Source organism: Sunxiuqinia rutila, from assembly GCF_050589705.1.
In the GTDB taxonomy this organism is placed as follows: domain Bacteria; phylum Bacteroidota; class Bacteroidia; order Bacteroidales; family Prolixibacteraceae; genus Sunxiuqinia; species Sunxiuqinia rutila.
Map to the genome: position 1 here is coordinate 484046 of NZ_JBNGOT010000001.1, position 50677 is coordinate 534722.

The 50677-nt window shown below is 43.4% G+C and carries 30 protein-coding genes; 19 read left to right on the plus strand and 11 right to left on the minus strand.

The genetic code is table 11. From position 1 onward, the window contains the following. Window positions 1-376: 376 nt before the first annotated feature. Window positions 377-559: a hypothetical protein gene (locus tag ACRD6K_RS01790; protein WP_430971825.1), complete on the plus strand. Its 183-nt coding sequence runs from the start codon at window positions 377-379 to the stop codon at window positions 557-559. Between the two features lie 538 nt (window positions 560-1097). Here ACRD6K_RS01790 and ACRD6K_RS01795 read toward each other — a convergent pair. Beyond that, window positions 1098-1565 carry a GNAT family N-acetyltransferase gene (locus ACRD6K_RS01795; RefSeq protein WP_430971826.1) on the minus strand — a complete coding sequence of 156 codons (468 nt, stop codon included), beginning with the start codon at window positions 1563-1565 and terminating at the stop codon, window positions 1098-1100. Window positions 1566-1796: 231 nt separating this feature from the next. On the opposite strand from ACRD6K_RS01795, the gene ACRD6K_RS01800 reads away from it, so the two are divergent. Both ACRD6K_RS01800 and ACRD6K_RS01805 read left to right on the plus strand, forming a co-directional pair. Continuing rightward, a complete protein-coding gene (locus ACRD6K_RS01800) occupies window positions 1797-2534 on the plus strand; it encodes a polyprenol monophosphomannose synthase (protein ID WP_430971827.1) in 738 nt (245 codons plus the stop codon). Window positions 2535-2683: 149 nt separating this feature from the next. After that, complete coding sequence (locus tag ACRD6K_RS01805) at window positions 2684-4027, plus strand: dihydroorotase (protein WP_430971828.1); 1344 nt, start codon at window positions 2684-2686, stop codon at window positions 4025-4027. Between the two features lie 65 nt (window positions 4028-4092). Here the strand turns inward: ACRD6K_RS01805 and ACRD6K_RS01810 are convergent, their stop codons facing one another. Beyond that, window positions 4093-4962 (minus strand): Cbp1 family collagen-binding glycoprotein adhesin, encoded by an 870-nt coding sequence (locus ACRD6K_RS01810; RefSeq protein WP_299578157.1) that lies wholly within the window; start codon window positions 4960-4962, stop codon window positions 4093-4095. 333 nt (window positions 4963-5295) lie between these two features. Here ACRD6K_RS01810 and mfd point away from each other — a divergent pair, with 333 nt between their 5' ends. Then, entirely contained in the window at window positions 5296-8619 is a 3324-nt protein-coding gene (gene mfd / locus ACRD6K_RS01815) for a transcription-repair coupling factor (RefSeq protein WP_299578156.1), read from the plus strand. A gap of 101 nt (window positions 8620-8720) precedes the next feature. Here the strand turns inward: mfd and ACRD6K_RS01820 are convergent, their stop codons facing one another. The 7 genes from ACRD6K_RS01820 to ACRD6K_RS01850 form a co-directional block, all read right to left on the minus strand. After that, a complete protein-coding gene (locus tag ACRD6K_RS01820; RefSeq protein ID WP_430971829.1) occupies window positions 8721-9554 on the minus strand; it encodes an endonuclease/exonuclease/phosphatase family protein in 834 nt (277 codons plus the stop codon). A gap of 225 nt (window positions 9555-9779) precedes the next feature. Then, window positions 9780-11390, minus strand: a complete 1611-nt coding sequence (locus ACRD6K_RS01825; RefSeq protein ID WP_430971830.1) for a hypothetical protein — start codon at window positions 11388-11390, stop codon at window positions 9780-9782. Window positions 11391-11406: 16 nt separating this feature from the next. Continuing rightward, entirely contained in the window at window positions 11407-12276 is an 870-nt protein-coding gene (locus ACRD6K_RS01830) for an endonuclease/exonuclease/phosphatase family protein (RefSeq protein WP_430971831.1), read from the minus strand. Between the two features lie 97 nt (window positions 12277-12373). After that, window positions 12374-14131 carry a RagB/SusD family nutrient uptake outer membrane protein gene (locus tag ACRD6K_RS01835; protein ID WP_430971832.1) on the minus strand — a complete coding sequence of 586 codons (1758 nt, stop codon included), beginning with the start codon at window positions 14129-14131 and terminating at the stop codon, window positions 12374-12376. A 12-nt stretch (window positions 14132-14143) separates the two neighbouring features. Continuing rightward, window positions 14144-17668, minus strand: coding sequence for a TonB-dependent receptor (locus tag ACRD6K_RS01840; protein ID WP_430971833.1), 3525 nt, complete (start codon window positions 17666-17668; stop codon window positions 14144-14146). 147 nt (window positions 17669-17815) lie between these two features. Then, window positions 17816-18805, minus strand: coding sequence for a FecR family protein (locus ACRD6K_RS01845; RefSeq protein WP_430971834.1), 990 nt, complete (start codon window positions 18803-18805; stop codon window positions 17816-17818). A gap of 76 nt (window positions 18806-18881) precedes the next feature. Beyond that, a complete protein-coding gene (locus ACRD6K_RS01850; protein ID WP_430971835.1) occupies window positions 18882-19538 on the minus strand; it encodes an RNA polymerase sigma-70 factor in 657 nt (218 codons plus the stop codon). 810 nt (window positions 19539-20348) lie between these two features. Between ACRD6K_RS01850 and ACRD6K_RS01855 the strand changes: the two genes are divergently transcribed. The 5 genes from ACRD6K_RS01855 to ACRD6K_RS01875 all read left to right on the plus strand — a co-directional run bounded on the left by ACRD6K_RS01855 (window position 20349) and on the right by ACRD6K_RS01875 (window position 27057). Then, window positions 20349-21848 carry a glycoside hydrolase family 10-like protein gene (locus ACRD6K_RS01855; protein WP_430971836.1) on the plus strand — a complete coding sequence of 500 codons (1500 nt, stop codon included), beginning with the start codon at window positions 20349-20351 and terminating at the stop codon, window positions 21846-21848. Window positions 21849-21854: 6 nt separating this feature from the next. Next, on the plus strand, window positions 21855-23303 hold the full coding sequence (locus ACRD6K_RS01860) for a glycosyltransferase family 2 protein (protein ID WP_430971837.1): 1449 nt from the start codon (window positions 21855-21857) through the stop codon (window positions 23301-23303). Next, window positions 23303-24277 (plus strand): DUF4922 domain-containing protein, encoded by a 975-nt coding sequence (locus tag ACRD6K_RS01865; RefSeq protein WP_430971838.1) that lies wholly within the window; start codon window positions 23303-23305, stop codon window positions 24275-24277. Before ACRD6K_RS01860 ends, ACRD6K_RS01865 begins: the two co-directional genes overlap by 1 nt. A gap of 24 nt (window positions 24278-24301) precedes the next feature. After that, entirely contained in the window at window positions 24302-25636 is a 1335-nt protein-coding gene (locus tag ACRD6K_RS01870) for a SpoIID/LytB domain-containing protein (protein WP_430971839.1), read from the plus strand. A gap of 143 nt (window positions 25637-25779) precedes the next feature. Continuing rightward, window positions 25780-27057, plus strand: coding sequence for an AmpG family muropeptide MFS transporter (locus ACRD6K_RS01875; protein ID WP_430971840.1), 1278 nt, complete (start codon window positions 25780-25782; stop codon window positions 27055-27057). A 67-nt stretch (window positions 27058-27124) separates the two neighbouring features. Here ACRD6K_RS01875 and ACRD6K_RS01880 read toward each other — a convergent pair whose 3' ends face one another. After that, window positions 27125-28003 carry a sugar phosphate isomerase/epimerase family protein gene (locus ACRD6K_RS01880; RefSeq protein WP_430971841.1) on the minus strand — a complete coding sequence of 293 codons (879 nt, stop codon included), beginning with the start codon at window positions 28001-28003 and terminating at the stop codon, window positions 27125-27127. A 231-nt stretch (window positions 28004-28234) separates the two neighbouring features. On the opposite strand from ACRD6K_RS01880, the gene ACRD6K_RS01885 reads away from it, so the two are divergent. From ACRD6K_RS01885 to ACRD6K_RS01930, 10 genes are all read left to right on the plus strand, one after another. Then, complete coding sequence (locus ACRD6K_RS01885; RefSeq protein WP_430971842.1) at window positions 28235-30697, plus strand: TonB-dependent receptor; 2463 nt, start codon at window positions 28235-28237, stop codon at window positions 30695-30697. A gap of 406 nt (window positions 30698-31103) precedes the next feature. Continuing rightward, window positions 31104-32354, plus strand: coding sequence for an ROK family protein (locus ACRD6K_RS01890; protein WP_430971843.1), 1251 nt, complete (start codon window positions 31104-31106; stop codon window positions 32352-32354). A 49-nt stretch (window positions 32355-32403) separates the two neighbouring features. Then, the gene (locus ACRD6K_RS01895; RefSeq protein ID WP_430971844.1) at window positions 32404-35700 is read left to right on the plus strand and encodes a SusC/RagA family TonB-linked outer membrane protein; all 3297 of its coding nucleotides are present in this window, start codon (window positions 32404-32406) and stop codon (window positions 35698-35700) included. Window positions 35701-35719: 19 nt separating this feature from the next. Beyond that, on the plus strand, window positions 35720-37522 hold the full coding sequence (locus ACRD6K_RS01900; protein WP_430971845.1) for a SusD/RagB family nutrient-binding outer membrane lipoprotein: 1803 nt from the start codon (window positions 35720-35722) through the stop codon (window positions 37520-37522). Window positions 37523-37866: 344 nt separating this feature from the next. Continuing rightward, window positions 37867-39126, plus strand: coding sequence for an ROK family transcriptional regulator (locus ACRD6K_RS01905; RefSeq protein WP_430971846.1), 1260 nt, complete (start codon window positions 37867-37869; stop codon window positions 39124-39126). Window positions 39127-39175: 49 nt separating this feature from the next. Continuing rightward, window positions 39176-42553 (plus strand): SusC/RagA family TonB-linked outer membrane protein, encoded by a 3378-nt coding sequence (locus tag ACRD6K_RS01910; protein WP_430971847.1) that lies wholly within the window; start codon window positions 39176-39178, stop codon window positions 42551-42553. Between the two features lie 20 nt (window positions 42554-42573). Continuing rightward, a complete protein-coding gene (locus ACRD6K_RS01915; protein ID WP_299578145.1) occupies window positions 42574-44415 on the plus strand; it encodes a SusD/RagB family nutrient-binding outer membrane lipoprotein in 1842 nt (613 codons plus the stop codon). 122 nt (window positions 44416-44537) lie between these two features. Continuing rightward, window positions 44538-45230, plus strand: coding sequence for a TonB-dependent receptor plug domain-containing protein (locus tag ACRD6K_RS01920; RefSeq protein ID WP_430971848.1), 693 nt, complete (start codon window positions 44538-44540; stop codon window positions 45228-45230). A 32-nt stretch (window positions 45231-45262) separates the two neighbouring features. After that, on the plus strand, window positions 45263-46753 hold the full coding sequence (locus tag ACRD6K_RS01925; protein WP_430971849.1) for an alpha-L-fucosidase: 1491 nt from the start codon (window positions 45263-45265) through the stop codon (window positions 46751-46753). A gap of 79 nt (window positions 46754-46832) precedes the next feature. After that, window positions 46833-48761 (plus strand): peptide-N-glycosidase F-related protein, encoded by a 1929-nt coding sequence (locus ACRD6K_RS01930; protein ID WP_430971850.1) that lies wholly within the window; start codon window positions 46833-46835, stop codon window positions 48759-48761. A gap of 134 nt (window positions 48762-48895) precedes the next feature. Here ACRD6K_RS01930 and ACRD6K_RS01935 read toward each other — a convergent pair whose 3' ends face one another. Continuing rightward, window positions 48896-49936, minus strand: coding sequence for a CNNM domain-containing protein (locus ACRD6K_RS01935; protein WP_299578141.1), 1041 nt, complete (start codon window positions 49934-49936; stop codon window positions 48896-48898). Window positions 49937-50677: the final 741 nt, after the last annotated feature.

Sequence of the window (50677 nt, forward strand, 5' to 3'; positions counted from 1 at the left end):
TTTTTAATATTAACACTTGTATACCCACAGTCTTGTGGATATATTCGCTTTAGCTGGATGTGTTTTTGCTGGTTAAAACGCTGCTTGTGTGCGGTGGGTGTCCGTTGGTTAGTACTGTCATTGGTTTTTTCTTTTTAGGTTTCGCCGATCAATTTACAAAACTTTACAAAATGTATACATCAGGATGGGCATTTTTATTTTGGTTCGAAACAACTGAAATCCTGCCTGTCCTTTGGTTGAGCGAAGCGGCAGCGCAAGGCGAGCTGTCTTGAGTTTGCAATTCAAATCTCATAAGTGTCTGCATACTTATTAAGTCCGGGTATACCCAAGACCATTTTCCCCGCTCCTCAAGATTAGGGCTTTTGTTGATGAACGCATGACCGATTTTTCAATTGCTGTCATTTCCCCGGCTTGCCGCGTCCTGCCGATGTTCTGGCGCCCCACCGACACCGTCTGGCTGGTCGCTGAGTTCGTCTGGCAGGTTGGCAGCATTGTCTGGCGGGTCGCTGAGTTCATCTGGCTACCAGGCACCATCGTCCGGTGGGTGGGGGTAGTGTAAACGCTATTTGGAAAACCCATAACCGAAGGCACGAGCTTACGAGCGTAAGAAGGTATGAGATCACGAACCGATTCGCAGCAAGACCTAAGTCCTCCACTTCACCGGAAGGAGAAAAGTTCGGCCTGCGAGGGTTTTGAAACAGACAACAAGGGAAGGAATCTGCGCCGGGACTAGCTAAGAAAAGCCTGTAAAGCGTGCTTGGGGAGAGTTTTGAAATAAGCTGTGCCGATTTAATCAGGCAGTTACGGAGATTCTATTTCCAACTTCACCGCAAGAAAAGAAAAGCCTCGTTTACACTGTAGCCTTAACAACAAAATCACCTCGTCAGCGGTATACCGGTGCCACTCCTCCTTGAAAAAAAAGGAGGAGAGAAGAACGCATCAGTAAACGGTAGCTCACAAGCTGACAGCTACCGCTGGCGACAATTTTTAATCGATGCCTTGCCTGCAAACTTTTGCTTTTCACTGCACAACACGGGGCACACACTTGCGCCAGAGGGCACCGCGATTATTAAATTCTTTGCTGAGTCGGAATAGTTTTACAGAATTTTCTCCCAAAAATACATGCGTTCGTAGCAGTCGTCGTAGCCGGCTTTTCGGTAAAGCTTTTGCGCGTTGTAGTTGTCGTGCCGGACTTCCAGGTTAATGCGGCAATAGCCTTGTTGCTTCACAAAGTCGGCAATCGCATCGAGCAGGAACCGGCCTACTCCTTTTCCTCTGAAATCGGGGTGCACCACAAAGTCATGAATATTGAGCAGGGGCTTGGCCTGAAAGGTGGAGAAGTTTTTATTGCAGTTGGCCAGGGCTGCATATTGGCCGTCGGCTACAGCAAAAAATCCAAGGTAGCCAGGGTAATTACGCAAGCCTTCCAGAATTTTCGGCGCTTGGCCTTCGGGCATGGGCGCATTATCGCCCATTTCGTCTTGCATGTAAAGATCCAATAAACGAATGAGTTGCTGGCAGTGCTGCTCGTTGTCGAGCTGGATGGGTACAAACGAATAGTCCATTGTTTTTTGGGGCTAAATGTAATGAAAATGCTCAAAAAGCCCGGAGGGAAGACCCCCTTTTTGGCTGCTTGTTCTTACAAGTAACAAGGCCTGGCGTTGATCAATTGGGTGTTTTTGAACTTTGGAGCCATGGCTGCTGAAGGCAAGGAATTAGCCATTCTGAACAAAAAAAGATGAACACTGGCTTAAAATCCTTATTTTCGCAGCTATAACTAATGCCATGACAACACTATGAAGAATTTGGTAATTATACCAACCTACAATGAAAAGGAGAATGTTGAAGAGATGATTCGAACGGTGTTTTCACTTCAAACACCTTTTCAGATTTTGATTATTGAAGACGGCTCACCGGATGGGACAGGTGCTATTGTAAAGCGCTTGCAATCTGAATTTGAGGGCAAGCTGCACCTCATTGAGCGGGAAGGGAAATTGGGTTTGGGAACTGCCTATCTTACCGGTTTTAAGTGGGCCCTTGAAAAAGGGTACGACTACATTTTCGAAATGGATTGTGATTTTTCGCATCCGCCCGAAGACCTGGAAAACCTGTTTAAGGCCTGTAATGAGGGAGGAGCCGATATGGCCATTGGATCGCGCTACATCAAAGGCATTAATGTTATTAACTGGCCGTTGGGACGGGTGTTGATGTCGTATTTCGCTTCGGTATATGTACGGCTGGTTACCGGCATGAAAATCATGGACACAACGGCAGGCTTTAAGTGCTATTCGCGCCGTGTGCTGGAAACAATCGATCTGGATGACATTCGCTTGAAAGGGTATGGCTTTCAGATTGAGATGAAATTTACCGCCTGGAAACATGGGTTTAACTTAGTGGAAGTGCCCATTATTTTTACTGAGCGGCAGGAAGGAACCTCCAAAATGAGCGGTGGCATTTTTAACGAAGCCTTGTGGGGGATTCTGAAAATGAAGATGAGAAGCTGGTTTAAAAAATATCCGGGCTATAAGTCTTAAACCTGAGTTTATACCGGAAAAACAGTAGGTTGATTGGTGAACAAAAACCGCTGTTAACCGATTTATATAAGGATTTTAGGGCTGCAGAAATGTAGCCTTTTCAATTTTTGTTTCGTAATTTATACCGAGAATTTTAAAGTACTGAAAGCATGAAAACCATCATTCACAAGGCGACGATTGTTAACGAAGGAACCCGGTTTGAGGGAAGTTTATTGATTGAAGATGAATTCATCCAACGGATTTTTAAAGACGAGGAGGTTCCGGAAACGCTGATGAACGAAGCAACGGTTATTGATGGGAGCGGAAAGTTGTTAATTCCGGGAGCAATTGATGATCAGGTGCATTTTCGTGAGCCCGGGCTGACCCATAAAGGCGAGATAGCCACCGAGTCGCGGGCAGCTCTGGCAGGAGGAATCACTTCGTATATGGAGATGCCCAACACCAAACCACAGGCAACCACCCAGGCCGAGCTGGCCAAAAAATATGCGCGGGCGTCGGAAGTCTCGGCGGTCAACTATTCGTTTTACATGGGTGCCACCAATGATAATTTGGATGAAGTGTTGAAAACTGATCCGAGTCAGGTGTGCGGCATTAAAGTTTTTATGGGCTCGTCAACCGGGAATATGCTGGTGGACGACGAAGAAACTCTTTCCGAAATTTTTAAGCAGGCTCCGACCTTAATTGCTACGCATTGCGAAGACGAAGAAATTATTCAGCGCAACACCGAAATTTACCGCCAAAAGTATGGCGAAATTGTACCGATATCGCGTCATCCCCGCATTCGGAGTGCTGAAGCTTGTTATAAGTCATCCTCTAAAGCGGTGGAGCTGGCCCGGAAATTCGGAACCCGCCTGCATGTTTTGCATATTTCGACGGCCAAGGAAATGGAGTTGTTTGACGCCGGCCCGGTGAAGGATAAAAAAATTACAGCGGAAGTGTGTGTGCACCATCTTTGGTTTGAAGAAAAAGATTACATCGCTTACGGCACACGAATTAAATGGAATCCGGCGGTGAAATCGGCTGAAGACCGGCAAGCCTTGTGGGAAGCCCTGCTGGCCGACAAAATTGATGTGATTGCCACCGATCATGCCCCCCACACGCTGGATGAAAAATCGCACGCCTACTTTCAGGCTCCTTCGGGCGGGCCTTTGGTACAACATGCTTTGGTGGCCATGCTCGAATTTGTGAGCCAGGAAAAACTGACGGTGGAAAAAGTGGTGGAAAAGATGTGCCATGCACCGGCAGACTTGTTCCGCATCGATCGTCGTGGTTACATCCGCGAAGGTTATTATGCTGATTTGGTTTTAGTCAATCCGGATAAAAAATGGACGGTTTGCCCTGAAAATATTATCTATAAATGTGGCTGGTCTCCCTTTGAAGGGACCGAGTTTAGTCATCAGGTTTCTAAAACTTTTGTCAATGGGCAGTTGGCTTACGACCGGGGAGAAATTAAAAAAGACGTTCGGGGAAAACGCCTGGAATTTAGGGTGTAATCGTTGTTGCTAAAATATAAAAGAGGTCGTCCCAATGCTTTGCCTGGAGACGGCCTCTTGTTGTTTTAGTTTACTACAATAACCAAGTATTTGTTGGTTTCCCAAAAGCGATCGGGATCGCTGATTACCAACTTTTCCACAACATCATCGCCGGTTAACTCATAGCTGGCTGCCGGGTGCGTGGTGATGACCTTTGCCTTTTTCGAGTTCAGCGCAATTTCATCCACCGCACGAATATCAATCTTTGTAAACAGATCGGGATTAAAGTCTTTACGAAATTTCAGGCTGCGACCGATGCCTAAAAATCCACCTTCTTTTTCAATAATTCCATTTTCAACCAATTCTTTGGCTGTCCCAAATACATAATAGGCCGTATTGAGTTCCGATACTTTTTGGTCGATGGTTGTTGATTGCTCTTCCAGCAGCCTTTCCTGTTCCTGGGTCCGTTGCTGGGCGGCCATCAAGTCCTGGTTTAAGTTTGAAATGTTGAGTTGCAGCTTTTCAAGTTCAGCCTGAAGCGTCAGAATTTCGGCATCTTTTGACTCCAACTGATTGCTCATCATATTCAGCATTTCCTGCATCTCTGTCATCTTGTAACTGGAGTAATCCATCTTCTTTTGCTGAGACAAAACCAGTTCCCTGTTCTTTTGTAACAGCTCATTGATGAGAGCAATGTCGCGCAGCATTCTCTGGCGCTTGGTGGCCTGAGGTTCCGCATTGCTTTTTGATTGAATATCGACAATCTCTTGCAGTTTTTTAATCGAATCCAGGTTAGATTGAATTTCATTCATCGTGCCAATGAAGTCGGATATGGCGGCATCTTTTGTTTCGGCTACCTGTTGCAGGCTATCTTGTACAACTTGCATCCGGTCTAACTTTTTCTGGTTGCAGGAGGCGAGTAGTACCACAAGGGAAAGAATGAGTAATTTCTTCATGATCAGATTATTTTAGTCAAAGTTAAGGCGTTTCTGTTTATTCTTATCTATATATACGGGAAGGTTTGAATAATTATTTTCTGATGGCCTTTTTTTTCTTTTTATTATCCGTTTTGCCGGGTTAATTTGACCACCAGTAGTAATTGTTTTTTGCAGTTACTCTTCAAGGGGGTGTCGAACAGCCAATGTTGACTGCCTGGTAATTCTGCTTGTAATCCGGCCTTTGGGCTAATTGAGTTCCCTTCATCCGATTGGAATTCATTTGAATAAATGCCTTGCTGTCTAACCCAAACCCAAACTAATACGTATCTTTACGCGAAATTTTTTGGAGGTTTGGAATTACAAAATTTTAAAAAGGTATTTGAAGAGCAGGACGTTATTCAACCTTTGCTAAAAACGATGAATACCCCGGGTGAAAAGATTCACCTGTCGGGGCTTGTTGGCTCTTCTCAAACGGTATTGGCTTCTATTCTGGCTGAAAAACACGACCAGCCTTTGGTTTTTATACTGAATGATAAGGAAGAAGCGGCTTATTTTTACGACGATCTGGTAAACCTGAAAACAGCATCTCCGCTCTTTTTCTTTCCCGGCTCCTACAAGCGGGCCGGACACTTGGATTCGCTGGAACAGGAAAACATCATTCTGCGTACCGAAGTGCTGAATCAGCTGCATGAGAACAATCAAATCAGCATTGTCACCTATCCGGATGCGCTGACCGAAAAGGTAATCTCCGGCGAAGGGCTGGAATCCAATAGCTTTCAGGTTCATAAAAAGGATAAACTGTCGATTGGATTTTTGAACGACGTGTTGTATGAATATGGTTTTGAGCGGGTCGACTTTGTGGTGGAACCCGGTCAGTACTCCATTCGTGGGAGCTTGGTGGATATCTATTCGTTCTCGCACGAAGACCCGTACCGACTCGACTTTTTTGGTGATGAGGTGGATAGCATTCGCAGCTTCGACATCGAAAACCAAATTTCTAAAGTTCATCTCGAAAAGATTGTTATTATTCCTAACATTCAGGATGGACTGGAAGAAGAGAAACGTGACAACTTTTTCCATTTTATTTCTCCGAAAAGCAGTATTTATATTCGCGATATTTCGCTGGTTGCCGACTTGATTGAAGGGACTTTTCAACAAGTTGTTGATAACGCCGATTTGCCGGGTGACCGGTTTATCGCCGGGAATGATTTCCTGGCAGCTCTGGCTGGTTTTACTTGTCTGGAATCAGGAACAACCAATTACTTTAAAACCACAACGCATTACGCTTTTAATACTTCGGCTCAGCCGGCTTTCAATAAGAATTTTGAGTTGTTGGCTAAGAACCTGCAGGATAATGAAGCTGGGGGTTACACCAACTTTATTCTTTCATCCAACGAAAAGCAAATTGAGCGTTTGCATGCCATTTTTAAGGATCAGAATCTGAAAGTGGAATTTACTGACCTGAATTTCACCTTGCATGAAGGGTTTATTGATCATCAGCTTCGGGTGTGTTGTTATACCGATCATCAGATTTTTGAGCGCTACCACCGCTTCAAACTCAAAACCCGGAAGCCACAGAAGGAGAGCATTACCCTGCGGGAATTAAACAAACTGCATCAGGGTGATTACGTGGTGCATATCGATCATGGTATTGGAAAGTTTGCCGGTTTGGTAAAAACCGAAGTGAACGGAAAAATTCAGGAAGCCATTCGCCTGGTGTACCGCGACAACGATGTGTTGTTTGTGAGCATTCAGTCACTGCACCGCATTTCAAAATACAAAGGCAAGGAAGGTGTCGAGCCCAAGATTAACAAGCTGGGAACTGGTGCCTGGCAGAAAATGAAGGAGCGCACCAAGAAAAAGGTGAAAGATATTGCCAAAGACTTGATTGCTCTTTATGCCGAGCGGAAGAAAGAACGTGGATTTGCTTTTTCTCCCGACTCGTATTTGCAAACCGAGCTGGAAGCCTCTTTTATTTACGAAGATACGCCCGACCAAGTGAAAGCCACGCAAGCCGTGAAAGAGGACATGGAGCGTGAAATGCCGATGGACCGGCTGGTCTGTGGTGATGTTGGCTTTGGAAAAACGGAAATTGCTATTCGGGGGGCCTTCAAGGCGGTAGCCGATAGCAAGCAGGTAGCTGTTTTGGTGCCTACCACAATTTTGGCTTTGCAGCATTTCAAAACCTTTTCCGAACGGTTAACGGATTTCCCGGTTCGAATTGAATACATCAGCCGACTGCGCCCCGCAGGAGAAGTACGTAAGATATTGAAAGCAGTGGAAGCAGGTGCTATTGATATTTTAATCGGCACACACCGGCTGGTCGGAAAAGATGTGAAGTTTAAAGACCTTGGCTTGTTGATTGTGGATGAAGAGCAAAAGTTTGGAGTGTCGGTCAAAGAAAAGTTGAAGCAGCTTAAAGTGAATGTGGACACCATGACTTTAACGGCCACTCCGATTCCGCGAACGCTGCAGTTTTCATTGATGGGCGCCCGCGATTTATCCATCATTCAAACGCCACCACCCAACCGTTACCCGATTGTTACCGAATTGCACGGATTTAATGAAGAGATTATCCGTGAGTCCATCAATTATGAGCTGGCCCGCAACGGACAGGTCTTCTTTATTCATAACCGGGTACAAAATATTTATGAGGTGGAGGCAGTCATCCAACGGCTGGTGCCGGGGGTGAAAACAGTGGTGGGACATGGACAGATGGAAGGGCCCAAGCTTGAAAAAATTATGCTCGATTTTATTAACGGAGAGCAGGATGTGTTGATTGCGACCACCATTATTGAGTCGGGACTGGATATTCCGAATGCCAATACCATCATTATTAATCATGCGCAGAATTTTGGTTTGAGCGATTTGCACCAGTTACGCGGGCGTGTGGGCCGATCCAACAAAAAGGCATTTTGCTATTTGCTTGCACCGCCGCTCTCAACGGTTAGTCCTGAAGCTCGTCGGCGTTTGCGTGCCATCGAAGAATTCTCGGAATTGGGCAGTGGTTTTAACATTGCCATGCGCGATTTGGATATTCGTGGTGCCGGAAACCTGCTGGGGGCTGAGCAAAGTGGATTTATTGCGGACATTGGTTACGAAACCTATCATCGTATTCTGAATGAAGCGATGCAGGAACTGAAGCAAGGCGAATACAAGGAGCTTTTTCAGGAGGAGCAACAAGCGGCGGGCAATGTATTTTTACAAAACCAATTTGTTAACGATTGCCAGATTGATACCGATATGGAACTGCTTTTTCCTGACAGTTATATCCAAAGTATTTCGGAACGGATGCTGCTTTACCGTCAGTTGGACAGCTTGGAAACAGAAGAGAGCTTGCAGCAGTTTGAGCTGGAGCTGATTGACCGGTTTGGGAAATTGCCGGCTGCCAGTAAAGAGCTTCTGGAAGTGGTTCGTTTACGCTGGCTGGCCATTCGATTGGGAGTTGAGCGGGTTATACTGAAGAATAAAAAAATGATCTGCTATTTTATTGCCGATCAAAAATCAGACTATTATCAGTCGCCCATCTTTTCAAAAGTATTGCATTACCTGCAACACCATCCGGATAAGTGCCGGATGAAAGAGAAGCAAGATAAGTTGAGCCTCAGTTTCGATCACATCAAAACCATTTCAGCAGCCAAAACCATTTTGGAAGAAATTACGGCTGAACAGTAAATTCGGGCAGCTCGGTTGCTATTGGAAAACTAAAAAGGCCATCCCCAAACTCAATTTACAAAATAGGTTTGGAGATGGCCTTGCTCATTTTACTTGGAAGGCTAGTCCGCGATAACTAGGTCAACCCAATAGGGAAGGTGGTCGGATGCTTTTTGGGACAGTGGAGAAGTAATCACTTCTTCGGAGCTTATTTTGAATCTTTGGGGGTTGGTATAAAGAATGTGATCAATTCTTTTCTTTGGATTTACTGTAGGAATGGTTAGGGCAAACTCCTTGCTGGCATCGGTGAATACTTCACGCAATACATCCATGGGCTTGGATTCCGTCACATCATTAAAGTCACCGCCGATGATTAACGGCGCATCAAGCTGAGAGGCAATCGTATTGGTTTTTTCCGCCTGAAGCAGTCGGTTTTCCAGGTGTTTGTAATCCCAGTGTGTCGAGGCGAAATAGATTTTCTGCTCATCCGAAAGTTGAACAAGAACCAGGCCTAACACCCGATCTTCGGCATCGTGCTCGGCCTGCTCGGGCAGTTTGATTGTTTGTGCCTGGCTGATCGGGAAACGAGATAAAACACCAACACCGTATGATCCCTCTCCTAAAGGAATTGAGCGGAAAAAGTGGAATTTCATATCCAGCTTTTGAGCCAAGACTTCCAGTTGAAATTGATTTTGTGAACGTTCTGCTGCGCTGTCCAGCTCCTGAACGGCAATCAAATCTGCTTTCGAGTCGCGAATAACCTGGGCAATGGCATCCAAATCAATGACCCCCGCTTCTCCGGGAGGATTGGCGTGATGGATATTGTAGGTCATCACCCGGATGGCTTTTGGTGTGTCTTTAGAATTTGTATTGGAAGAATTGGCTTTTTGTCCGCATGAGCTGAACCCCAATTGGAAGATCAAAAGCAGGCTAAAAAGATAAATACTGTTTTTCATTCGTTTATATTTTATAAGACATTAGATATCAGATAACAAATTTTTAGATAGTCGGATATTCAAAATCGTGATTCCGAGTTTTAAGTTTCCTATTTAATCTTAAAAAGAACCAATTTCTGAATAGTTGATAAAAATGTAAAGTGGTTACTTTACGGTAAAAATAAGCTTTATAAAAAAGTTTCCCCTCCTTTGGTAATAATTTTAGGAGAGGAAACTGGTTAAACGCTATGGGTAAGGTTTTATGGATACCGGATTGTACTCGGTTCGGTAGTCAGGTTGTGGATACTTAATATCAAATTTCACACGACCAATTCCGTCGGTTAAACTGACCTCTTTGACATAGATTAAAGCAAATTGCTCATTGTTTGCTTTGCCGTCCTGGTAGCTTCCCCAACCAATGATTAAGCCCTTGTTGGCTTCCAAATCACTACTGGTACGCCGGTTGGTACCTGCCACATTGTAGTTCTCACCGCCGTCAGCATTGGAAGCGATCACTTTATCCTGAATGAAGTTTTCCAAATCTTCATCAAAGGCCAGGCTTGAAAATGATTCAGGCGTAATACTTCCCCGGTTACTGGTAACAACGGAGTAGGTGGCTTGAGTGAAGCCTTCGAGGTAAGGACTGATGAGTGGCAAATAGGAACCTGCTTCGTATACCGTTGCAGATAAGAGGCGTAGGGCAGAGCCACGAACGACCAATGCTACATCCATCATTTCCTGATGTTGAGCGGCAGTTGCTTGGTCAAATACATGAGGTGTTTGATAAGCCGCAAACCAGTTGGGTTTTCCGGCTCCGATTTCGGTTGTTAATTCAACGTCTTTCAGGTAAACCAGCGGCAGATTGACGCGTTGGATGATCAGTTCCAATTCGAAGATATTGCTGTTTTCATTTGTGCCGGTTAAACGTACCGCTTGCATTCCGGTTTCACCTTCAATGCTAATTTCAAAAGGAAATTCGTCAACAGGAGTTCCAAGCGGAATAGCTGTTTCTTCGCCATAGCTGCCGTCTTGTTTAATGGCATAAGAAAATGAAACAAGGTCGGAGCCAGAAGCGATTGTTCCTTTCAGACTATTGGCTTGTCCTGCATACAAATTGCTAATTTCAGTAATTCCGTTCTCCATGGTAATGGCTACTGCATCATCAACAACAGCACCAATTCGGAAGGTATCAACCACTGACCCTTCATAAACATTTTCGGCTTTGATGATGATTCCTTGCAAGCCTTTTACAACTTTTACTTGTGCAGAAAAGCTAATGCTCTCACTAGTTGAAAAATCGATGGTTTGCTCCGAAGAAGGTTCATTGTTGACAATTGTGGCGTAGCTAATTTTCTCAACTTCATGTTCCGAGGAGATGGTTCCACTAATATTAAGCAGTTTATTTTCGAATACTGTTTCGCGGTAGTCTACATTGTCGGTAAATGAAAGCGATGGAAGCTCACGAATGTTCTCAAATGGAATATGGATCTCTGAGCTTTTGTTATAGCTGTCAAAAGCAACAAGAACCATTTCCAGTGTTTTCGGAACAGCTTCAAAGGTTATTTCTTTTTGAATGCTTGTCGGTTGTGCCGGATCATCAAAATGTACAGCATCACTTGTTTCGGTTCCGTTCGCCGTTTCAGTAATAAAGAAGTAAGAAAGCCGTTTAATGCCATTTTCTGATTTGACATGAACGGGAATGCTGACTGTTTCGCCCACATTCAGGCCATCAAAGGCCAAGTATTCTTCTTGAACCTGAATGTCTGGCCCAACTGCTGATTGAATGTCGTCTTCTTCGCACCCAATGGCTAAAATAAGGAGTGCCAAAAAAAGTGAATATAGAGTATTTCGTTTCATTTGAATCAATTTTAAGTTATCGGTTAAATTTGAATGTTGCCATTACGGGAAAGTGATCAGAAGCATAATTTTCCTGAACAATCTGGTGGTTGCTTACTTCAAATGCTGCTTGAGGCCTATAGGCCAGGTAATCGATGGTGATTTTCGGATCATTGGTGCTGAAGGTCGGAGGACAATCAGTTCCTAGACAGGTACGTGTAAAGGTCTGATCAAAAATTGAAAAGAAGGCATCAGTATCCGGACGTTCGTTTAAATCACCACCCAGGATTATCGGTACTTGAGTGTTTCCTAATTGTTGCACAAGCTCCCTCACTTGTTCGATGCGGTTACTGGCGCTTTTGGCTTCCAGGTGCGTACAGGCCACCATGATCGAGTCAACACCCGGAAGGTCAACAATTGCAGTTCCCAGAACTCGTTGTTCCGTGCCCGATTGTTTGGGGAGCATGTACTTTTGAGAGTCCTTTAACGGATACTTACTTAAAACTGCCACTCCATAGTACCCTTTTAGGTAGAGAATGGCCGAGTAAAAGCGATAGTTCATCTGGGTTAACTCTCCCAGCTCTTTACTCTGGTTACCGGTAAATCCATTTCTTCCGGTATTCTTATCAACTTCCTGAAGCAGGACGATATCCGGGTCGGCCAGTTTAATGGCATTGGCAATGGCCTCAAGGTCGGTAATTCCCGGTTGTGAAGGCGGGTTGCCGGCATGGATGTTATACGTCATGACTTTCAAACTTGAAAGCTTGTCCTGACTGTCGTTGTCGAGCCCATAGCTGTTTTCTTCTTTATTGGTTAAATCCAGGGCATAATCCGGGATAGAGGGGGCTTCGTCGTTACACGCCTGTAGAGCAATTAACGCAAGAAAAGAGATTAATAAATTTTTCATGTGTTCTTTTATTTTTTCAATTGCTGGTTGATTTTTTTAAGTCTAAGTGATAGAACTTGGATTTTGAATCCCTTAGTTCTATCACCCTTTTACCAGCTTATTTGCCCCAACCGGGGTTTTGTGTTAAGTTTGGATTCAGTGTCAGGTCTTCGATTGGAAGTGGCCAGAAATAGTCTTTCTCCTCATCGAAAACCTTATTTACTCCCTTGTTTGGAAGCACATAGCCTTTGCCATCTCCTGAAAGATCTGATAGCGGAAGTTGGAAAGCTCCTGTTGAGGGAGGTTTTTCTCCCATGTAGATTTCAACATCGATTTTGCCATCACGATCAAGATCATATTTCCCAGGACCTGGGAAATACATGCCTTGAAATGGGAGTGCAACCAAGTGGCCTTCTTTCCAACGCATCAAGTCATCCCAGCGGAAGTTAAGCTCCATGACCAATTCAATCCGTCTTTCTCTTCTGATTTCAAGAATGACTCCTTTGTTGGTGGCTGAAACATTTTGATACATGTTTTCCAGGAAAGGATCTGGATTGGCATTGGCATCAACTAACACCAAATGCGGCATGCCTACGCGGTCCCGAAGCTGATTGATTGACAAGTCAAGATCTGCCTGCGTCAATGTTCCTAGTTCTGCTTTTGCTTCAGCGAAATTCACTAAAACTTCGGCATAGCGGAAAAGAGGAAGATCCTGAGCCGATTGGCTGCTAAGGTCCATACTCGGATCATTCAAGTACTTGATGGGCTGGTAGCCGGTCGTGGTATTCTCAAAGTTTGGAGATACTGGTTGACTGGAATTAATTCTGGTGTACCCTGGAGTAACAATGGTTTGTGACAAACGTGGGTCGCGGTTCTGAATTTCATCAAAGAACTGAAGGGTATCATAACCGGCGATGTCCGTAAAACGTGAGCCATCACTCATCAGGTAGCTGTTTACCAGGTTTTTCTCCAAACCCGGCTTGCCATAGGTTCTCGATGTTAGATAAAATTGAACGTTGTGTTTTAATCCAAGGTCAGCATCGTAACGCCGTGTGAGAATAATTTCATCCATTACATCATCCGACTTCAAGTGGCTGAAAACATCTAAATAAGGTTTCCCGGTTGGTCCTGAAGTTTTATTGTAAATGGAGTATTGGCCACTATTGATCAGTTCCTGGGCTGCTTCTGCAGCTTCTGTTAAGAATTTATCGGCATCGGCCACATTAAACTCCGGATGGTATTTCCGGAACGTTCCTTCGTACAAACAGATTCTGGACTTGAGTGCTAATGCCGTCCATTTACTGACCCGCTCAAGGCTTTTGGTATCATCCAAGTGGGCAATTGCAAAGTTCAAATCAGTTAAAACAGAATCCATTACCAAGCTTCTTGGATCACGCGCTTTTTGTAAGAGTTCATCATCATTCGATTCAATCACTTGATTGTACCAAGGGACATCGCCGTAATACCTGACTTTTTCGAAATAGAAGAAAGCTCTAAAAAAGCGGGATAATCCCAAATAGTGATTCTTTACTTCTTCATTCGGAAAATTGAGGACATTCTCATTGGTTAGAAAGAAGTTGATGTGCCGTAATCCTGACCATCCCCATTTGGAGTCGGTTGTTGGCACCAAACGTGTTCCCTGAATTTCGCGGGGCAATGAGCTTTTGACAATGTTATCCGTTGATTCGCCATAAATCTCAGAACCTTCTTGAAATAGAGAATAGTAGCTGTTGGTATAGGTTTTCAAATCGTTTTCAGATGAAAAGACCGTTTGCGGAGAGAGTTCATCGGTTGGATAACGCTCCAGAAAGCTGTCGTTGCAACTTGAAATAATCAATGCTGCAAGTAGTAACAGGATCGTATTCTTATTTTTCATGTGTCAAATTTTTTAGAATGTAATGTCGAAACCAAATGAATATGTTTTGCTGAACGGATAAACTCGGCCATTTTTATCAGCCATGGCCTGTTCCGGATCAATGTAGTCGCTTTCAAGCTTGGTCCAGGTGAAAAGGTTTTCTCCGGTTGCAAAAACTCTCAGACGCTCGATTTTCAAGCGTTTTGTCAACGACTTTGGCAGGCTATAGCCGATCGTCATGCTTTTCAAACGCAGGTAAGCTAAGTCTTGCAAATAGCGGTTATTGGTCGCGCGTAATTCATTGTTTCCATTAAGAGCAATGTAGGCTAAGAGGTTTGGAAAATAAGCATTGGGATTGTCCTCACTCCAAACTTTTGATGGAAAATCATTTGGAATAAAAGAGTAATAAGGTCTTGAATAGGGACCCCAAAAGCGGTCAGCATTATTTCCCGGGTACCAATCTCTTTTTCCTACTCCCTGAAAAAAGACTGAAAAGTCAAAGTTATTCCAGTTTGCATTGGCACTCATACCATACGAGTAACGAGGAGTACTGTTGCCGATAACCCGTTGATCGCCTGGATTGTCGACGGTGTTTTCTCCGGAGTCGATGATGTTGTCTCCATTTAAATCAACCCAGCGCAAATCTCCTGCCCGTAGCGGAATGTTGTATTCATTGCGGATTTTGTTGAGCCATTCTTGGTTGACTGGATACGTTTTAGCTTCAGCATCTGTTTGGAAAAAGCCATCGGTAACATACCCCCAGATTTCACCTAAGCGTTTTCCTTCGTAGTCGGAGTAAACCAGTTTGGTTGGGTTGTTGATTTTGGTAATGTAAGCATAGTTGTCACTCAGGATAAAACGGGTTGAGTACCGGAAAGGCTTATTGGCCAAGTTGAAATCATCCCGCCACTCAATAGATAATTCAAAGCCTTTGGTGCGCAGGCTAGCGATGTTTTCACGCGGTTGGCTGGCCCCAAATACATTTGGAATTTTTTCACCTTGATTGAGCATGCCCGATGTATTTCTGACGTAACGGTCAAAACTGGTATTTAACCGGTTGTTGAAAAGAGAAAGGTCAATTCCAAGGTTGAATGAAGTGACCTCTTCCCAGGTTAGGTTCCCTGCCACCGGAGCTGGGCTGTTCATGTATTGTGCTCGATCTCCGTCAAATATGTAGGACATGGTTCCCGGGTCTAAAGTAGAAATGTACGGGTAGGGAGTATTTACTGTTTGATTCCCTAAGCTACCGTAAGATGCCCGAAGTTTCAGGTTGCTAATGGAGTGTTGAATGGGCGAGAAGAATCCTTCTTCGCTAACACGCCAGGCTGCTGATACGGAAGGGAAGAAACCGAAACGATCTCCTTTTGGGAAACGTGAAGTTCCATCGTAGCGACCATTGGTCTCTAGCAGATACTTTCCTTTGTAATCGTAATTCAGACGATAGAAAACACCTCGTAAAGCATAAGCACTCGATCCTCCTCCAACATAGGGATCACCAGTTGCCAGGTTCAGGTCATTCAGTGTTTCTGACAGTAAATCATAGCGTCCGGCACTGATCTTTTTTGCTTGATGCAATTCCTGGTTAAAACCGATCAACCCTTTCAGGTTATGATGATCTGCCAAGGTTTTAGTATAGTCAGCATACACGTTTACCACATGCACCTGGTTGAATTGTTGCGACTCGCTCAAGCGGTCAACGCTGTATTTGGTGGCAACCGATACTTCGCCAGGATAAAGCGAGTAAGTGGCTGGCACTTGACGGTAGAATGTCGGATCGGTATATAAACTGTACGAATAGTTGGCCACAATTTTCATATCCTTAATCGGAGTAATGATGGCCTCTGAAGTCGATGTCAGTTCATATTTTTGCTTGGCCCCTTTGGTATTGCCGCTAAGCAACATGGCAAAAATACCATCTCCAATGTCGTAGCGATTCAGCCCACTGACATAGGTGGCTGTTCCATCGGGGTTCATTGGCGCATAGGCCGGCGATGCGTGAACGTTGATATGAACGAAGTTTGAGTTTCCTCCACCAGAACGACCGTAGTAATCATAGTTTGAGTTGTAAAAGTTGGTGTTGTTCGAAACGCTCAACCAAGGGTACAACTCAGCAGTTACTTTTGAGCGCAAGGAATATGCTTTGTACTTGTCGGTTGCAACACGCATAATGCCATCTTGCATTTTCATGTTTCCGTTCAACATGAAGGTGATTTTGTCGGTGCCACGGGTAATGTTAATGTTGTGGCTTTGAGATGGCTGCCATTTGTTGAACATGAATTTCCACCAGTCAAAGTTTCCGTAGTAAACGTATTGGTCTCGTCCATTTCTGTTTTGGATCGTGATCCACGGGCGATCAGGATGTTCTGTTTTGTCGTTTCTCCGTTCGTAAAGTGCTTGGTAATCTTCTTCGGTATAACCTGAGTAACCACCAACATGAGCTAAAGCATCGTCGTTTAGCTTCATCCAATCGTAGCCAGTTGTCAGGAAGTCGGTGCTTACTGTTGGTGTAGAGAAACCAAATGAGTTGTTGTAGCGGATGCTGGTTTTGCCCGATTTGCCACTTTTGGTGGTGATCAACACAACACCATAAGCGCCTCGTGCTCCGTAGATAGCGGCCGATGCAGCATCTTTTAATACCGTAATGCTTTGCACTTCTTCGGGTGAAAGTCGGTCCAGTGTTCCCGGAATTCCATCAATCAACACTAGAGGAGAGCCTCCGTTAAGTGAAGTTGTTCCCCGAATGTTTAGGGACCCCATTTGTCCGGGAGCTCCTCCGGCAAACGAAATATTCAGGTTAGGAATCGTTCCTTGAATAGCTGAAGAAATTGTAGTTACTGGCCGGTCTTCCAATTCTTCGGCATTAATCTGATTAATGGCTCCACTCAGGTTGACTTTTTTCATGGTTCCGTAACCTACCGCAACGACCTCCTCAATGCCAATAGCATCTTCGCTCATGGTAATATTGATGATGCTTTTGCCGGCAATGGGCATCTCCTGCAGTCGCATTCCTACAAACGAAAATTGCAAGATCGTTTCCGGGTTTAGGCCTGTTAGTTTGAAGTTGCCTTCAAAATCTGTTACGGTTCCGTTGGTGGTTCCTTTAATGATTACGGTCACTCCAGGCAGGGGAGCTCCTGAGGAATCAGTTACCTTTCCTGTGACATCCTTTTTCCCGATTTGAAAATCTGCGTCCAGCTGTGTTTCAGGAGTGATAACAATGTATTTGTCAACAATTTTATAGCTCAGTCCTGTGTTGTCCAGTATTTGAGATAGAATATTGTCAATGGTTTCATTTTGAAAGTCGATATCTACTTTTTCAATTTCTTCAATTTCATTGTTTTTGAAAAAGAAGTAGAATTCACTTTGTTGCTCAATCTCATATAGTACATCGACGATCGGAGCATCTTGCATTTTTAAGTTTAGGCGCTGTGCCTGGGAATAGCTTTCTGCGCTCACAGCCATGAATCCCAGCAGCATGAAAAAGACAGTTAGTTTCATTACTCTAAATAATTCTTGGTATCCAACATCATGAATACCATTCATTAAGCATTTTTTCATACATTTGAATTTTGGTTGATAATAATAACCTTGATTAAAGGGGTTGTTAATCAGTCCCAGCGACGGCTTGCAATCTGATCGCTGGAACCAAAATTTTAATCGGTATTAGTTGGCGCTAATACCGATTTTTCTAATTCAGGGGTTTTATCATAGGCTCTTCTTTTTTGACAGTTCAATTTTATTTTTGCCGGTCGGATTTTCAACTACTTCGTAAGTAATATCTCCTGAGAATTGGAGGAACTGAAGTATTTGTTCGATCGGGGTTTGTTTCAAAACTGTAATGGTAAATTCATCCTTTTTAATTGCTTGATCTTTAAATACGAATTGAACATTGTACCAGCGTTCAAGCTTGGGGATAATTGTTTCAAGTGGTTCTTTGCTAAAACTCAGAACGCCTTCTTTCCAGGAAGAATAGGCTTGCGTGTTGACTGGACTTGTGCTTAACTCGTGCGTTTGGGTATCAAGCAGTGCAAGTTCTCCCGGCTTAATTTCAGTCAATTTCTCTTGATCCTGATCTTGAATTTCAACACGTCCTTCAATCAAAACGGTTTTTACAAAACGATTCTCCGGATAAGCTTCCAGGTTGAAGCTGGTTCCCAAAACCTTGACATGCATGGTTTGAGTGCTCACGACAAAGGGGCGATTTTGTTTGTTTACCTCAAAAAAAGCTTCACCAGTTAAATGCACGCTACGCTGGCTTTTGTCAAAGTTTGCCGGATAGCTAATGGTGGACTCTGAGTTGAGCCAAACCTTTGTTCCATCTGATAGTTTTAGTTCGCAAATCTGTCCCGATGGAGCGGTGAGTTCATTCATGGTAACTTCGCCAATATCCTTGTTATTTAAGTTATACTGAATGAACCAGCTGGATACAAAAGCCAGCAAAAAGACGGCTGCATATTTAAGGAGATGCAGTACGCGTGTTTTGTTTTGCTGTGGCAGTTGCTTTTGGAATTGGAGGTATTCCAGCTCTACATCCGTTTTTCCTTGCGGTTTTCGGCTTAAAACATGAATGTTTTTTAGCTCTGCAAAAGTTTGCTTGTTTTCCTTACTTTCATTGATCCACCTAACGATTTCTTCCCGTTCTTTTGGATTAGTAAGGTTGCCTGTAATGTATTTAATTAATTTTTCCTGATTCATTTTGTTTCCTTCCTAAACCTAAAACAAGCTTAGGTGCTTTTACCCTAGTTCAGAAAATGAAAATTTTTCAATTTTTTTAATGAAGGAGCGTCGGGCGTTGTATTTGGGGATATTTTGGTTGGGGGTGATTAAGGCTTGAAAGCAGAAACAGAATGAGATTGGAAGGAAAATGTGGTTTTAATTGCACTTTAATGTGCTTGAGGGCTTTGGTAATATGTCCTTCAACGGCTTTAACTGATATTCCTAATTGCTCTGCAATTTCCCGGTTTTTTAGGCCCTCAAAACGACTGAGCTCAAAAACCTCCCGGCATTTTTCAGGAAGTTGAAGGACAGCTTTGTTAAGGGCAGTTAGTAGTTCGGAGTACGAAAACTCGTCAAAATTGAGTTGAAGCAGGGCTTCATAGCTTAACAGCAGTTCGTTGTACTTGTCACGGGTGTGTTTCTCGTAATCGGCCTTTACTTGTTGTTTCTTCAGGTAATTTAAGCACCTGTTTCGTGTTGCTTTATACAAGTAAGACTTGATGTTGATATCCGTTGGTAAGCTTTCTTTCTTCATCCACAAATTAGTGAAAACCTCTTGTACAATATCCTTGGCTATGTGCTGATCCAGCACATAAGCTTTGGCAAAAAGTTCCAGTGATTCAAAATAGCTTATGAAAATTGACCTGAAGTTTTTTTCTTTGGTCAAATCAAGGATGTCTTTTTGCGCTATGTTCAGTCTTTTATTATCCAACTTGTCGACGAATTAAAATGAAAACAAAAGCTTGCCTTTATGCGTATTAAAAGCCTCCTTTTGTCTGATGAATGTTGTAAACTTAGGAATTATTTTTAGACAAATTCCTTCGAAATCTTTTCATCAAATTTATTTAACAGAATTATCTGCTTCCTCTTTTTTAGTTAACCTTAGGCTAAGGTTAAGTTTATCCGGGCAATTTGGATCCGAAAGGAGCGGTTGAGAAAGTTTTGCAGGGAGTGGAATCGATGGATTTTGCTATTAAAGTCTATTAAAGACAAAAAGGCAGTCCTCTGACTGCCTTTTCCGCCCCGATCTCTCGGGGAACTAACCTAAACCAACTAAACCTAATAAACCATGAGCTTACCGGGAATTGTGGTGTGTTGTCCGTAAAGACAACGAACTCCCAGCTTGCTACTAATATACTTGTCGTAAAACAAGTACATTTCGATTTCGCTTCAAAGATACCAAAAAAATCAAAAGCTGTGCAATGATATTTTTGAATAATCTTTTCTGAATAGCACTTGTTTAACTGCAATTTAAGATTGATCGTGAACTTTTAAGGCGTAAGAGTGGGTGCATTTAACTAATAGCAGGCTGCTTTTGGAACACGAAAAATATGCTGTAAATCATTAATTACAAGTTTCGCATGAGTTGGCATTTGATTAGTTCTAACAATATCAGTAGTTTAGTGACTTTTCAAACGGATGCCTGTTTTTATGCGATCCGATTGATGTTTATTTCAGTGTAGAATATTAGAGAATAGGCCTAATTTTATGGCTCGAATGAAATGACCTTAAAATCGAATGTATGCGCGCAAAACTAAGTTTGGTATTGGTTTTTTGTTTTCTCTCCGGTTTTTCACAACAAAACCTAAAACGCGAATTCAGGGCTGCCTGGATAGCTACGGTTGCCAACATCGACTGGCCTTCGAAGCCCGGGCTGAGTGTTGCCAGTCAACAAAAGGAAGCTTTGGTGTTGCTGGATAAGCTTCAGCAAGTTGGACTGAATGCCGTCATTTTTCAGATGCGTCCTGCATCCGATACCTTTTATCCATCCGAAATAGAACCTTGGTCTCGCTACTTAACGGGCACTCCTGGAGGCGATCCGGGCTACGATCCGCTACAATTTTGGATTGATGAATGCCATAAACGAAACATGGAGTTTCATGCATGGTTTAATCCTTTTCGGGTGGCCTTGAAATACGATGAGCCCCTTGCTGCAAATCATATTGCGTTTCAGAAGCCGGACTGGGTGGTAAAATACGGGAATTCACTGTATTTTGATCCGGGACTTCCTGAAACACGTCAGTTTATTACCGATGTCGTAATTGATGTGGTGCGTCGTTATGATGTGGATGCCATCCATTTTGACGATTACTTTTATCCATACCCGATTATTGGGGAAGCTTTTCCTGATTCAACCTCGTTTAAAAATTACCGGGGTGAATATACCGAAGATCAACTGGAAGACTGGCGACGGGAGAATGTGGACTTAACCATTGAGAAGTTGAGCAAGGCCATTAAGTCGGTAAAACCTTGGGTGAAATTTGGAATCAGCCCATTTGGGGTGTGGCGAAATTTGGCAGATGACGAGCGCGGCTCACAATCTTCAGCCGGAAATACCAATTACGACCATTTGTACGCTGATGTTATCAAATGGATGGAGAAGGGATGGCTTGATTACCTGCTGCCCCAGCTATATTGGCACATCGGGCATCCGGCAGTTGATTTTGAAACCCTAGCCAACTGGTGGAAACTGCATGGTTATGAGCGGGCCATGTATGTTGGTCACGCGCTTTATAAATGCGATCCCGGTTCAGGAATTATGGAGTGGAGACAGTGTACGCAGTTACCCGATCAGGTTCGTATTACTCGTCAAATACCCGAAATAGATGGTAGTGCATTCTATAGTGCCAAACATTTTTACCGCGACATCCTTGGTTTTCAGGATAGCCTGCAAACCAAACTTTATACGTACCCCGCGCTTGTGCCCGAAATGGACTGGATTGACAACCAGGCACCGGCTACTCCCCGAAAAGTGAAAAAGGGATGGGGAAAAACCTTGAAGTGGCGGCCGGATAAACTGGAGACGGAGTTGGATAAAACCGTGCGCTATATTGTGTATCGGAATAAGGCCGGGGAAAAGTTTGATGCTAACGATCCACGCTTTATCTACAAAATTACTGAGGAGCGAAAACTGCACTTCAACAAGAAGGATAACAAAGAGATTTTTGAATTCCGTGTTTCAGGATTGGATCGTTTACACAACGAAAGTCCTGTATCTGAACCTGTCATTATAAAACTGTAATAAACTATGAATCCGAAGATAGATTGTTTCATCGCGTTTTCCGGAACTGGGGAAACCCGCCAAACCATTGAATGGTTGAGAAGGTCACCACTGGTTCAGTCGGTATTTGTGTTAAGCCCTCAGCCGGTTACGCTGGATGGGGCCGAAACTTTGGTGACGAATCAGCTTTTGGCAACAGACAGTATTCGGCTTATTGCTGAAAAAACAACGGCTTCGTATGCCTTGCTGGCTTTGCAACCCACCCAGCTGGGAGTGGGGGATTATGCCTTGGAGCGCTTGTTGCAGTTGGCGGAGGCCAGTCAGGCAGCCATGCTTTATGCCGATTATTATGAGTTCAAGGAAGGCGGTCGTTCCAATCATCCGGTGATTGATTACCAAGCCGGAAGTTTACGTGATGATTTTAACTTTGGACCAGTTCAGTTTTTCCGGAAAGAGGTGCTGAAAGCTTTTACCGAAAAAGAGCAGGCCTCTTATCAGCATGCTGGTTATTATGCCTTGCGTTTGCTGGCTTCGAGAATGGGCGAATTGTGTCGTGTGCCGGAATTTTTGTTTAGCATGACGGAAACGGATACGCGGCTGTCGGGTGAAAAGCAGTTTGACTATGTGAGTGGCAATGCCCGCGAAAAGCAGGTGGAAATGGAACAGGCTTGTACCGATCATTTGAAGAAAATCGGTGGATTTTTGCAGCCTAATTTCAAATCGGTTGAGTTCTCGGGCGATTTCCCGGTTGAGGCCACCGTGGTTATTCCTGTTCGTAACCGGATTAAAACCATTCGGGATGCCGTGGATTCGGTGCTGGCCCAAAAAACGAATTTCCCCTTCAACCTGATTGTCGTAGATAATCATTCTACGGATGGAACGACTGCCTTGCTTCAGGAATATTCCGATGAACGCTTAATTCACCTGATTCCGGATTCGCTTGATTTGGGCATTGGCGGATGCTGGAATGAAGCTGTGTTTCACCCCCAATGTGGTCGGTTTGCCGTCCAGCTGGATAGCGATGATTTGTATTTTGATGAAACTAGCTTGCAACAGGTGGTGGACAAGTTCTATGAAGAAAAATGTGCGATGGTCATTGGCTCGTACCAGATGTGCAACTTTGCCTTGGAAGAAATTCCTCCGGGGCTGATTGATCACAAAGAATGGACCCCCGAGAACGGCCCCAATAACGCCTTACGCATTAACGGACTGGGTGCGCCGCGTGCTTTCTATACGCCTGTTTTGCGCGAAATAAGAATTCCAAACACCAGTTATGGTGAAGATTATGCGGTGGGACTGGCCATTTCCAGAACCTGGAAAATTGGCCGGATTTACCAGGCTATTTACCGTTGCCGTCGCTGGGAAGACAACTCAGACGCGTCGTTGGACATTGCCAAGCAAAATGCCCACAATGCGTATAAAGACAGCTTGCGCACCTTTGAGCTGAAAGCCCGTCTGAAAGCGAATCAAAATTAATGCAGGAATCGGGCATGGAACAGCCGGACTTTGAATTTAGGGTAGATGCCTTGCTGGAGCAGCAAAAGCAAGCATGGCCGTTAGCCAAAACCAACTTTTTGGGCTTGCAGCAAGTGCAGTCGCGAACGATTTCGTTTGAGGGGTTTAAGATTCAACTTCAGTTTAACCCGGAGCGAATTCGGAGTTCTGCCGCCAAAACCGATGCCCGTTCCATTCAGCAACGCGCTTGTTTTTTATGTGCCAACAGTCGTCCACCTGAACAGCGTGGACTGTCGTTTGGCAATGATTATACGGTGTTGATTAATCCTTTCCCGATTTTCGAGAAGCACTTGACCATTCCTCTGAATCGTCATTTGCCGCAGGAAATAGCCACTTATTTCCCCGATTTACTGGAGTTGAGCCGGCAATTACCGGAGTATACCGTCTTTTACAACGGCCCCAAATGCGGGGCTTCCGCGCCGGATCATTTCCACTTTCAGGCCGGCAATCATCAGTTGATGCCCATCAATTCTGAAATTGAAGATGTGGCCAACCGTTGGGGCGAAGTCCTTTTTCAGGATGAAAAGACCCGCCTTGTGGGTGTTGGGGGGAACTATCTTCGGAAACTGCTTTATTTCCGGTCGGCATCAAAGGAAGCCCTGCAAGTCCAGATGAACCGGATACGCGGTTTTCTGGATGAACGGGGGCAGGATGGTGAGCCGATGATGAATCTGCTGGCCAACTACCGGGCGAATCAATGGGAACTGAATCTCTTTCCGAGAGATCAGCAACGCCCGAGACAGTTTTTTGCTGAAGGGGGCGGCCAAATTTTGATGAGTCCGGCTTCGGTAGAAATGGGGGGGCTGGTTATTTTACCCCGAAAGGAAGATTTTGAACAACTGACTGCCGATGACTTACGCGACATCTACGGACAAGTATCGATTAATGACACGGATTTTGAGGAGTTAAAAGCTAAGATAAAACAAAGGCCTTAGTGACAGGCCCGAAAAAAACGAACGATGATGAACAAGCAACCTGAAATTGAAGTCGGTATTCTGGCCGAAAAAAAGATCACTTTTGAGTTAGACGGTAACTATGCTTTGCCCAATGGGCTTTTGGGATCGCGTTTCGAAGCAAGTTTACTGAACGGTGAAATTGAATTGACCACTGCGGACGGAACAAGCCTGAAAGGACGGGAGTTTATTTTTCAAGCCAACTCTCCGGCGGATTCCTTTTTGTTGGAGGATGTCATCATTGGGATCGATTTTCACTGGGAGCAAAAGGAAAATCAACGTTTTTGCGGTGACCTGAAATTGCTGGTTGAGGCGGGCAAGGTACGGGCTGTCAACCGGGTTCCTTTGGAAGAATACTTGCGTTCGGTCATTTCTTCGGAAATGAGTGCGACCAGTTCTCCCGAGCTGCTGAAGGCGCATGCCGTGATTTCGCGTAGCTGGTTGCTGGCTCAAATCGAAAAAAGCAAACAACTTAAAGCCCGGGCAACAAACTATCAAACCAGCGTGCAAACCGATGACGAATTGATTCGCTGGTACGATCGCGAGGATCATACTTTGTTTGATGTGTGTGCTGATGATCATTGTCAGCGCTACCAGGGAATTACTAAAATTATAAGTGATAAGGCCAGCCAGGCAATTGATGAAACCCTGGGCGAAGTGCTGTTGCTGAATGAGGACATTTGTGACGCCCGTTTCTCTAAATGTTGTGGGGGAATTTCGGAGAATTTTGAGAATGTATGGGAACCGGTTTACCACAGTTACCTGACGAAAGTGGTTGATTCGGATCAAGCGGAAACAACCTGTGTGGATTTGCGGAAAGAGGATGAAGCTGACAAATGGATTCGGAGCAGCCCTCCCGCATTCTGCAATACCGATGACAAGCAGGTGCTGTCGCAGGTTCTTCCCGATTTTGACCAGGCAACGGCCGACTTTTATCGTTGGCAGGTGGAGTATTCGCAAGAAGAACTTTCAGCTTTGATTCGCAAAAAAACGGGAATTGATTTTGGTCAGCTGATCCGGCTAGAACCGGTTGAACGTGGACACTCATCGCGTTTGATCAAACTCAAAATTACGGGTACCCAACGAACCATGACAATTGGAAAGGAGTTGGAAATTCGGCGTGCCTTGTCCGAGTCACACCTGTATAGTTCGGCTTTTGTTGTTGATCACTTGGATGAAGAAGAAGGGATCCCTCAGCGCTTTCGTTTGATTGGAGCGGGATGGGGACATGGCGTAGGTCTTTGTCAGATTGGTGCCGCGGTTATGGGGGAGAAGGGCTATGACTACCAGGCTATTTTGAAACATTACTTTCGCGGGGCGCAGTTGAAAAAACGCTATTAACTTTTGCTGAAGTTGTTGCATCCAGTTTGGTGACCGAGTAAAGTGTGTCTGACCGGAGCCTCAGTCGGAAACTGGCTTGATCATCTAATAGAACAATAAAAAATTATTATTTTACAGACTTATCCTAACGAAAATCTTTCTTCATGAAAAAAGCAACCACTCGCAATGCCTGGGCATGGATCCCCTCTTTGTATTTCGCCGAAGGCTTACCCTATGTTTTTGTGATGACCGTGTCGGTAATTATGTACAAACGGTTGGATATTTCCAATACCGACATTGCTTTATATACCAGTTGGTTGTATTTGCCCTGGGTAATTAAGCCGATCTGGAGCCCAATTGTGGACAACCTGCGAACCAAGCGGTTTTGGATTATCAGTATGCAGCTGGTGGTTGGTGCGGCGCTGGCCGGAGTGGCCTTTACTCTGCCCATGGCAAACTTTTTTCAGTACAGTTTGGCTTTTCTTTGGCTAATGGCTTTTAGTTCAGCTACGCATGATATTGCTGCTGACGGGTTTTACATGTTGGGATTGTCGAAACATGATCAGGCTTTTTTTGTGGGAATTCGCAATACCTTTTATCGGTTTGCCATGTTGGCCGGCCAAGGACCGCTGGTCATTCTGGCGGGGCACATGGAAAGCATTACTGAAAATACCTCCTGGGCCTGGAGTATTACCTTTTTTATTTTTGCCGCTCTTTTTGCTGCTTTTTGTTTGTGGCACCTGTTTATTTTGCCCTATCCAACAAGTGATGCCAAACGCGAGCATCAAAGTATCAAGGAGGTGATGCGTGAGTTTGTAGGAACCTTTACCTCTTTTTTTAAAAAAGAAGGCATTGGAGTGGCCCTTATTTTTATTCTGGTTTTTCGTTTGGGTGAAGCGCAACTGGTGAAGCTGGCATCTCCTTTCTTGCTGGATGACCTGGCCGAAGGCGGTCTGGCGCTAACCACCAGTAACATTGGCTTTGTGTATGGAACAGCCGGTATTATTGCTTTAACGATAGGTGGAATTCTGGGTGGAATAGCCGTGTCGAAGCATGGGATTAAAGCGTGGCTTTGGCCCATGGTACTGGCCATGAACCTACCCAACCTGGTCTATGTGTTTTTGGCTTTCATGCAAACGCAAAACCTGGCCGTTATTACGGCATCGGTCGTGGTAGAGCAGTTTGGCTACGGCTTTGGTTTTACGGCATACATGCTTTTTATGATTTACCTATCGGAAGGCAAGCACAAAACGGCGCACTATGCTTTATGTACGGGATTTATGGCTTTAGGGATGATGTTGCCGGGTATGGTCAGTGGCTGGATTCAAGAGCTGATCGGGTATCAGTACTTCTTTGTGTGGGTAATGGTTTGTACCATTCCAGGATTCATTATTATCAACTTCCTGAAGATTGATCCCAAATTTGGAACCAAGGAAAACTAAAAAAAAACAGCCGTTGAAGTTCTCAACGGCTGTTTTTTTGATATTCTAACGGTTGCTAACCACCCATTTATTTTGTGAACTTGGCATTGTTGAGGAATTCGAAGCTTTTTTCAACACTGATGATTGGTGCGTAGTTGTAGCGTTCTACTTCCACAATGTAATCAGTCATGCCAGCTTTTTTAGCCATTTTAAAGGCCGGTTTGAAATCCATTTTTCCACTGGCACCCAATTCTTCTACATCTTTTACATGATACAATTCAAAGCGGCCCGGATATTTTTTGAAGTAATCCACGGCATTTTTACCACCTTCCTGAATCCAGTATAAGTCCAGTTCGAACATCACTTTGTCAGGATCTGTATTTTCCAGTAAAACATCGTAGAAAATGTGTCCGTCAAGCACGGTTTCAAATTCCTGGGCGTGGTTGTGGTAACCAAAACGGATTCCGGCAGCATTGCATTTTTCGCCCACTTTATTGTAATATTCGCAGTATTGTTTCAGTACTTCCAGGTCTTCGTAGGCATCGCGTCCCATCGAAGGTTTTACAATCCATTTGGCTCCGGCGGCTTTGTGTGCAGCAATACAGGTGTCCCACCATTCCATGGCTTTATCCCATTCTCCTTTTTTGGGCAGGTTAATACCGGTGTGTGATCCTCTCATCGACATGCCGTTTTTTTCAAGCAAAGCTTTGAATTTAGCGGGCTCCATGCCATAGAATTTGCCGTCGTTGTAACCGGCAGCTTCAACAAATGAATAACCGATTTCGCCAAGTTTGGCAATGGTTGCGGCAGGATCTTTCCCCATGTCATCACGTACTGACCAAAGTTGAATACCGATTTGTTTTTCTTTTTTGGAATTGTTTTTTTCTCCGGCAAAAACCGATGTGGTAAACGCAACCAGAATTACTGCAAGCAAAATACTTTTTGCCTTCAAATTTACATGTGTCATTCTAAATGATTTAATAGATTATCGTTGATAAAAATTAGTTGTATGGACAAATATAGTTAAAAAGATTTTTCAGCTTGGAGATACTGCCATGCCATTTGGTTCCGGAAATAAGTGGTTCCTCCTTCAATTTCCCGGTGTTTACAAACATTAACATTAAAAGAGCAAGAGGTATTTAAACTATCTGCGCTATTTGATGTCGTAGAACATATAGAAACGAAAAAGAATTTACGAATGAATTTTAGAAAAATACTTTTAGGCACATTGGTGTTTTTGAACCTGTCAGCGGCAGCCCAGCCACCAGAGAAGAGCGCGAATACAATTGAATTGAAGGCAATTGTGAAGGGACAGATTGTTGATGCTCAGACGAAGCAAAGTATGGAATATGCCAATGTTTCTATCTTCAACCCCGCGGATTCGTCCTTGGTGTCCGGGGGAATAACCGACAGCAATGGTGAATTTGAGATTCGAAAAATTGATTTCGGAACCTATTATATTGAAGCAAATTTCATCGGGTTCAACAAAACACGGATAAACAATGTGCGGATCGGTTCCGGCAATCGGCACCTTGATCTGGGAGTTATTGAACTGGAACCTTCAACCCAGGAAATTGGGGCTGTAAATGTTGTGGCTGATCGTTCGCGGATCGAATACAAAATTGATAAAAAGGTGATTAATGTAAGTCAGGATATCAATGCTGCCGGCGGAACGGCCGTTGATGTGCTGGAGAATACGCCTTCGGTAGAAGTGGATATTGAGGGGAACGTTAGTCTGCGTGGATCGGGAAGCTTCACCGTTCTTATTGATGGCAAACCGAGTGTGCTGGAAGGGAGTGATGCTTTGCGCCAATTGCCGGCATCGGTCATCGAGAACATTGAAATTATCACCAATCCTTCCGCAAAGTATGATCCTGACGGGATGGCCGGTATTATTAATGTGGTCATGAAAAAGAATGTTCTTTCAGGTTTTAACGGGATTATGAATGCCATGGTGGGCACCCGCGACAAATACCGCACCGACCTCACATTGAATTACAAGACCCGAAAAACCAACCTCTTTTTTGGGGCCGATTTTAGCGATGAAACCTTTTATGGTTCGGGCGACTCCTACCGGGAAACTTATTTACAGGATACAACCAAGTTTTTAATTGCTGACGGAACCCGTGACTATGCACGTAGTGGACATCGGTTTAAAGGAGGAATCGATCTGTTCCTGACCGATTTGTCAACCCTGACTTTCTCGGGAACTTATGGGGAATACGGCCGAAAACGCGGAGGTGAAAGCCGGATTCATGAATATACCGATCCTGCAGGTTTGGATTTGTATTCCGTTGAATTTGATGATTCGGAACGAACAGGAACGTATTGGAACTCGAATATTAACTTTCAGCAAAAGTTTAACGAAGACGGAACACACAAATTGCAAGCCTTATTTTATTACTCGAACAGTGTGGGCGATGATTTTGAGTTCGAAGATGAGTACATTACTAATTCAGATTTTGAGCGTACTGGAGGCTACCTGGCTCGGGTGAGAACCATTGAAGAGGAGGATGAAGATGAATACCGGATTGAGTTGGATTATACAAAGCCGGTGGGTGACGACGGGCGTTTTGAAGCCGGTTTACAAACCCGTATTGATCGCGAATTTGAAGATTACTCCTTCAATGATTGGGATGATGATGCAAACGACTACATCGATAACCCCAAATATTCCAGCTCGCAGCACTTTAAGCGCGACATCATCAGCGGGTATTCCACTTTTGCCAACAATTTTGGGAGCTTTAGTTACCAGCTGGGTTTGCGTGGTGAATATACCAACCGAAGCATTGCACATGAGAAAGCTGAAACTCCCGCCGAAATTAATCGCTTCGACCTTTTTCCTACAGCCCACTTTTCCTATAAGTTTTTAAATGACATTCAGCTAATGACAAGCTACAGCCGTCGGATTGACCGGCCGGGCGGTCGTGATCTGGACCCATTTCCAAACTATTATAACCGATATACCATTCGGTATGGAAATCCGGAGTTGAAACCGGAATACACCGATTCGTATGAATTGGGGCTGATGAAAAGCTATGGCAAATCATTTGTTTCCTTGGAAGGATTTTATCGGGTAACCAATAATCTTATTACGCAGGTTACCCAGTTGGGGGATGATGGTATTTTTTACATCAACACAGAGAATATGAATAATGATTTTTCACTGGGGTCGGAGATCATGGGAAATCTCAATATTCAGGATTGGTTGATTTTTAATGGTAGTTTTTCAGTTTATCGCTATCGCTTGGAAGGCGAGGTGCTTGGTGAATCAATTGACCGTAAGAGTACCAACTACACCGGACGTTTGAATACGACGGTGAAGCTGAATTCAAATTCGCGCTTTCAATTGACAGGCTATTACCGGGGACCATCGGTTTCGGCGCAGGGGGAAAGTTCAAGCTTTTTCTTTACCAACCTGTCTTATCGCCAGGATTTGATGAAAAAGAAATTGACGGCTACCCTCAGCTTACGTGATGTATTTGGAACCATGAAGTTCGAGCGCACTTCCCGAGGTGTTGACTTTTATAATGTATATAAGCGCGAACGTGAGTCGCAGGTTGTAACTTTAACCTTGAGTTACAAAATCAATAACTACAAGTTAGAGCGCAACGGTGGCGATGGAACACGCGAAATAGATTATGACGACGGTGGATTTTAGTTTTATTAATCTTTGGGTTTAAATTAAGGAGGAGGTCAGTTGGCCTCCTTTTTTTGTGTCTGTGTTTATCGAGAAAGTTGTGTTATGATTTCTTTTTTTGACTGTTGGTGATTGGCTAGTCAAAGGCACGGTAAGGCAAATTTTGTTTGGCTATCGGGTTTGAATATCACTACTTTTTTTATCCTTGTTTGTCTTGCGTGCTGAGTTGGTTGTTCTGCGGGTATGATCATTTGAAGACTTCGTTGTTTGATAGGAATAGGGCCTATGTTCATTATTTATTGAGGAAGAGGAAATTATATTGTAGAGCATACTTTTGAAAAAAAGTAGCGAAAGTATTGCGTGTAATTTGAAAAATCTATAGAACTTATCTCTCGATGACAGAATTTTACTAAACAAAATGGTTCTCTTGAAAAAAACTAACGTAACTGAAATTCTTGGAACTGAGTTGAAAAAATACCGACTAAAGAAAGAAGTTCTCAAGCTGTTATACTATGCAGATATCATGTCTGCTAATGACTTAAGCCATTCTGTGGGGGTAAGCAATCCAACCATGCGAAGTTTGATTGATGAACTTATCGAGGAGGGCTATGTAAAATTTTATGGCTTTGGAGAATCAAATGGAGGACGAAAGCCAGCTCTTTATGGTTTAGTAGAAAATGCCTTCTTTGTTATCGCTTGCGAAATGGGACGTTTTCACTCCAAAGTCACCGTTTTTAATCCACGACATAAGCAAGTAACTAAAGTCACTCTTGTTGAAACTGATATTGATGATGTGAACCTGGAAAAGAAGATTTTTGAGGCCGCCAAAAACTTGCTGGCCGAATCTCACATCACCTTTGATTATGTAATAGGAGTGGCTGTTGGCATGCCCGGCCTGGTTGATTCAGAAAAAGGAATAAACTATACCATTAAGGACGCAGAACACAATAATATTAAGGCAAGATTAGAGGCTTGTTTTCAAAAGGATGTATTGATTGAAAATGACGCGAGAACACAAGCCTATGGCGAGTATTTGTTTGGAGAGGTTAGCGATGTTGAAAATGCCTTGGTGGTTAATTGGAACTGGGGGCTTGGACTTGGGATGATCCTGAATGGGGAGTGCTTTAACGGAGCTACCGGATTTGCAGGAGAGTTTAGCCATATTAAACTCGAAGAAGGAGGAGAACTATGTATTTGCGGGAAGCGAGGTTGTCTGGAGACGGTTGCTTCGGCAACAGCTCTGGTGCGAATGGCTAAAGAAGGAATTCAAGAAAGTAAAGTTTCTCAATTAACTCCTCTTTTTCAGGAGAACCTGCAGGCCCTCGGTCCCAAAGACATTATAAAAGCAGCAAAGCGAGGCGATGAGTTCGCCATTGCCCTTCTAAATAAGGTGGGATTGGAAATGGGCAAAGGACTAGCCATTTTAATCCAGCTATTGAACCCGGAAGTCATTGTTCTGAGTGGTGATCTGGCAGAAGCGAATCAATATGTGTTGGTTCCTGTTCAGCAAGCACTCAATCGTTATTGCCTCGAGAATATTAGTCAACAAGCCCAGGTAATTATCTCAAAACAAAACAAAGGATCAGGTTTGCTCGGGGTTACGGCGATGTACTACAACTATCTGTTTAATCAGGCATCAATTCAGTCTAACTATAAATCGTTACAAGTAAAAACTTAGTACTAACACCTGCAGTCTCGCTGCACAAATTAATCTAAATCTTAGTTCTATGAGAAAAACTATCTTGACATTTATGTGTACAGTCTGTTTGGCACTCTTGCTAATCGGACAGACTCACGCGCAAATGAGTGTGAGTGGTACAGTAACGGATGCTGAAGGGGATGAAATCCCTGGAGTAACAGTCCTGGAAAAAGGTACCAGTAATGGTACGGTAACTGACATCGATGGGAATTACACCATTCAGGTGCCTTCCGATGCAGTCCTCGCCTTTTCATTTGTTGGAATGGCAACCATGGAAGTGAATGTTGGTGGCCGTCAAACCATCGATGTTCAGTTGGAACCCGATGAAATTGGTCTTGACGAAGTGGTAGTTACTGCGCTTGGTATTAAGCGGGATAAAAAGTCACTTGGTTATGCCATTAGTACTATTAAGGCAGAAGAACTGACAGTTGCCGGGAATTCTCAAAACCCAGTTCTTGCCCTTTACGGAAAAGCCTCAGGTGTGGGAATTCAGTCTGGTTCGGCTGGGCCTACAGGGGGAATCAATATTAAAATACGTGGTGCAGCAGGATTGGAAACCAGTACAAACACTCGTCCGCTTTTCGTTGTTGACGGAGTGCCAATCCACGATGAAGGTTCAAACATGGCTTCTCGAGGCTACGATCCGCTGAACTCATTTGACTACGGTTCAGGTATCAACGATGTTAATCCGGAAGACATTGAGTCAATGGAAATCCTGAAAGGTGCCAAAGCGACTGTATTGTATGGTAGTGAAGGAGCCAACGGTGTTGTGTTGATCACGACGAAGAAGGGACGAAAGACTCGTGGTTTGGGAGTGAATGTAAACTGGCAGAAAACTTGGGAACAGCCTCATTCGTATATTGATTTTCAGAATCAGTTTGGTTCAGGAACAAACGAATATGATGTTAACTATACAACGCTCAACGGTCAGGAAGTAAGGGAAATTAATAAAACTCGTTTCAATTTCGGACCAAAATTCGATGGAACACCGATCATGTTCCTTGACAGCATTGTCCGGCCCTATCAGGCTTATCCAAACAATTATACCGATTTGTTTAAAACAGGAATGACAGATAATATGACTGTGGCCATTTCCGGAGGTAATGAAAACGGGAATATGAGGGTAGCCTACACGCGTTTTGATTACGACGGTTTGTGGGACAGGGAGTACCAAAATAAAGATGTACTGAGTTTTAGTGGACAAACTTTTGTGTCTGACTTTGCTTCTTTCGAGGTGAATTCGAACCTGTATAATATTAAGTCGCATAACCGTCGTCCAAATATCCAGAGTATTGTTGCATGGGGTGTGAACCGGGATTATCCGTTTGATGCCATTGTAGATATGTATAAAAACGAGGATGGCTCTAAATTTACACAAGAAGGATCCGATTGGCCAGGACAATTTTCTCCTGTATACTTAATGGACGTTCTTTGGGAACAATATGAAAATAGTGATACGGATGAGAAGTTCCACTATATCGGTTCTGTGCGTACAACGCTGAACTTTACAGAGAATATTTACTTTGTAGGGCAGGCAGGTATTGACTATACAGATACTGAATTTACTACAAAGAATGCAATTACCCAGTATCAGCCGTCTATTCAGGGAGGAAAATATTCATATTCCCGGAATAAAATTTTCGTTCAGAATTACAGAGGATTTTTAAATTTTGAACCAAGTTTCATGAATGATCGGTTGAAATTAATGTCTTTTGTGGGTGGTGAATACAAGAGCACAGAGTTTAAAAATATTGGAGTTTCCAGCTATGGTAATTTCCTTTATCCCAATTTTTGGTCAATAGACAATACCAATGACTGGCCAGCTTATGGTAGTCGTGGTCGAGTAAGAAATCATGACTATGGATCAAAAGTAATGTATTCTCTTCTTGGTTCTGCTACGTTTTCGTTGGATGATGAATTGTATGTTGAGGTTCAGGGACGGAACGACTGGTCGTCTACACTCCCTCCTGATAATAACTCATATTTCTATCCAGGTATTGGCGTAAGCTGGAATTTTACGAATTCATATGATATACCTTATATGGAGTTTGGTAAACTTCGTGCTTCCTGGGCTGATGTAGGTATTGACGCACCGGGCTATTATTATGCTTATCGTAGCTATTCGGTGGGAACCATTAATAATACAAATGCGACAAGCATTTCTACGCCAAGCTCATTGTTTGCAGGTGATTTGAAACCGGAACGTAAACGTGAATTTGAAATTGGGTTCGATGGTCGTTTCTTTAAACGCAGCCGTTTGGAAACCAGCATTTCTTATTACCATTACAATCGATACGATCAAATAATGGCTGTAGACCTGTCACGTGTAACGGGAGCCGGCGATATTAAAATCAACGCAGGACATGTAGTGAACCGTGGTTTGGAGTTAATGTTAAAAGGCGCTCCTATTGCAACTGATAAGGTGCGTTGGGATTTGACATTGACCGCAGCTTTTCAAAAAACCAAAGTAAAGAAGCTTTATCCTGGAATTACGTCAAAAACGATTCACAGCATTGGTTCAAGTGTTTTGGCCGTCGCTGAAGAGGATGAGCCTTTTGGTGAAATTTTGATGTATGATTACCAGACTGATGGTAAGGGGAATCGGGTTGTTGGTGATAATGGATTGTACATTTTGGATAAGAGTGATATGAAGAATGTAGGTAATATTCAAGATGACCTGTATGGTGGTTTTACCAGTAATTTGTCATTCAAAGGATTTAACCTGAATGCTTTGGTTGATTATAAGTTTGGTGGATCTATCTTCTCTTACTCCAACTACTATCTAAAAGGAATGGGTATCAGTGAAGAAACATTGAAGTATCGCGATGAAGAAAACGGGGGTATGGCATACTACATTAACGATGCCACCGGTGACAGGATAGAATGGCAGCACAATCAAGCGGCTCCAGCTGAAGCCAGAGACGGTCGTGTATACCACGATGGATTGATTCTTCCGGGAGTTAGAAATGAAGGAACGGATGAGAATCCAAATTATGTGGAAAACGACGTGATCTTGAGTGCCTATAATTATTACTCTTCATACATTCATGATATGAGCGAAGATTTTCAGCCTGATCAACTGTATAAAAACAACTATGTCAAGTTGCGGCAGGTTGCTTTAAGCTATACTATTCCTAAAAAATTAGCCAATCAAATGCATTTGCAGAAATTGACCCTTTCGTTGATTGCGCGAAATCCGTTCTACATCTATAAATCGATTCCAAACGTAGATGCAGAGTCGACATTGGGGACCAACTCAATTGTTGAATACTCCTTCTATCCTTCAATTAAAACCTACGGTTTCGGAGTAAATGTTAGTTTCTAATCATTAAGAGAATACAATTATGAAAAAAATATTTATAACCATATTGTCAGTCTTTCTGCTTTTTGGCTCGTGCCAGGATAGATTGGAAGAGGAATTCAAAAACCCAATGGTGTATAGTCCGGACCTTGAGAACCTGGCACCAGGCCTATATACTAACATGCTTACTCAGTGGAAATTTTACATTAAAGATTATGGTGAATGGTGGTGGCAAAATGGAGGAACTGGGATTTTTACCTATGCTCAGATTGCTAACCGCTACATTACTTCTCGTTATGGATGGTATGTCGATTACGATGACCTGACTTATATTGAACCAGACGCTGGCTTTAGCTGGTTTAATGATTATTATGTCCGAATGCGAAATTGGGGTGCACTGCGCGATATAATGCTCGATTTAGAGGGGACTGAGGATTACAATGAAAATGTCATTTACTTTAAGCTTGCTTCAGTAATTAAAGGCTGGGGTGCACTTCGCAATGTAGACATCTATAATTCAATTCCTTACTTTGATGCTTTTAAAGGAACAGATGGAGTATTCTTTGTTGAATATGATGACCCTATTGAAATTTATAAAGCTGTTCTTGATGAGCTGAAAGTTATTGCAGAAGAACTTCCGGGTATTTATAATGCGATGTCTCCCGCAGCAAAAGGCTTATTGGCCGAACAAGATCTTGCATTTGGAGGTGAAGTAAGCTTATGGGTAAAGTACATTAATGCTTTGCGTTTACGCTATGGTGTGCGACTTGCGGGAATAGATGAAGCAGCTGGAAAGATGCATATTGCAGATGCTATAAGTAATTTGCCAACAGCTGATATGGCTTGGGATATACCACATGTTGATGCTGTAGCTGACTTGCCGGGAGGAGGTACCTGGCAGCGGGGGGTGTACGAAAGAGCTTATGCCATGCATGTTCCTAATCTTATTTTGAATCGGATGAATTTTCATGATCCAGCCTATGAAGAAGGAATTGATGACCCACGTCTTCCGGTGTTGGCACTTCCAACTAAGTGGAATGATTATCGCGGTGTTTCTTACAATACGGATTCACAAGAGGATGAATATAATGGAGGAGATCGATACTATCCGTATGCAGATAACATTATTGCGTCTTCACAACAAAATTCAAAATCGATGTGGAGTCATGTAACCTATATTTACAATAATCAACCGGCCGATATGTTTACTCTGGGAGAAATTGATCTTTTGCTGGCCGAAGTGGCAATGAAAGGATATGCTTCAACTGGAAAGACTGCTGGTGACCATATCAAAGATGCGGTTATTCATTCTACGGATTGGTGGTATAGAATGAATGCACTTAGTTCGTATGCAAGTGATATCATTTATGATCCGGAATCGGGTGATCCGGAAAACCCTGATGCTCCGAAAGAACTTTGGGCATGGCAAGCTTTGATTCATCCAGCCAAACCAGATGCGGGTGTGATTGCTGCTTATGGAGATAAAGTGAAATCTGCATTTGACGCTGCTGGTGATGAAGATATGAAAATGGAAATTTTGATGCAGCAAAAATATATTCACATAAATCTGTTGCGTCCTTACTTGCTTTGGAGTGAGTTGAAAAGAACACGTCATCCGAAGCTGGAGCCAATGACTTTTACCGGTAAAGTCATGAAACCTGAATTGGAAAGAATCAGGTATCCTTCTTCGGAGTTCCAGAATAATAATGAGAATTATCAAAAAGTGATTGAGTTTGACAACTATTCAGCCAAGAGTGATTTAATTCCGGAAGGTTTGAAAAATGTATCGATGTATCGTGATGATGATATTACGTTTAAAAGCTCAGAAACTCCTGATTTTAATTAAGAGAGATTTTTAAAGCAGAGGCTTTGCCTTATAGATGGCATTGCTTGAATATGAGGGGGTTGGTTGTTTTATAGCCAAGCCCTTCTTTTGTTGTTGCCTGGTCCGGGGTGAAGCTCTGGCAAGGCAACTTTTATTTTGATTTGAACTTCTGTCCAATTCTGCATGCTCTCTTTGTGGCTCATAATCGTTTTAGAAGGTGATCATCTTTGAAAATTATGTTAGTGCACTGAAAGTCAGTAGAATATATTTTAAAACATACTTATGAAAAAATAAGCAAAAGTATTGTGTGTATATGGATAAAACTATAGAACTTGTTTCTCGAAAACAAAAACTCGATAAAATGAATGGTTTTATCTAAAAAAACTAACATAACTGATATTCTTGGAACTGAGTTGAAAAAATACCGGCAAAAGAGAGAAGTTCTCAGGCTGTTGTATTATGCGGATATCACGTCTGCAGCAGACTTAAGCCACTCTGTGGGGGTAAGCAATCCAACCATGCGAAGTTTGATTGATGAACTTATCGATGAGGGTTATGTGAAATTTTATGGCTTAGGAGAATCAAACGGGGGGCGTAAGCCAGCTCTTTATGGTTTAGTAGAGAATACCTTCTTTGTTATTGCTTGTGAAATGGGACGTTTCCACTCGAAAGTTACTGTTTTTAATCCACGGCATCAGCAAGTTACCAAAGTCACTCTTGTTGAAACTGATATTGATGATGTAAACCTGGAAAAGAAGATTTTTGAGGCCGCCAAAAATTTGCTGGCAGATTCTCACATCAGTTTTGATCATGTGATTGGGGTGGCTGTGGGCATGCCCGGGTTGGTTGATTCAGAAAAGGGAATAAACTATACTATCAAGGATGTAGAGCACAATAATATTAAGTCAAGATTGGAGGCTTGTTTTGAGAAAGATGTATTGATTGAGAATGATGCACGAACACAAGCCTATGGCGAGTATCTGTTTGGCGAGGTAAGTGATATTGAAAATGCCTTGGTGGTAAATTGGAGCTGGGGACTTGGGCTTGGGATGATCCTGAATGGGGAGTGCTTTAGCGGAGCTACCGGATTTGCAGGAGAGTTTAGTCATATCAAGCTCGAAGAGGGAGGAGACCTGTGTATTTGCGGGAAGCGAGGTTGTTTGGAGACAGTGGCTTCGGCAACAGCTTTGGTGAGAATGGCTAAAGAAGGAATTCAACAAAGTAAAGTTTCTCAGTTGACTCCTCTGTTTCAGGATAACCTGCAAGCCCTCGGCCCCAAAGACATTATAAAAGCTGCGAAGCGTGGCGATGAGTTCGCCATTGCTCTTCTAAATAAAGTGGGATTGGAAATGGGCAAAGGACTGGCCATTTTAATCCAGCTATTGAACCCTGAAATCATTGTTCTGAGTGGCGATTTGGCAGAAGCTAATCAATATGTGTTAGTTCCTGTTCAGCAAGCACTCAATCGTTATTGCCTCGAGAATATTAGTCAACAAGCCCAGGTGATTGTCTCAAAACAAAACAAAGGGGCGGGCTTGCTCGGCGTTACAGCGATGTACTACAACTATCTGTTTAATCAGGCATCAATTCAGTCTAACTATAAATCGGTACAAGTAAAAATGTAGTCTTAACATGTGCAGTCTTGCTGCACAAATTAATCTAAATCTTAGTTCTATGAGAAAAATTATCTTGACATTTTTGAGTACAGTCTGTTTGGCTCTTTTGCTAATCGGGCAGACTCATGCGCAAATGAGCGTGAGTGGTACAGTAAGGGACGTAGACGGGGAGGGAATCCCTGGAGTAACAGTCCTGGAAAAAGGTACCAGTAATGGTACGGTAACTGACATCGATGGGAATTACACCATTCAGGTGCCTTCCGATGCAGTCCTAGATTTTTCGTTTGTGGGAATGAGAACCATGGAGTTGAATGTTGGCGGTCGTCAAACCATTGATGTTCAGATGGAGCCCGACGAAATTGGAATTGACGAAGTAGTGGTAACAGCCCTTGGTATTAAACGGGAAGCAAAAGCACTGGGATATGCGATGACTGAAGTTAGTGGGGAAGATATTGCTCAGACGAATACCGTCAACCCGGTTCAGGCACTTCAAGGGAAATCAGCAGGTTTAAGTATTGGAACTTCCGATGGAGGTTTAGTGGGTAACGCTAAAATCCAGATTCGTGGGGTTTCTGTGCTGAACTCCAACAACAACCAGCCGATCTTCGTTATTGACGGGGTGATTGTTGAAAACTCCGTTTCAAATGCCAGCGAGTGGGCAGATAATGCCAACGACTTTGGTAACATCCTGAAAAACATGAATCCCGATGATTACGAGTCGGTGTCGGTATTGAAAGGAGCTGCGGCAACTGCGCTTTATGGATCTCGTGGTATCAATGGTGCCGTGGTCATTAAAACAAAAGATGGTCGTGGCAAAAAAGGAATTGGGGTAAAAGTAACCCAATCGGTCGGTATTGACCATGTCTACAAACAGCCTGACCTTCAGTATGAATTTGGTCCCGGAGACCTGATTGGTGCGATTGGCTATGGGGAAAAAGACGAAAATGGAAACTATTACCGATTCGACTACAGCCAGTTTTACACGCGCGAAGTGGATGGTGTTCAGACAGTAACCAAAATTGGAAACCCCAATGCCGGTTTCTTGTGGGGACCTAAATACGATGGTCGTCCAATTGAAGATTTTGATGGCGTAATGAGAAACTACGTGGGGTATAAAAACAGCATGAAGGACGCTTACGATGTTGGAATAAATTCCAATACGGCTGTGGCCCTGAGTGGTGGTACCGATAAAGGAAGTTTCTACTTATCCAATGCCTATAACTATCGGGAAGGAACTTCACCAACCGATGAGTTCGAAAGATACTCGATGTTGTTTAAGGGATCGTATGATCTGGCAAGCTGGTTGCGTGCCGATGCCTCTGTATCATTCACCAATTCACTTGTAACCAACCCGGGTAATGCACTGTCGTTGAGTTTTGCAACAGGAAGCTGGGCCGGATGGTATGATACCAAACGCTGGAAACAACGCGATGTTTACCAGGCATCTCATGGCGGTGTGCCAAACAGTAACTATGGCGATTTATATGCTAATGTACCCGGAAATGGAACATGGCATAACTATAATCTCGACAAGCAAACGCGGGAAGAACAAGTTACACGCCCAATCGTTCGTTTGACGGCTGATATTACCGATTGGATGTCGATTATGGCTGAAGGTAATATGAATCATTATACGACCTTCTATGAGAATAAAAACTTAGGTAATGGGTATGCCAATGATGGTGGTAGTTATGAAATTCGCCACGATCGTGATGTTAGTCGTACGGGTAAGTTGGTTGTTAACCTGAATAAAGACTTTGGTGATTTTACAACCAATGCCATGTTGGGAGGTGAACTTTGGGATCGTGAAACTTCCTTTAACCGCACCTGGACGGATGGAGGATTGAAAGTTCCTGGAAAATTCTTTATGGGTAACTCAAAGAGAACCTTGAATACATCGGCAGGAATTGGGAATACGCATCAAGTTAATTCCTTGTATTTCTTGTTGAGTGGTAGCTGGAAAGAGCAGATTTTCCTGGATGTGACCGGACGTAATGACTGGTCTTCGGCCTTGGTTTATACCGACGGAACAGGTAACTTCTCCTATTTCTATCCTTCTGTGAGTTCTTCCTGGATTTTCACAGAAACCTTCGACATGCCAGCTATGTTTTCATTTGGTAAATTGAGAGCATCCTGGGCACAAGTGGGTAACGACACCTCGCCTTATACAATTAATAAAGGCTATGGTTCGGGAACATGGGAAATTGAAGGAGGTAACTTTGCTTATCTGAATACAAAAAGTACATCCCTGGTTGACCCCAGTATCAAGCCTGAGTTGAAAAACTCGTTTGAAGTTGGTGTGGATATTCGTTTATTTGAAAACCGCTTGAGTGCTGACGTAGCCTACTATAATGAGAAGATTAATAACCAGATTTCAACCGTTCCTCTTCCTGCTGAGTCAGGATTGAATGAGATGTTGACCAACGTGGGTACCATGACTAATAAAGGTTTGGAAATTTCAGTTGGTTTTTCACCTGTTCGAACCAGAAACGTTGAATGGAAATCAACCTTTAACTACTGGAACAATGAAACCAAAATTTCAAATTTGGTTGATGAAGTGGGCGAGTACAAACGTTTAGCAGGTTCTGAGAATTATGGAAACTACCGTATTGCATCGGTTGCTTTTGAAGATGGTGAATACGGAGTGTTGATGTCAGACATCAATCCGCTAATGGATGAAAATGGTAACAAAGTGTTGAGGTGGCTGGATAGCTACCGGGGTGCTGGTTACACCAGAAGTTACGAAGTGCAGGAAGTCGGAAAAATCAATCCTGACTTTGAAGGTTCGTGGAACAATGATTTCCGCTACAAAAACTTCAATTTATCCGTCTTGCTGGATGCCCGTTTTGGTGGACATATTGCTTCTTACTCGAACCGTTACGGTACTTCATACGGTATCATGGAAACCTCATTGAGATGGCGTGATCCTGAGCATGGAGGTATTACCTGGACCAGTGAGTATGAAGACACAAAAGGACAGGTGTTTCACGATGGGATGATTCCGGAAGGGGTATTTGCTGAGGGGCAAATGGTAACAGCTCCAAGTGGAGAATCCGTTGATGTTGGTGGTATGACTTACCAGGAAGCTTATGAGGCAGGGCACGTAGAGCCAACTCACGCAGGCTTCTATACCTATCTTGTCAATTCCTGGGGAAGTGGTGTTGTCAATAAGGACTGGGTAAGTGAAGTGAAATACATTGCCTTGCGTAATATTTCAATTGGCTACAACCTGCCAAAGAGTTTAGCTCAGAAGATGAAAGCGCAGAATATGTATGTTTCATTAAATGCACGTAACCTGTTCTACCTGTATAACTCGATGCCGAACCACTTGAACCCGGAAAGTTTTAGGGGAACAACAAGTAACTATTCGTACTTCGAGCGCAACTTTACGCCATATACTGCGACCTACACCATGTCAATCAGTATTGATTTCTAAAAAACTTAAAAATGGTAAATATGAAAACAACATATAAATTAATATTTGCTCTGATCTTTATTTTAGCGATTGGGTGCGATAAGGAAGAGTTTGCTAAACTTAACACCGACCCTTCAACATTATCAGAGCCTGATTTGAGATACTCCATGACGAAAGCCATTGAGCAAATGTATGGTAACGACTATACCAATTGGTTTTACAGCAACTTTCAATATATTCATCCCTGGACGCAGGTTGGAAGTGCGCAGGGGGGCAATGGTGTAACTTATAATGAGATGGGACCGGCTGGAGGTCAGAATCTTTACGGAAGTCTGATGCCGCAAACCATGGACATCAGAGCGCGTATAGATGCATTGCCTGAAGAAGAGCAAGGAGCTTACCAAGCCCTACGTGCTTTGACTTATCCGGTTCAGATTGCAACGGCTCTAACCATTACTGATCAAACAGGATCGTTGGTTTACACTGAGGCTGGTTTGGCGCCATACACCAATCCTCCGTTATTAACACCTAAGGTAGATAGCCAACAGGAGTTGTTTAATATCTGGCTGACCGAACTGGATGAGGCCATAGCCGGCTTAACTGCAACTGACCAGTTTGCCATGGGAAACCAGGATCGGATTTATGGTGGTGACTATGGGCAGTGGGCGAAATACTGCAATCTCCTAAAACTTCGTATTGCAGCTCGCTTAGTGAATAAAGACCGGGCCCGGGCTATCCAGATTGTAGAGCAGGTGGCCAACTCTTCTGTGGGCTACATGGATGAAATGAATGACGACTTTATCTACAAAAGGGATATTAAATACTACGGAACTGGTAATGGCATGTGGATTGGTTATGCCAGTAAAAATCTGGTTGATTTCTTGTTAGCCAACAAAGATCCTCGTCTGCGTTTTTCCTTTGAGAAAAACCATTTTAACGGAGAAGTCGTGCAGGCATTTATCGATGCTGGGAAAGCTCTTCCTCCTTACATCGCTCCATTAGTTGATTTGGATGCTGATGGCAATTTTGCAGGTTGGTTAGGTGATGGTGAACCTTGGGTTCGTTATCATGGGGCTCCATTGTCACCTGATGCTGTTTTGGATCCGGCCAATGAAAAGTACTTCAACCAAGGTGCCACGAACAAGATTGAAACCAAAACCTATATTGCCACTTCTCTGTATTCTGAAAAGCTGACACGCACAACTTATAACTACACCTACCCAACCAAACCAGGTGGACGTATTATTGAACTGAAAGACAATGATCCACCGCTGTATGTTATTTTGGGTACGGCAGCCGAAACGAATCTGTATCTGGCTGAATTCAAGTTGTTGGGAGCTAATCTTCCCAAAAGCGCACAGGAGTATTTCGACTGGGGAGTTGAGTTGTCTGTGATGCGTGCTGATCGATTTGCAGAGCATCAGCAAATGCCGTATTACAATGGCGATCCGGTTTATGTTGATGCTGATGAAGCTGCAGAGGCAGCTACCATGCTTCGGGATGGCGAAATTACGGATCTGCTGGCTCTGAATGCTTATGATTTAACAACCGATGGTTTGGAAAAAGTCTATATTCAGCAATTTATCAACTTTTTGAATACACCCAATGATATCTGGACAACTGTTCGTCGTTCCGGAATTCCGAAAAAGGGCAGTGCCTACTTGGCTTGGGAGGATGTGACAGCCTCTGGGGCTGCAGTGGTTCTTCCTCGTCGCTTTGTGGTGGATACGCCAACAGAGGATGACATCAATTATGCCAACAAAATGGCGGCTATTCAGGAGCAAGGTTTCACAACCGGTACTCCGGAGGCTACAATTCTGAATGCGGAAAGGTTGTGGTTCGATCAAGAAAACCCCAATTACGGAGCAGGTCCCAAGAATTAATGACTAATTGGATATCCTTCGTTTGGATATTGGGCTAGTTTAGGTGCGATAAAACCGCTGTTCTTTACGTTCAGCGGTTTTTCATTCTGTATTCATTTTCAAAAAATCAAAAAATAATAGGCATGGTGAAATCTAAGTCCAACTTGTTGTATTTTATCGTTTGCTTTTGGGGGAGTTTCTCGCTGTCGGCGATAGCTCAGGAGCATGCGATAAAAGGAAGAGTAACAGCTTTTAGGTCGATTCCTTTAAGTAAGGTTTCGGTTGTTTGCAAGGGGTCAGATACGGAAGTGCTTACCGATGAAAAGGGAGTGTTTTCTCTGGTTTGCGATGAAAAGGGAAAATTGAAAATAAGCGCCAATGGCTTCTATTCTGAAAATATTAAATTGAGGAACTTTGCTGATTCCGATTCAGTAATTGTAAATTTGCGCTACAGGAATGGCGAAAAAAATTTCGAAATAGCTACAGGTTACGGACATATTAGTGAAGAGCAGCTGACATATGCCATTCAGCATTTGGAAGCGGACTCGGATTACAGTAATTATCGAACTATTTTGGAGGCAATTGAAGGGCGTATTTCCGGAGTCAGCATTAGAAATAATGCCATTAATATTCGTGGAGCAACAACGATCAACAGTGGCGATGTTCCTGCTTTGCTGGTGGTTGACGGAACCATTGTGGAGTTCCCGGTTTTTGTGAATATTCCGCCAACTCAGGTAAAGTCAATTTCGGTGCTTAAAGGAGCTGCGGCTTCTGCACGTTATGGTTCTCGGGGTATGGGAGGAGTCATTGTTGTAAAAACAAAATCAACGGATTGATCAATTATATGACTAGCTAAATTTTTGTTGCAATGAAAAAACTACTAACGAATCTGTGTTTTATTTTTTTGGTTCTGAGTACCTCTGCTCAGATGGTTCACGAATTTGAAGGGCAAAAGTATTACCCGGAGGATGATCCTTTGGTGAATGAAAAATTGGATCAATGGCAGGATTTAAAATTTGGTCTCTTGATGCACTGGGGAGCATACAGCCAGTGGGGGATTGTGGAGTCCTGGTCAATTTGTCCGGAAGACTATGGCTGGTGCCAACGCAAAAAAGGGAATAATCCGGAGAATTACTATGAGTATGTAAAGGAATATGAAGGACTGAAGAATTCCTTCAATCCCGTAGATTTCAATCCGGAGAAGTGGGCCAAGGCAGCAAGTGATGCCGGAATGAAGTACTTGGTTTTTACGACCAAGCACCATGATGGCTTTTGCATGTTTGATTCGAAATACACTGATTATAAGGTGACCGATGAGGCATGTGCATTTCATTCCAATCCAAAAGCCAACATTACGAAAGAAATTTTTGATGCCTTCAGGAATGAAGGGCTATGGGCAGGAGCCTATTTCTCAAAACCTGACTGGCATTCTGATTACTATTGGGATCCGTACTTTCCTCCGTTCAACCGGAATGTGAACTACGATCCGGAAGCCTATCCTGAAAAGTGGCAGAAGTTTGTTGATTTCACGCACAATCAAATTCTGGAGCTGATGACCGATTATGGCAAGATCGATATTTTATGGCTCGATGGCGGTTGGGTGGCAAAGTCTTCAAAAGAAGAAATGCAGCATTCGTTGATTCGAAAAGGCATGGGAGCTTCCTCTGGTTTTTTGAAGTCGTTTGCAGTGAATCAAGACATCAAAATGGATGAGCTTGTTGAAAAGGCGCGTAAAAAACAACCCGGGCTAATTGTGGTGGACCGTGCAGTAGAAGGGAAAAACCAAAACTACCTGACGCCTGAAAATAAAGTACCGGAAGAAGCGTTGCCATTTCCATGGGAGTCGTGCATTATTGCCGGTGGTGGTTGGTCTTATGTGCCCGATGCACAATACATGAGTCCAAGAAAAGCCATTCATATGTTGGTTGATATTGTGGCTAAAGGTGGAAACTTACTATATAATATAGCTCCGGGGCCTGACGGAACGTGGCACGATGAAGCTTATCAGTTGTTGGAAGCCATGGGCGAATGGATTCAGGTGAATGGTGAAGCCATTTACAGTACACGGGCGATTGCTCCGTATAAAGAAGCCAATATTTGCTTCACCCGTAAAAAAGACTCCAATACCATTAATGCAATCTACCTGGCTGATGAAGGCCAAAAACAATTACCTGCAGAGATCTATGTGAACTCTTTCCAGCCAAAGAGAGGCGCAAAAGTAAGTCTGCTTGGAGATGGAAAATCATTGAGTTGGAAGAAATCTGGAAATGGCATGTTGGTGCAAATTCCTGCACAGTTGCGGAAGAATCCACCGGCTGGTTATGCTTGGGTACTTCAGTTCGAAATAGCTGAAGATTGATGATAATTAAAAACGGTTAGCTGGAAAGCAGGGTGCTGAGATCAGCTAACCTTTAAATCACCTATAAAAACAGAAGAATATGTTCTATCGCTTTTTGCTTTATGTGGGATTAATCGCTTTGGTGAGTTGTACTCCGAAAATTGAACCCAAAACGGTTATTGTAACCTCTCACAACCACGAAACAATTACTTGTAGTCCAAGTGGGAGCAATTATTTTAAAAATTGGGCTGTCTTTCCGGGGAAAGATGAACCTGTTAGACGTGTGTTTATGGATGTGACTTTGGGACATCCTGATTCCATTAACATTGCGCACTGGGATTACCTGGATCACATTACCATTCGTCGGGTCGGCGGAGTGCATGGCGATTCGCTTAACCTGGAAATTGGGCGGATGCTAACGCCTTACGGAAGTAACTTTAAGAAAGACTGGGAATGGAAATGGCGGGTTGATGTGACTGACTTTGCCAGTTTGCTGCGTGACAGCGTGGAAGTTGAATACATGCATTCGGGCTATGAGAGCAAGGATGTTGGTTGGGATTTGACGATTGATTTTGAAGTGAATGTTGGTAAACCTGTCGCCGAAATGGTTAAGTACGATAAGGTATTTGCCGGAAACTATGCGTATGGAGACAGTACTAAGCCAATTACAGCATCCTTGGCGCCGGTGGAAATGAAAATGGCTCCGGAAGCTAAGTTGGGACGTTTGCGCATTCAGCATACCGGGCATGGGATGGATCGCCCTAGAGGTTGCAGCGAGTTTTGTAGCCGTTGGCGTGAAGTGGTTGTAGATGGAGTGGTGATTGATCGTCGTGATATGTGGAAAGAGTGTGCCGACAATGCCCTTTATCCTCAGGGCGGTACCTGGATCTTTGACCGGGCTTATTGGTGTCCGGGCGATTTGCAGAAAGCTGACTTGATTGATTTCCCAATTACCCAGCCAACACACACCATTGATTTGGAGCTGGAGCCTTACACCGCTCAAAAAAATGTACAGGCCAACGAATCGATTCAGGCCATGTTGTTTCAATACAACCAGCCAAACAGTAAAAACGATGTGGCCATTGAAGAAATTCTGGTGCCGAACAAATCGGTTGAGCTCAATCGTTTGAATCCTTCTTGCTTTGAGCCACGCATTGTGGTGCGTAATTTGGGGAGTGAGCCTATTCAGGCCTTGGATATTGTTTACGGTACCGAAGGGTTCGATTTTAAAACTTTTACCTGGACCGGAGAACTTGGTTTTTATGAGGAGCAAGTGATTGTATTGCCTGGAGTGATTGATTTTAACTTTGGTGAAAATGTTTTTTCAGTGGAAGTTAGTTTGGCGAATGGTGAAATGGATGAATGGGACGCAGACAACAGCCGGCAGGCAGCGTTTGTCTCTCCAAAAGAAATGCCGGAGACAATGGTGCTAACGTATAAATCGAACAATGCGCCTGGCGACAATACCATTCGGGTAATTAATGAACAACAGGAAGTTGTTTTTGAGCGTACTCCGGAACAGTCGGAAGCAAATACCTTATATCGGGACACTTTGGTTTTGGCTGAGGGTAAATATCGCTTGGCTTTGCAGGACACCGCTCATAACGGATTGGAATTTTGGTTTATGCCTAAGCAAGGTTATGGCTACATGTATCTGTCGGATTTGGATGGTCAGGTGTTGCATCGTTTTGAAAGCGATTGTGGCGTTGGCGAGAAACTGGATTTTAAAGCTTCGAAAGCACCTCGCATTGACGAAAACGTTGAGCAGGAACTGTATATCCTTCACCCACGTATGTTTAAGTCGAAAACAGAATTGATGGTGGATACCGAAAAGCCTTCAGATGGTGAGATTCATATTTTGGCAGATGGCGATCTGGTGAAGACGATCCCTTTCAAGCAAGTGGAGCATAAGACATTTGATATTGATTTCTCTGAATTTAAAGACGGACGCTATGTTGTAGAGTTGTTTGTTGAAGGAGAAAGCAAACTCAAACTTCGGGTGAATAAAACATCCAGAAGTTTTGACTAAGCATAGTTCCCGGTAAAATTGGGAAACTATAATACACGAAAGCCAGCTATCGAAAGAAAATCGATGGCTGGCTTTTTTATTTTAGAATGCAGATCGCTTCGTATTTTCTTGGCACCTGCGTTAGCTTAACTGTCTTATTTGATGTCCATGTCTTTGGTGCGCTTCGCCCAACGTTCGCGGGCTAGTTGCTGCATGTCTGTCTGGATGTCTTTTTCATCGGTAATTTCCAGTCCAAGAATGGTTTCAATAATGTCTTCCATGGTCACCAGGCCTTCGGTGCCTCCATATTCATTAATAACAAGAGCTACGTGTTCTTTTTTGAAGAGCAGTTTCTCAAAAAGTACCGGTACCGTAATGTTTTCGTAGCACACCACCAGTTCACGTTTGTGGTTAAGCAGCGGTTCGTCACTGGCCCCGGCAGCCAGCTTTTCCATAACATCCTGTTTCAGAACGTAACCGGTTATTTTGTCGATACTTTCTTGAAAAATTGGAATCCGCGAGAATTGAAAGAAGGTCTCTTGCCCAAAAAACTCAGCCAAGGTCATGGTTTCCGGAGCTGCCAGCATAACTGTCCGTGGTGTCATGATGTCTTTGACCTTAATATCGCGAAGTCGGATGAGGTTGATGATGATTTTACTTTCCGTTTCCTTGAAAATTCCTTCGTCAAGACCCAATGATGCCAGCATGGCAACTTCTTCCCGGCTAATTGATTGTTTGCTTTTTCCTTTGGAAAAGGCGCGGGTAATAAATTCGCTGAGAAGCACCAGTGGGTAAGTAATCAGGATCAACCCTTGAATAATTCGAGCTGTTGGCAGAGCAAGTTCTCTCCAATATTGAGCACCAATTGTTTTGGGAATAATCTCAGACAACACTAAAATCAAAATAGTGAGCACAGCCGAGATGATACCAAAATAGGCTTCTCCAAATAATTTGGTTGCTTCGGAGCCTACGCCTGCAGCCCCGATGGTGTGCGCAATGGTATTTAGCGTAAGGATAGCGGCCAGGGGACGATCGATTTGATTTTTGATGTTTTTCAGAATTTTAGCCGAATGGCTGCCTTCCTCTTCTTTTAAATAGATAAATGAAAAACTTACGGATAACAAAACAGATTCCAGCACAGAACATAGGAATGATATTCCTAAGGCTAAAATCAGATAAAAGAGTAACATGCCCATAGTTTGCGATTTGTGTTCCGAAAAATAAGAATTGTGCCGGAGAAATGGAGAGAATCAGCTTAAAACTTAAGGTAAATATGTGTTTGCCCCTTGAGTGTTTGCGTATGAATGCTATTTGGTGGTGTGACTTTCGTGGAAGAAAGGGGGCAGATGGGTGATTATGGTTGCCCCATTGGCTTCTTTGTAGGTGTGCGCCGTTTGCATGACCCCAGTCGGCTCCAGTTTTTGAGCAGTTGCATGTTAATGACACGGATTCCAATACAACTGGGGGGCTGGTATTAAATGAATTTGTTTTTAGGGGGCCTTCTGACCATTGCAAATTGGCGTTCCTATGTATTATATAAGGGTGGGGAAATGATTTGTTCTGTTGGAAGGCCTTTCCATAGCCCCATCCAGAGCAGGCTTCATGAGGCTTCCAGGCTTTTTTAGCGCGGGTCGGAGCGTTTGTTGCTGGAGTAGCTCAACAGGCGGTGAAAAAAAATGTTTTGCTAAATGATTGCTAATAAGGCGTTCGGATTGTCGGGCTTCAGAAAGTTTAAAAATAAAATCCAAAAGCGCTTGCGGGATTAAAAAAGCTCCCTATATTTGCACCCGCTTTGAGAGACATACGAGTTACATCGGAAGCTCTGAAAGCAGCGTTCTTACTGGGATTGCGGGCGTCGGCCTCTGAAAAATAAAAGTTTTAAAACGCTTGGAAGATTCAGAAAAAAGCCTTTGTTTTGCAGCCGCTTTAAGAGCGAA

Excerpts from the sequence above, each read along its gene's own strand:
- ACRD6K_RS01790 (WP_430971825.1), top strand. The coding sequence starts at position 377 with ATGACCGATTTTTCAATTGCTGTCATTTCCCCGGCTTGCCGCGTCCTG.
- ACRD6K_RS01795 (WP_430971826.1), bottom strand. The coding sequence starts at position 1,565 with ATGGACTATTCGTTTGTACCCATCCAGCTCGACAACGAGCAGCACTGC.
- ACRD6K_RS01800 (WP_430971827.1), top strand. The coding sequence starts at position 1,797 with ATGAAGAATTTGGTAATTATACCAACCTACAATGAAAAGGAGAATGTT.
- ACRD6K_RS01805 (WP_430971828.1), top strand. The coding sequence starts at position 2,684 with ATGAAAACCATCATTCACAAGGCGACGATTGTTAACGAAGGAACCCGG.
- ACRD6K_RS01810 (WP_299578157.1), bottom strand. The coding sequence starts at position 4,962 with ATGAAGAAATTACTCATTCTTTCCCTTGTGGTACTACTCGCCTCCTGC.
- ACRD6K_RS01820 (WP_430971829.1), bottom strand. The coding sequence starts at position 9,554 with ATGAAAAACAGTATTTATCTTTTTAGCCTGCTTTTGATCTTCCAATTG.
- ACRD6K_RS01825 (WP_430971830.1), bottom strand. The coding sequence starts at position 11,390 with ATGAAACGAAATACTCTATATTCACTTTTTTTGGCACTCCTTATTTTA.
- ACRD6K_RS01830 (WP_430971831.1), bottom strand. The coding sequence starts at position 12,276 with ATGAAAAATTTATTAATCTCTTTTCTTGCGTTAATTGCTCTACAGGCG.
- ACRD6K_RS01835 (WP_430971832.1), bottom strand. The coding sequence starts at position 14,131 with ATGAAAAATAAGAATACGATCCTGTTACTACTTGCAGCATTGATTATT.
- ACRD6K_RS01840 (WP_430971833.1), bottom strand. The coding sequence starts at position 17,668 with ATGAAAAAATGCTTAATGAATGGTATTCATGATGTTGGATACCAAGAA.
- ACRD6K_RS01845 (WP_430971834.1), bottom strand. The coding sequence starts at position 18,805 with ATGAATCAGGAAAAATTAATTAAATACATTACAGGCAACCTTACTAAT.
- ACRD6K_RS01855 (WP_430971836.1), top strand. The coding sequence starts at position 20,349 with ATGCGCGCAAAACTAAGTTTGGTATTGGTTTTTTGTTTTCTCTCCGGT.
- ACRD6K_RS01860 (WP_430971837.1), top strand. The coding sequence starts at position 21,855 with ATGAATCCGAAGATAGATTGTTTCATCGCGTTTTCCGGAACTGGGGAA.
- ACRD6K_RS01865 (WP_430971838.1), top strand. The coding sequence starts at position 23,303 with ATGCAGGAATCGGGCATGGAACAGCCGGACTTTGAATTTAGGGTAGAT.
- ACRD6K_RS01870 (WP_430971839.1), top strand. The coding sequence starts at position 24,302 with ATGATGAACAAGCAACCTGAAATTGAAGTCGGTATTCTGGCCGAAAAA.
- ACRD6K_RS01875 (WP_430971840.1), top strand. The coding sequence starts at position 25,780 with ATGAAAAAAGCAACCACTCGCAATGCCTGGGCATGGATCCCCTCTTTG.
- ACRD6K_RS01880 (WP_430971841.1), bottom strand. The coding sequence starts at position 28,003 with ATGACACATGTAAATTTGAAGGCAAAAAGTATTTTGCTTGCAGTAATT.
- ACRD6K_RS01885 (WP_430971842.1), top strand. The coding sequence starts at position 28,235 with ATGAATTTTAGAAAAATACTTTTAGGCACATTGGTGTTTTTGAACCTG.
- ACRD6K_RS01895 (WP_430971844.1), top strand. The coding sequence starts at position 32,404 with ATGAGAAAAACTATCTTGACATTTATGTGTACAGTCTGTTTGGCACTC.
- ACRD6K_RS01900 (WP_430971845.1), top strand. The coding sequence starts at position 35,720 with ATGAAAAAAATATTTATAACCATATTGTCAGTCTTTCTGCTTTTTGGC.
- ACRD6K_RS01905 (WP_430971846.1), top strand. The coding sequence starts at position 37,867 with ATGGTTTTATCTAAAAAAACTAACATAACTGATATTCTTGGAACTGAG.
- ACRD6K_RS01910 (WP_430971847.1), top strand. The coding sequence starts at position 39,176 with ATGAGAAAAATTATCTTGACATTTTTGAGTACAGTCTGTTTGGCTCTT.
- ACRD6K_RS01915 (WP_299578145.1), top strand. The coding sequence starts at position 42,574 with ATGAAAACAACATATAAATTAATATTTGCTCTGATCTTTATTTTAGCG.
- ACRD6K_RS01920 (WP_430971848.1), top strand. The coding sequence starts at position 44,538 with ATGGTGAAATCTAAGTCCAACTTGTTGTATTTTATCGTTTGCTTTTGG.
- ACRD6K_RS01925 (WP_430971849.1), top strand. The coding sequence starts at position 45,263 with ATGAAAAAACTACTAACGAATCTGTGTTTTATTTTTTTGGTTCTGAGT.
- ACRD6K_RS01930 (WP_430971850.1), top strand. The coding sequence starts at position 46,833 with ATGTTCTATCGCTTTTTGCTTTATGTGGGATTAATCGCTTTGGTGAGT.
- ACRD6K_RS01935 (WP_299578141.1), bottom strand. The coding sequence starts at position 49,936 with ATGGGCATGTTACTCTTTTATCTGATTTTAGCCTTAGGAATATCATTC.